This is a genomic window from Kribbella sp. NPDC006257 (assembly GCF_040613535.1).
Taxonomy (GTDB): domain Bacteria; phylum Actinomycetota; class Actinomycetes; order Propionibacteriales; family Kribbellaceae; genus Kribbella.
The window spans coordinates 57,400-113,750 of sequence record NZ_JBEXSJ010000005.1 but is presented as its reverse complement, the minus strand read 5'-3'; the positions used below and the strand labels follow the sequence as shown (position 1 = coordinate 113,750).

At 67.2% G+C, this 56,351-nt stretch carries 57 protein-coding genes and 1 pseudogene (2 of these 58 only partly in view); 39 read left to right on the top strand and 19 right to left on the bottom strand.

Going from position 1 to position 56,351, the window contains the following annotated elements; translation table 11 throughout:
* Both ABZ004_RS08345 and ABZ004_RS08340 read left to right on the top strand, forming a co-directional pair.
* On the top strand, positions 1 to 870 hold the 3' portion of the coding sequence (locus ABZ004_RS08345; protein ID WP_355679099.1) for a TIGR03557 family F420-dependent LLM class oxidoreductase. Its footprint begins 90 nt before the window's first position; only the last 870 of its 960 coding nucleotides appear in the window; the start codon falls outside the window, past its left edge; the stop codon is at positions 868 to 870.
* A gap of 64 nt (positions 871 to 934) precedes the next feature.
* Complete coding sequence (locus ABZ004_RS08340) at positions 935 to 1,405, top strand: SRPBCC family protein (protein WP_355679098.1); 471 nt, start codon at positions 935 to 937, stop codon at positions 1,403 to 1,405.
* A gap of 59 nt (positions 1,406 to 1,464) precedes the next feature.
* On the opposite strand, the gene ABZ004_RS08335 is transcribed toward ABZ004_RS08340, so the two are convergent.
* The 3 genes from ABZ004_RS08335 to ABZ004_RS08325 form a co-directional block, all read right to left on the bottom strand.
* Positions 1,465 to 3,147 (bottom strand): DUF885 domain-containing protein, encoded by a 1,683-nt coding sequence (locus ABZ004_RS08335; protein ID WP_355679097.1) that lies wholly within the window; start codon positions 3,145 to 3,147, stop codon positions 1,465 to 1,467.
* Between the two features lie 92 nt (positions 3,148 to 3,239).
* On the bottom strand, positions 3,240 to 3,641 hold the full coding sequence (locus ABZ004_RS08330; protein WP_355679096.1) for a hypothetical protein: 402 nt from the start codon (positions 3,639 to 3,641) through the stop codon (positions 3,240 to 3,242).
* Positions 3,641 to 5,938 carry a CehA/McbA family metallohydrolase gene (locus ABZ004_RS08325; RefSeq protein WP_355679095.1) on the bottom strand — a complete coding sequence of 766 codons (2,298 nt, stop codon included), beginning with the start codon at positions 5,936 to 5,938 and terminating at the stop codon, positions 3,641 to 3,643. Before ABZ004_RS08325 ends, ABZ004_RS08330 begins: the two co-directional genes overlap by 1 nt.
* A gap of 182 nt (positions 5,939 to 6,120) precedes the next feature.
* On the opposite strand from ABZ004_RS08325, the gene ABZ004_RS08320 reads away from it, so the two are divergent.
* From ABZ004_RS08320 to ABZ004_RS08305, 4 genes are all read left to right on the top strand, one after another.
* Positions 6,121 to 7,995, top strand: a complete 1,875-nt coding sequence (locus ABZ004_RS08320; RefSeq protein ID WP_355679094.1) for a glycoside hydrolase family 76 protein — start codon at positions 6,121 to 6,123, stop codon at positions 7,993 to 7,995.
* Between the two features lie 129 nt (positions 7,996 to 8,124).
* Positions 8,125 to 8,976 (top strand): alkaline phosphatase family protein, encoded by an 852-nt coding sequence (locus ABZ004_RS08315; RefSeq protein ID WP_355679093.1) that lies wholly within the window; start codon positions 8,125 to 8,127, stop codon positions 8,974 to 8,976.
* A gap of 26 nt (positions 8,977 to 9,002) precedes the next feature.
* On the top strand, positions 9,003 to 10,238 hold the full coding sequence (locus ABZ004_RS08310) for an MFS transporter (protein ID WP_355679092.1): 1,236 nt from the start codon (positions 9,003 to 9,005) through the stop codon (positions 10,236 to 10,238).
* On the top strand, positions 10,235 to 11,203 hold the full coding sequence (locus ABZ004_RS08305) for a hypothetical protein (RefSeq protein ID WP_355679091.1): 969 nt from the start codon (positions 10,235 to 10,237) through the stop codon (positions 11,201 to 11,203). Before ABZ004_RS08310 ends, ABZ004_RS08305 begins: the two co-directional genes overlap by 4 nt.
* On the opposite strand, the gene ABZ004_RS08300 is transcribed toward ABZ004_RS08305, so the two are convergent.
* Positions 11,166 to 11,699, bottom strand: coding sequence for a hypothetical protein (locus ABZ004_RS08300; protein WP_355679090.1), 534 nt, complete (start codon positions 11,697 to 11,699; stop codon positions 11,166 to 11,168). The two genes, ABZ004_RS08305 and ABZ004_RS08300, sit on opposite strands and share 38 nt — an antisense overlap.
* 139 nt (positions 11,700 to 11,838) lie before the next feature.
* Here ABZ004_RS08300 and ABZ004_RS08295 point away from each other — a divergent pair, with 139 nt between their 5' ends.
* Complete coding sequence (locus tag ABZ004_RS08295) at positions 11,839 to 12,804, top strand: hypothetical protein (protein WP_355679089.1); 966 nt, start codon at positions 11,839 to 11,841, stop codon at positions 12,802 to 12,804.
* 52 nt (positions 12,805 to 12,856) lie between these two features.
* Here the strand turns inward: ABZ004_RS08295 and ABZ004_RS08290 are convergent, their stop codons facing one another.
* From ABZ004_RS08290 to ABZ004_RS08280, 3 genes are read right to left on the bottom strand one after another with little or no spacing between them, the layout of a single operon-like run.
* A complete protein-coding gene (locus ABZ004_RS08290; RefSeq protein WP_355679088.1) occupies positions 12,857 to 13,267 on the bottom strand; it encodes a nuclear transport factor 2 family protein in 411 nt (136 codons plus the stop codon).
* The gene (locus tag ABZ004_RS08285) at positions 13,258 to 14,061 is read right to left on the bottom strand and encodes an MBL fold metallo-hydrolase (protein ID WP_355679087.1); all 804 of its coding nucleotides are present in this window, start codon (positions 14,059 to 14,061) and stop codon (positions 13,258 to 13,260) included. Before ABZ004_RS08285 ends, ABZ004_RS08290 begins: the two co-directional genes overlap by 10 nt.
* Entirely contained in the window at positions 14,054 to 14,737 is a 684-nt protein-coding gene (locus ABZ004_RS08280; RefSeq protein ID WP_355679086.1) for a DsbA family protein, read from the bottom strand. Before ABZ004_RS08280 ends, ABZ004_RS08285 begins: the two co-directional genes overlap by 8 nt.
* Before the next feature lie 74 nt (positions 14,738 to 14,811).
* On the opposite strand from ABZ004_RS08280, the gene ABZ004_RS08275 reads away from it, so the two are divergent.
* From ABZ004_RS08275 to ABZ004_RS08250, 6 genes are all read left to right on the top strand, one after another.
* Positions 14,812 to 15,714: a helix-turn-helix domain-containing protein gene (locus ABZ004_RS08275; protein ID WP_355679085.1), complete on the top strand. Its 903-nt coding sequence runs from the start codon at positions 14,812 to 14,814 to the stop codon at positions 15,712 to 15,714.
* Between the two features lie 83 nt (positions 15,715 to 15,797).
* On the top strand, positions 15,798 to 16,769 hold the full coding sequence (locus tag ABZ004_RS08270) for a YihY/virulence factor BrkB family protein (RefSeq protein WP_355679084.1): 972 nt from the start codon (positions 15,798 to 15,800) through the stop codon (positions 16,767 to 16,769).
* Positions 16,770 to 16,815: 46 nt separating this feature from the next.
* Complete coding sequence (locus ABZ004_RS08265; protein ID WP_355679083.1) at positions 16,816 to 17,406, top strand: hypothetical protein; 591 nt, start codon at positions 16,816 to 16,818, stop codon at positions 17,404 to 17,406.
* An 83-nt stretch (positions 17,407 to 17,489) separates the two neighbouring features.
* On the top strand, positions 17,490 to 18,044 hold the full coding sequence (locus ABZ004_RS08260) for a dihydrofolate reductase family protein (protein ID WP_355679082.1): 555 nt from the start codon (positions 17,490 to 17,492) through the stop codon (positions 18,042 to 18,044).
* A gap of 77 nt (positions 18,045 to 18,121) precedes the next feature.
* Complete coding sequence (locus tag ABZ004_RS08255; protein ID WP_355679081.1) at positions 18,122 to 18,277, top strand: hypothetical protein; 156 nt, start codon at positions 18,122 to 18,124, stop codon at positions 18,275 to 18,277.
* 10 nt (positions 18,278 to 18,287) lie between these two features.
* Positions 18,288 to 18,656, top strand: a complete 369-nt coding sequence (locus ABZ004_RS08250) for a hypothetical protein (protein WP_355679080.1) — start codon at positions 18,288 to 18,290, stop codon at positions 18,654 to 18,656.
* 12 nt (positions 18,657 to 18,668) lie between these two features.
* Here ABZ004_RS08250 and ABZ004_RS08245 read toward each other — a convergent pair whose 3' ends face one another.
* Positions 18,669 to 20,141: a serine/threonine-protein kinase gene (locus tag ABZ004_RS08245; RefSeq protein WP_355679079.1), complete on the bottom strand. Its 1,473-nt coding sequence runs from the start codon at positions 20,139 to 20,141 to the stop codon at positions 18,669 to 18,671.
* A 98-nt stretch (positions 20,142 to 20,239) separates the two neighbouring features.
* Between ABZ004_RS08245 and ABZ004_RS08240 the strand changes: the two genes are divergently transcribed.
* The 5 genes from ABZ004_RS08240 (at position 20,240) to ABZ004_RS08220 (ending at position 25,423) form a co-directional block, all read left to right on the top strand.
* Positions 20,240 to 21,109, top strand: coding sequence for an alpha/beta hydrolase (locus tag ABZ004_RS08240; protein WP_355679078.1), 870 nt, complete (start codon positions 20,240 to 20,242; stop codon positions 21,107 to 21,109).
* Positions 21,110 to 21,174: 65 nt separating this feature from the next.
* A complete protein-coding gene (locus tag ABZ004_RS08235; RefSeq protein ID WP_355679289.1) occupies positions 21,175 to 21,576 on the top strand; it encodes a DUF3592 domain-containing protein in 402 nt (133 codons plus the stop codon).
* A gap of 122 nt (positions 21,577 to 21,698) precedes the next feature.
* On the top strand, positions 21,699 to 22,652 hold the full coding sequence (locus ABZ004_RS08230; RefSeq protein ID WP_355679077.1) for a hypothetical protein: 954 nt from the start codon (positions 21,699 to 21,701) through the stop codon (positions 22,650 to 22,652).
* 25 nt (positions 22,653 to 22,677) lie between these two features.
* Positions 22,678 to 24,225: a mucoidy inhibitor MuiA family protein gene (locus ABZ004_RS08225; protein WP_355679076.1), complete on the top strand. Its 1,548-nt coding sequence runs from the start codon at positions 22,678 to 22,680 to the stop codon at positions 24,223 to 24,225.
* A gap of 94 nt (positions 24,226 to 24,319) precedes the next feature.
* Complete coding sequence (locus tag ABZ004_RS08220) at positions 24,320 to 25,423, top strand: UDP-galactopyranose mutase (RefSeq protein WP_355679075.1); 1,104 nt, start codon at positions 24,320 to 24,322, stop codon at positions 25,421 to 25,423.
* On the opposite strand, the gene ABZ004_RS08215 is transcribed toward ABZ004_RS08220, so the two are convergent.
* Both ABZ004_RS08215 and ABZ004_RS08210 read right to left on the bottom strand, forming a co-directional pair.
* The gene (locus ABZ004_RS08215) at positions 25,410 to 26,075 is read right to left on the bottom strand and encodes a hypothetical protein (protein ID WP_355679074.1); all 666 of its coding nucleotides are present in this window, start codon (positions 26,073 to 26,075) and stop codon (positions 25,410 to 25,412) included. The genes ABZ004_RS08220 and ABZ004_RS08215 overlap by 14 nt on opposite strands.
* Positions 26,072 to 27,853, bottom strand: coding sequence for a carbamoyltransferase C-terminal domain-containing protein (locus ABZ004_RS08210; protein WP_355679073.1), 1,782 nt, complete (start codon positions 27,851 to 27,853; stop codon positions 26,072 to 26,074). Before ABZ004_RS08210 ends, ABZ004_RS08215 begins: the two co-directional genes overlap by 4 nt.
* A gap of 140 nt (positions 27,854 to 27,993) precedes the next feature.
* On the opposite strand from ABZ004_RS08210, the gene ABZ004_RS08205 reads away from it, so the two are divergent.
* From ABZ004_RS08205 to ABZ004_RS08180, 6 genes are all read left to right on the top strand, one after another.
* Entirely contained in the window at positions 27,994 to 29,007 is a 1,014-nt protein-coding gene (locus ABZ004_RS08205; protein ID WP_355679072.1) for a glycosyltransferase family 2 protein, read from the top strand.
* A complete protein-coding gene (locus ABZ004_RS08200) occupies positions 29,004 to 30,191 on the top strand; it encodes an ATP-grasp domain-containing protein (protein ID WP_355679071.1) in 1,188 nt (395 codons plus the stop codon). Before ABZ004_RS08205 ends, ABZ004_RS08200 begins: the two co-directional genes overlap by 4 nt.
* On the top strand, positions 30,188 to 31,474 hold the full coding sequence (locus tag ABZ004_RS08195; protein WP_355679070.1) for a hypothetical protein: 1,287 nt from the start codon (positions 30,188 to 30,190) through the stop codon (positions 31,472 to 31,474). The genes ABZ004_RS08200 and ABZ004_RS08195 overlap by 4 nt, the downstream gene beginning before the upstream one ends.
* Before the next feature lie 3 nt (positions 31,475 to 31,477).
* Complete coding sequence (locus ABZ004_RS08190) at positions 31,478 to 32,686, top strand: hypothetical protein (protein ID WP_355679069.1); 1,209 nt, start codon at positions 31,478 to 31,480, stop codon at positions 32,684 to 32,686.
* A 1-nt stretch (position 32,687) separates the two neighbouring features.
* Positions 32,688 to 33,974 carry a hypothetical protein gene (locus tag ABZ004_RS08185; protein ID WP_355679068.1) on the top strand — a complete coding sequence of 429 codons (1,287 nt, stop codon included), beginning with the start codon at positions 32,688 to 32,690 and terminating at the stop codon, positions 33,972 to 33,974.
* 67 nt (positions 33,975 to 34,041) lie between these two features.
* Entirely contained in the window at positions 34,042 to 34,905 is an 864-nt protein-coding gene (locus tag ABZ004_RS08180; RefSeq protein ID WP_355679067.1) for an alpha/beta hydrolase, read from the top strand.
* Here the strand turns inward: ABZ004_RS08180 and ABZ004_RS08175 are convergent.
* Positions 34,902 to 35,498, bottom strand: coding sequence for an alpha/beta hydrolase (locus ABZ004_RS08175; RefSeq protein WP_355679066.1), 597 nt, complete (start codon positions 35,496 to 35,498; stop codon positions 34,902 to 34,904). The genes ABZ004_RS08180 and ABZ004_RS08175 overlap by 4 nt on opposite strands.
* Positions 35,499 to 35,608: 110 nt before the next feature.
* Between ABZ004_RS08175 and ABZ004_RS08170 the strand changes: the two genes are divergently transcribed.
* On the top strand, positions 35,609 to 36,052 hold the full coding sequence (locus ABZ004_RS08170; RefSeq protein WP_355679065.1) for an Lrp/AsnC family transcriptional regulator: 444 nt from the start codon (positions 35,609 to 35,611) through the stop codon (positions 36,050 to 36,052).
* Here ABZ004_RS08170 and ABZ004_RS08165 read toward each other — a convergent pair.
* Positions 36,031 to 36,846, bottom strand: coding sequence for an NADPH-dependent oxidoreductase (locus ABZ004_RS08165; RefSeq protein WP_355679064.1), 816 nt, complete (start codon positions 36,844 to 36,846; stop codon positions 36,031 to 36,033). The genes ABZ004_RS08170 and ABZ004_RS08165 overlap by 22 nt on opposite strands.
* A 72-nt stretch (positions 36,847 to 36,918) precedes the next feature.
* Entirely contained in the window at positions 36,919 to 37,443 is a 525-nt protein-coding gene (locus ABZ004_RS08160) for an EF-hand domain-containing protein (protein ID WP_355679063.1), read from the bottom strand.
* A gap of 142 nt (positions 37,444 to 37,585) precedes the next feature.
* On the opposite strand from ABZ004_RS08160, the gene ABZ004_RS08155 reads away from it, so the two are divergent.
* A complete protein-coding gene (locus ABZ004_RS08155) occupies positions 37,586 to 38,161 on the top strand; it encodes a DUF998 domain-containing protein (protein ID WP_355679062.1) in 576 nt (191 codons plus the stop codon).
* Here the strand turns inward: ABZ004_RS08155 and ABZ004_RS08150 are convergent.
* Positions 38,153 to 39,277, bottom strand: coding sequence for a HAMP domain-containing sensor histidine kinase (locus tag ABZ004_RS08150; RefSeq protein ID WP_355679061.1), 1,125 nt, complete (start codon positions 39,275 to 39,277; stop codon positions 38,153 to 38,155). The genes ABZ004_RS08155 and ABZ004_RS08150 overlap by 9 nt on opposite strands.
* Positions 39,270 to 39,950, bottom strand: coding sequence for a response regulator transcription factor (locus ABZ004_RS08145; protein WP_355679060.1), 681 nt, complete (start codon positions 39,948 to 39,950; stop codon positions 39,270 to 39,272). The genes ABZ004_RS08150 and ABZ004_RS08145 overlap by 8 nt, the downstream gene beginning before the upstream one ends.
* Positions 39,951 to 40,082: 132 nt before the next feature.
* Here ABZ004_RS08145 and ABZ004_RS08140 point away from each other — a divergent pair, with 132 nt between their 5' ends.
* From ABZ004_RS08140 to vanX, 4 genes are all read left to right on the top strand, one after another.
* Positions 40,083 to 40,649 carry a M15 family metallopeptidase gene (locus ABZ004_RS08140; RefSeq protein ID WP_355679059.1) on the top strand — a complete coding sequence of 189 codons (567 nt, stop codon included), beginning with the start codon at positions 40,083 to 40,085 and terminating at the stop codon, positions 40,647 to 40,649.
* Positions 40,650 to 40,813: 164 nt separating this feature from the next.
* Positions 40,814 to 41,773 carry a D-isomer specific 2-hydroxyacid dehydrogenase family protein gene (locus tag ABZ004_RS08135; protein WP_355679058.1) on the top strand — a complete coding sequence of 320 codons (960 nt, stop codon included), beginning with the start codon at positions 40,814 to 40,816 and terminating at the stop codon, positions 41,771 to 41,773.
* Positions 41,766 to 42,806: a D-alanine--(R)-lactate ligase gene (gene vanA / locus ABZ004_RS08130; protein ID WP_355679057.1), complete on the top strand. Its 1,041-nt coding sequence runs from the start codon at positions 41,766 to 41,768 to the stop codon at positions 42,804 to 42,806. The genes ABZ004_RS08135 and vanA overlap by 8 nt, the downstream gene beginning before the upstream one ends.
* Positions 42,803 to 43,411 (top strand): D-Ala-D-Ala dipeptidase VanX, encoded by a 609-nt coding sequence (gene vanX, locus ABZ004_RS08125; RefSeq protein WP_355679056.1) that lies wholly within the window; start codon positions 42,803 to 42,805, stop codon positions 43,409 to 43,411. Before vanA ends, vanX begins: the two co-directional genes overlap by 4 nt.
* Here the strand turns inward: vanX and ABZ004_RS08120 are convergent.
* A complete protein-coding gene (locus ABZ004_RS08120; RefSeq protein WP_355679055.1) occupies positions 43,404 to 43,919 on the bottom strand; it encodes a GNAT family N-acetyltransferase in 516 nt (171 codons plus the stop codon). The genes vanX and ABZ004_RS08120 overlap by 8 nt on opposite strands.
* Before the next feature lie 123 nt (positions 43,920 to 44,042).
* Here ABZ004_RS08120 and ABZ004_RS08115 point away from each other — a divergent pair, with 123 nt between their 5' ends.
* The 3 genes from ABZ004_RS08115 (at position 44,043) to ligA (ending at position 49,384) form a co-directional block, all read left to right on the top strand.
* Positions 44,043 to 45,641, top strand: a complete 1,599-nt coding sequence (locus ABZ004_RS08115) for a DHA2 family efflux MFS transporter permease subunit (RefSeq protein ID WP_355679054.1) — start codon at positions 44,043 to 44,045, stop codon at positions 45,639 to 45,641.
* Positions 45,642 to 47,172: 1,531 nt separating this feature from the next.
* Entirely contained in the window at positions 47,173 to 47,367 is a 195-nt protein-coding gene (locus ABZ004_RS08110) for a DUF1398 family protein (protein ID WP_355679053.1), read from the top strand.
* Positions 47,368 to 47,386: 19 nt separating this feature from the next.
* On the top strand, positions 47,387 to 49,384 hold the full coding sequence (gene ligA / locus ABZ004_RS08105) for an NAD-dependent DNA ligase LigA (RefSeq protein ID WP_355679052.1): 1,998 nt from the start codon (positions 47,387 to 47,389) through the stop codon (positions 49,382 to 49,384).
* Here the strand turns inward: ligA and ABZ004_RS08100 are convergent.
* Positions 49,381 to 49,785, bottom strand: coding sequence for a VOC family protein (locus ABZ004_RS08100; RefSeq protein ID WP_355679051.1), 405 nt, complete (start codon positions 49,783 to 49,785; stop codon positions 49,381 to 49,383). The two genes, ligA and ABZ004_RS08100, sit on opposite strands and share 4 nt — an antisense overlap.
* Before the next feature lie 140 nt (positions 49,786 to 49,925).
* On the opposite strand from ABZ004_RS08100, the gene ABZ004_RS08095 reads away from it, so the two are divergent.
* On the top strand, positions 49,926 to 50,648 hold the full coding sequence (locus tag ABZ004_RS08095; RefSeq protein ID WP_355679050.1) for a class I SAM-dependent methyltransferase: 723 nt from the start codon (positions 49,926 to 49,928) through the stop codon (positions 50,646 to 50,648).
* A gap of 2 nt (positions 50,649 to 50,650) precedes the next feature.
* On the opposite strand, the gene ABZ004_RS08090 is transcribed toward ABZ004_RS08095, so the two are convergent.
* A complete protein-coding gene (locus ABZ004_RS08090) occupies positions 50,651 to 51,649 on the bottom strand; it encodes a helix-turn-helix domain-containing protein (protein ID WP_355679049.1) in 999 nt (332 codons plus the stop codon).
* A gap of 67 nt (positions 51,650 to 51,716) precedes the next feature.
* Here ABZ004_RS08090 and ABZ004_RS08085 point away from each other — a divergent pair, with 67 nt between their 5' ends.
* The 3 genes and pseudogenes from ABZ004_RS08085 (at position 51,717) to ABZ004_RS08075 (ending at position 53,496) form a co-directional block, all read left to right on the top strand.
* On the top strand, positions 51,717 to 52,625 hold the full coding sequence (locus ABZ004_RS08085; protein WP_355679048.1) for an aldo/keto reductase: 909 nt from the start codon (positions 51,717 to 51,719) through the stop codon (positions 52,623 to 52,625).
* A gap of 151 nt (positions 52,626 to 52,776) precedes the next feature.
* Positions 52,777 to 52,893: pseudogene (locus tag ABZ004_RS08080) on the top strand (helix-turn-helix domain-containing protein); the annotation flags it as partial.
* Positions 52,894 to 52,992: 99 nt separating this feature from the next.
* Positions 52,993 to 53,496 carry a DUF6790 family protein gene (locus ABZ004_RS08075; protein WP_355679288.1) on the top strand — a complete coding sequence of 168 codons (504 nt, stop codon included), beginning with the start codon at positions 52,993 to 52,995 and terminating at the stop codon, positions 53,494 to 53,496.
* A gap of 29 nt (positions 53,497 to 53,525) precedes the next feature.
* On the opposite strand, the gene ABZ004_RS08070 is transcribed toward ABZ004_RS08075, so the two are convergent.
* Positions 53,526 to 53,753: a hypothetical protein gene (locus ABZ004_RS08070; RefSeq protein WP_355679047.1), complete on the bottom strand. Its 228-nt coding sequence runs from the start codon at positions 53,751 to 53,753 to the stop codon at positions 53,526 to 53,528.
* Between the two features lie 213 nt (positions 53,754 to 53,966).
* Between ABZ004_RS08070 and ABZ004_RS08065 the strand changes: the two genes are divergently transcribed.
* Together ABZ004_RS08065 and ABZ004_RS08060 are read left to right on the top strand one after the other, a co-directional pair.
* On the top strand, positions 53,967 to 55,406 hold the full coding sequence (locus ABZ004_RS08065) for an alkaline phosphatase PhoX (RefSeq protein ID WP_355679046.1): 1,440 nt from the start codon (positions 53,967 to 53,969) through the stop codon (positions 55,404 to 55,406).
* 83 nt (positions 55,407 to 55,489) lie between these two features.
* Positions 55,490 to 56,351: the 5' portion of a hypothetical protein gene (locus ABZ004_RS08060; RefSeq protein ID WP_355679045.1), read on the top strand. It continues 239 nt past the right edge of the window; only the first 862 of its 1,101 coding nucleotides appear in the window; it begins with the start codon at positions 55,490 to 55,492; its stop codon lies off the right edge, out of view.

The following is a 56,351-nucleotide window of genomic DNA, read 5'->3' as shown; positions in this document are numbered from 1 at the left end:
GACGGGCTGTGGATCAGTGACCACTTCCATCCCTGGAACGACGAACAGGGCCAGAGTGCGTTCGTGTGGTCGACGATCGGCGCGATCTCGCAGGTCTGCGAACTGCCGGTCACCACCGCGGTGACCTGCCCGACGGTGCGGATCCATCCGGCCGTCATCGCCCAGGCCGCGGCGACCAGCGCAGTGCTGCTCAACGGGCGGTTCACCCTCGGCATCGGCAGCGGCGAAGCCCTCAACGAGCACGTCCTCGGCGACGTCTGGCCGACGGTCGACGTCCGGCTGGAGATGCTCGAGGAAGCCGTGGAGATCATGCGGCGGCTCTGGACCGAGGACGGCTTCGTCAGCCACCACGGCAAGCACTACACGGTCGACACCGCACGGATCTACACCCGCCCGGATTCACCGCTGCCGATCTACATGTCCGGATTCGGGCCGGAGGCAACAGATGTCGCCGCGCGGATCGCCGACGGCTACATCACCACGTCACCGGACAAGGAACTGCTCCAACGGTTCCGCGAGAACGGCGGCGGCAACAAGCCGACGCAGGTGGGCTTCAAGGTCAGCTACGCACCGACCGCGGACGAGGGTGTCGAGCAGGCCCATCGCATCTGGGGCAACTCGGGTCTCCCCGGCGAGCTCTCCCAGGTCCTCCCCTCACCGCGCCACTTCGAACAAGCAAGCCAGCTCGTCACCAAGGAGCAGACCGCGGACTCCGTCACCTGCGGCCCGAACGCAGCCGATCACCTCAAGGCTTTCGCCCCGTACGTCGAGGCCGGCTTCGACGAGATCTACGTCGCGAACATGGGGCCGCACTCGGTCGACATGATGAAGCTCTACCGCGACGAGGTGCTCCCCGAACTCCGCCGCTGAGTTTTCCAAGTGAGGTACTGGGCACCTGGTTCAGAGACAAGCATTCGGCAGCGAGGTGGAGCAGATGGCACATCATGAGGCGTCGGCGACGGTGGATGTCGCGCCGAACATTCTCTTCGACTACCTGGCCGACATCGATCACCTGCCGGAGTACCTGCCGCGGCTCAGCGATGTCCACCAGCTGCAACCCGACCCGTCGGAGGCGCAGGGTATGGAGGCCCGCCGCCCGCGGCAACCGGTGCACCGTGAGGTCGAGGTGACCGCCGAGGAGCCGGCCGGACGGACGGTCCGGAGCGAGGCGTGGATCGACGTGGTCGAGGAGAACCGCGTGCTCCGGTGGGGCGCGTCCGGCGTACCGGATTACCACGGTGAGCTCGAGGTCGGGTTCGTTGCCGACGGCACCTCGCAGCTCACCATCCGGCTGGACACCGGGCACGACGAGGATCCCGCGGTCGACGCGGAACTGTCCCGGGCGCTGGACGGGATCAGGACCTCGCTCGAAGCCGCGAGCCGCACCGAAGGTGACCAACCCTGAGCGACGGCTTGGGCGAGGGCCAGATCCTCCAGCAGGCTCAGCACCGCGACTGAGTTCGCTCAGAGACGGGCGAGGGCTCGGCGGAGCGGGTCGAGGCCGAGGGAGCCCAGGTTGAGGGCGTCTCGGTGGAAGGCGCGCAGATCGAAGTCGGGGCCCTTGCGTTGCTGGGCCTCGGCGCGGGCCTGGAGCCAGATGCGTTCGCCGAGCTTGTACGACGGGGCTTGGCCGGGCCAGCCGAGATAGCGGTTCAGCTCGGACCGCAAGAACGCGGTCTCCATCCGGGAGTGGGCCCGGAGGAACTCGAAGCCGAGGTCGGCGTTCCAGGTCTCACCGGGATGGAAGCCCAGCGGGTTGTCCCGTGGGATCTCGAGTTCCAGGTGCATGCCGATGTCGACGATCACCCGGGCGGAGCGGAATCCTTGCGCGTCGAGCATGCCGAACCGGGCGCCCGGCTCATCGAGGTAGCCGAGCTCCTCCATCAGCCTCTCGGCATACAGGCCCCAGCCTTCGCCGTGGCCGGAGACCCAGCAGCCGACGCGTTGCCAGCGGTTCAGCAGGTCGGAGCGCACCATCGTCTGGCCGACCTGAAGATGATGACCGGGCACACCTTCGTGGTAGACGGTGGTGACCTCGCGCCACGTCGCGAAGTCCTCGATCCCGGCCGGCACCGCCCACCACATCTGCCCCGGCCGGGTGGTCAGGTCCTCGCTCGGCGGGGTGTAGTAGATGACGCCGTCCGAGGTCGGCGCGATCATGCACTCGATCCGCCCGATCTCCGCCGGGATGTCGAAGTGCTTGCCGCCCAGCTCCTGTACGGCGGAATCGGCGAGCTCCTGCATCCAGTCCCGGAACGCCTCCTTGCCATGGATCTTGCGGCTCGGATCCGCGTCCAGCAAGGCAGCCATCGCCGGGATACTGCGCTCGCCGTTGTTCAGCGAGGCTGCGATGGTCTGCATCTCCCGCTCGATCCGGGCCAACTCCTCCCAGCCCCACGCGTACGCCTCCTCCAGATCGAGGGTCGCGCCGATGTGATTGCGCGAGGCGAGCTGGTAGACCTCCCGGCCGACCGCATCCCGCTCCGGCGCCTTCGGCAACAGGTCGGTGGTCAGCCACTGGCCGAACTCCCCGAACGCCTTGCCGGCCGCGATCGCCGCCGCCTCGACACTCGCCTTGACCGATGATTCGGGCGCCTTCGCGGTCAGGCCGATGAAGTAGTCGTCGCCGATCCAGCTCTCGATCCGCTCGGCCAGCACCTTCACCTGCCGAGCAGCCGAAACCCGGCCGGCCGCGGCCTGCTGGAGCAGCGTTTCACGGTACCCGTCGAGCGTCTTGCCGACCTGGTTGAGCCGGCTGCCGAGGTTCTCCCAGTCCTCGTCGGTCGTGGCCGCCATCAGGTCGAAGACCGCGCGGATCTCGACCGGCACGCAGTAGATCCCGTTCAGCTCGTACTGCGGTACGCCGGCCTCGTAGCGCTCGGCCTCCAGTTCGATCCGCTCCAGCAGCGCGTCCTTGGCCGTCTCTTCCCGGAACGAGGAGACCTCGACGGCCTTCGCCTCCGCGATCGTGCTCCGGTGCAGGTCGAGCAGCGCGTCGAAGCCACCCGGCGACCGGTCCGGCAGCTTGTCGTCGTACCCCTGCACGCCCATGATCGTCGCCGCGGCGGGCGACAACTCGGCATGGGCGGCCAGGAAGGCTTCGGAGAGTTTGTCGATCGGGCTGTGTGGTGCCGTCGAGTCCGTCATCGGGCGACCGTACCCTCACCGGACAAGCCACCGGAATGCCTTGCTGCGCAGGTTTTCCCGGGTCTTTGGCCACACTTTCTGGTCGGCCGAACTCAAGCCAGCGTTGGAATGAGATGCGATCGAAGGATCAAATGCAGCGAGCTGTGGAGGGCCAACCCGCCGAGGGCTCCCAGGGCGCGGAACGTCAAGGAGACGTCCACGATCGACGGTTCGTCGAAGCGGACCCGGAAGTAGCCCTCCTCCCGCGGTACGCCGGTCAGCTCGTGCACCGGAAGATCCAGTTCGACGCCCGGCACCGGGTCGCCCTCGATCACCAGCCGGCCCGTCACGAAGCCGGTGTTGACGATCGGGAACTCGATCGTGTGCCAGTCGCCGACCGGCAGGCTCCCTACCCGGTGCCCGGTCCGGGCGACATTCACCCGTGCCTCGGGATTGATCGTGACCGAGATCGGTGCCGTGGTCTCGACCGGTCCGCAGCACCCAGCCGGTTCCATCAGTCGACCTCGCATTCGTCACGCCGTACCAGGTAGGTGGCCTGCGCCGCGTCGTACGCCTCCCGTGCCGCCGGTCGCTCGGCCTCGCGGATGAACCCGGACTTCGCCTTCCACAACGCGTCGACCGAGTCGTGCAACCACTGCGCGCTACGCCGCGACGCCCGGATCGGCAACCCGGCGATCTCCACGAAGATCGGCTGGGTGTGCACACTGCGCAGGATCCGCGCCGCGATCCAGGACGACCGCTCCAGCTCCACCGTGAACTCGATCTCCTGCTCGTTGCCGTCCGCAACGATCTCCCTGACGCCGGCCGGTACGCCGTTCACCAGCACCTCGACAGCCACTGAGCAGGTCCGGCCGATCCGCGACCGTTCGAGATGCCAGCCCACCGGAGCGGAGTGCGCCGGTCGCCCTGTCGCCGGCAAAGCGGGCGGTTCTTCGGGCAACCAGGCCGCTACCGTCGCGGACACCCGGACCACTCCCCCAGCGTCGACCGTCTGCTCCCGGGAGGTGTCGCCGTCAACGGCGAAGTCGTAGACATGGCTGCGACCGTCACCGAAGTACGACGAACCCTCCTGCAGCCCACCGAGCCAAGCCTCCAGGGCGTGCTCGCCTTGCGGCGCCTCAGGCAACCGGACGTAGGTGCGCCCGACTCCAGGCCCGTCGTCGTAGATGCACGGATAGTCGGTCTCGCCGAGCATCAGCGTGCGGTAGCCGACATTCAGGAGGTGGTACCAGATGTTCAACTCGGCGGCGGGAGCGAACTCCGCACCGCATTGGAAGTCGGCGGCACCGAGCGGCACATCGACGATGATCTCGTTGGAACCGATCGACTGGAACTCCGGGATCACGTAGTTCGGCAGTTCGTCGGTGCCGACCGCGAGCCCGAGACCGCAGTGCGCGTACCCGACCAGCGCGTTCTGCTCGTGACCCCAGCGCATCACCGGCAGGTTCCACGACGGCCAGTCCTCGATCACCTTGGTGCCCGGGTAGTCCTGGTCGGTGAGCCCGAGCAGGATGACATGACCCGAATGGCTGGACGGGAATCCCGATACCTCGAGGTCGTACCGCAACAGGCTCTGACTGTCCCGATCGGTGTCCTGCGGCTCCCACGTCATGCCCTGCGCCTGCTGCATCGCGGGATACTCCAGCTCGGCCCGCGGGCTGATCGACACGCCACTGAAGAACTGCTTCTGGTGGTAGTAGCACGGACCCCAGGTGAGCACGCTGCCCATCCAGAGCCCTTCGCCGCGCACGTGCCGGATCATCGTCTCCGGAGTGACACCCTCGGACGGCACGCTGTAGTGCGAGCAGCCGCCGGCGTGAATGTGTGGGTCGCCGGAGTAGTAGCCGTGGGCCGCAGGATCGGCCCAGCGATCGAGCTCGATCCCGATCGCCTCGGTGTCGTCCGACACGTCGACCTCGACAGTGACTTCCCTGTACTCCGGTCCGCGGCGCGCCGAGATCTCGTAGCGACCGGCCGGGAGCGCGATCACCTCGCCGGTCGCCCGGTAGACGTGCTCGTGGAAGAACATGTCCGGTGCGAGCCGCATCGCCTTCGACGGGTACGCCCGCCGATGGACATCCCGGACAGTGAGCGCCGCCACGGTACTGCTGCCATCGGGCTCCCGGAGATCGAACCGGATATCGCGGGCAGCCAGACAGTCGAAGTCGAGCCTCACGGCGTACAGGCGGGCCTCGAACCTCATCCGCTGGAAGGCCTTCCTGACGGGTGACCGGGTCAGGCTCTCGATCTCCTCCTCCACCGTGAGGATGAACGACAGGTCACCGCTCCGGGTGCCGCCGTCGCGGCTGTACAGGCTGATCACCTTGTACTCGACAGCCACGCCGGACAGATCGGTCGGGCCGGCAAGCTGTACCTCAAGCCAGCTGCTCTCGATCCACGGCACGACAGTCAACGTGTCGGCCAGCGCGATCCGCGCCGCGTGACTTTGGTAGTCGACCATCCCCAGCACATGATTCGACGGCGCCGACAGGTCACCCAGTAGCCCGTGCGGATTCGCGACCCGGACCAGGAAGCTTCGCCAGCCGTGCTGAACGAGTCGTGGGGACGCACTACCAGGCGTCGCCGTGCTGAGACCTTGCTCGTCGATCTCGACGTCGGCGAGAACGTAGGGCCGCAGCAGTTCTTGAAGGCCGGCCGAGCGGACGGCGTCGGGCTGGGGATCCTCGGCCAGCTTCGCCAGCCGGCTGGTCAGGTCGTCGGGGAGCGGTTCACCGATGTCACGAAGCTTGTCAACGGCTCGGGTCGCGGACGCCAGGAGTGGCTGGAACACAGGACCTCCTCGTCGTGGACGAACTCGCAGCCTAGTTGCGGAGCGTCTCCCTGGCTTCTGGTTTTCGGCGGCGGGCCAGCCATTGACATCGTTGTCCACTCCGGCGACGATACTGCTCGAAACCTGGCTGAAACGTTTCCAACCTCGGTCCGCCAAGCCGCCCCGAAGCCGTCGAGGAGACCATGATCGTGAATCGTGCTGCCCGAACCCTGCGTGTGCTGACCGCCGGAGCGATCCTGGTTGCCGCGGCACTCGCCGCGCCCTCCGCCGGCGCGGCGAGTGCTCCAGCACCCGGTCCGACCGCGACCGCCCGCGCCCGCGTCGCCGCCGACGTACTGATGAGCTCGTACGAACCGAACAAGGCGTGGTTCCCGTCGAGCTGGTGGAACTCCGCCGTCGCCTTGCAGACCATCGGCGACTACATGGAGCGCACCGGCGACCGGCGCTATCTGCCACAGCTGGACAACACGTTCGAGAAAGACAAGGGCGTGTTCCCGGCCGGCTACCTGTCCGGCGACCCGCTGCTCGGCAACTTCACCAGCCGGGCCATCGACGACTCCGAGTGGTGGGGCCTGACCTGGATCCAGGCGTACGACCTGACGAAGAACCGCAAGTACCTCGACATGGCGGTCACCATCGCGCAGTACGTCGAGGGCTACTGGGACCCGAGCACGTGTGGCGGTGGCGTCTGGTGGAACGGTGAACGCACCTACAAGAACGCCGTCACCAACGGGCTCTGGATCCGGCTGACTGCGGAGCTGCACAACCGCATGCCGCAAGACAAGCATTGGCTCGGCCGCGCCAAGGAGGGCTGGAACTGGTTCCTCGGCAGCGGCATGATCAACTCCGCGGGCCTGGTCAACGACGGCCTGCGGGATGACTGCCAGAGCAATGGCGACACAGTCTGGAGCTACAACCAGGGTCTCGCCATCGGCGCCGGCCTCGAACTCTGGCGAGCGACTCACGACTCCTCATTGCTGACCACGGTACGGCGGTTGGCCGACGCCGCGATCGCCCCCGGCGGACTGGTGACCGACGGGGTACTGACGGAGTACTGCGATGCGCCCGGCCGCACGTGTGACGACAACGGGAAGCAGTTCAAGGGCATCTTCCTGCGCTACTGGATGGATCTCGCCGACACCACGCACGATCGCCGCTACACCGACTTCGTTGCCCAGCAGGCGGCCAAGGTCTGGAACGACGACCGGGACGCGGCCGACCGACTGGGGGAACGCTGGTCCGGAGCGGAGCCGAATGTCTTCGACTGGCGTACCCAGGCCAGCGCCCTCAGCGCCCTGATCGCCGCAGTACCGTCCACACCGCCGACGCGGTCGTTGTCGGCGACAACCGATCCCGCTCTGCCGGTGGTGATGCCGGCGACCGGCGCTGCCACCCACGTCAAGCTGACCGTCCAGCTTCAGGCCACGGGAAGCGAACCTCTTCAGGTCGCTCTGAAAGCAGCCGCCCCATCAGGCTGGACCGTCACCCCTTCCCGTTCGACTGTCACCCTCCGCCCGCATGGCATCGCCGTACCCGCTGAGGTGTCGGTTCAGATGGACGTGACGATTCCAGCCGGTACGCCGGACGGCCGCTACTCGGTGACGGCGACTGCGACCTCCGGATCGCAGCTGTCCTTCAGCACCCGGTCCGACATGCTCGTCACGCACACGGCCGACTTCGACACAGGTACCGCGGCGGAGACACCCTGGTTGTGGGACGCGGACGGCTCGCAGAGCAACGGCGTACAGAACCGGTTCGCCGACGGGCACTCGTACTTCGTCTACCGCTTCCCGTTCCCGTCGGGCACCACGACGGCGGCCGCGACCTTGACGATCGACAACGAGTACGTCGTACAGGTCAGTGGCGATGGACAGCAGTGGACCACCGTCGCGACGGAGACGCAGCAGATCCACGACGGCGAGAACAAGGCGGCGCGGACGTTCGACCTCACGCCTTACCTCGGTCCGGACAAGGCCGGCTACGTCCGGATCGCGGACTCGTTCCCCGACGACGGCTGGGGCGGCCGCGTCTACCACGTGACGGCGACGTATAAGTGACTTATAGTCGCTGATGCGTGACACGGTGTTCACCTTTCGCACATCTGCCAGGACTGGTGATGCAGGGCCGTGACTCCGACGATGGGTGACGGTCCTGGGGCAGCCAGGGTGGTCCTGTGAGGAGGCGTCGTGATCCGGAAGCGTGTAGCAGGGATTGCTGTGGCGGCGGCGGTGGTCGCCGCATCGGTGGTGGCGATCGCCGGCCGGTCGACCAGTGCGCAAGCAGTGGCCGCGGTGCCGGCGTTCGACCACATCGTCCTGGTGATGTTCGAGAACCATGCGTACTCGCAGCTCAACGGCAGTTCCAGCGCGCCCACCTTCAACAGCCTGGCCGGTCAGGGCGCGAAGTTCACCCAGGCGTACGGCGTGACGCACCCGAGCCAGCCGAACTATGCGGCGATCTTCTCCGGCTCGACGCAGGGCCTGACCGACGACAGCTGCCCGCACACGTACAGCGGCGACAACCTCGGCAAGCAGCTGATCGCAGCCGGCAAGTCCTTCAAGGGGTACTCCGAGAGCATGCCGTCCGCTGGCTACACGGGTTGCTCGAGCGGCCAGTACCGGCGCAAGCACAACAGCTGGGTCAACTTCAGCAATGTGCCGGCGGCGAGCAATCTGCGTCTCAGCGACTTCCCGAGCTCGGCGAACTACGCCAGCCTGCCGACGGTCTCGTTCGTGACGCCGAACATGTGCAACGACATGCACGACTGCTCGGTCGGCACCGGTGACACCTGGCTGAAGAACAACCTCACGGCGTACGCGACGTGGGCCAAGACGCACAACAGCCTGCTCGTGATCACCTTCGACGAGGACAACGGCAGCTCCTCGAACCACATCTTCACCGCGTTCGTCGGCGCACACACCCAGGTCGGCACGTTCTCCAACCAGATCAACCACTACAACGTGCTGAGCACCATCGAGAGCTCGTACGGCCTGCCGCACCTGAACTCGGCCGCGGAGATCACCACCATCTGGAACTGACCTCCACCCGCCCGGAGGCGACGCCGGTGTATCTGTCCACGATCGACCGCCCCACGACCGCGCGCGGCCGCGCCCTGTTCCTTGTCAGCGGCAACGTTTTCGCGCTCGGTGCCGTCAGTCTGGTCACCGACATCTCCTCGGAGATGGTGACCGCGATCCTGCCGGTGTACCTGATGATCGGCCTGCACCTGAGTCCTGCTCTGTACGGCGTGGTGGACGGCACGTACACCGGCGCGACCGCGTTGCTGCGGCTGGTCGGTGGGTACGTCGCCGACCGGTCACGACGTCGCAAAGCCGTTGCGGGCTTCGGGTACGGGCTGTCGGCGGTGGCGAAACTCGGTCTGCTGGCGGCCGGGAGTTCGGTCGGCGCCATCGGTGCGGTGATCGCGATCGACCGCACCGGCAAGGGTCTCCGGACGGCGCCTCGAGATGCGCTCATCACCTTGTCCACGCCACCGCAGCATTACGGCCGGGCCTTCGGCGTGCACCGGATGATGGACACGGTCGGCGCGTTCGCCGGACCGTTGGTTGCCGTCGGCATCTTGGCGGCGACGGCGCAGGCGTACGACGCGGTGTTCGTCACCAGCTTCTGCATTGCCGCGTTCGGCGTACTGCTGCTCGTGCTCTTCGTTCGTGACCATCGGGAGAAGCAACCGCGGACAATGGGCTTTGCTGTACCAGCTCTGCGTGATCTGCTGAGTCGCCGGCCTGTCCGGCGGTTGGTTCTCGCGGCGTGTGTCGCCGGGATGGTGACGATCGGCGACGGCTTCGTCTACCTGCTCCTGCAGCGACGAGAAGACCTCAGCATCGGCTGGTTCCCCTTGTTGGCTGTGGGAACCAACCTGTCCTATCTGCTGCTGGCTGCTCCGCTGGGTGTGTTGGCCGACAAGGTTGGTCGGCTGAAGGTTGTTCTTGGCGGCTACACCGCTTTGGTGCTCGTGTACCTGTTGCTGTTCGGGCCGCTCGGTGGCTGGCCGTTGCTGGTCGTAGTACTGGGTCTCTATGGCTTCTTCTATGCGTCCACGGACGGCGTACTGATGGCACTGGCCGGGCCACTGCTTCCTGAAGGCTTCCGTACTACGGGGATCGCGCTCATCCAGACCGGCCAAGCGCTGTCCTATGTCGGATCGTCGATCTTGTTCGGGCTGGCCTGGACGGTGTGGGGACCGGCCAGCGCAAGCCGGATCGCTGCTTTGCTGGCGGTGGCAGCGGCTTTCGTGATCGCCGTACTGCTCCGCGGTGTCTCTAAGGAGCCATCGTGAGGCGACGGTTGCTCATCGCAGTCCTCGGAGCCATCCTGCTGGCCGGCGCCGCGGTCACCTACAGCGTCTTCACTGCGGTCGACCGTACGCCGGTGGCCGAGGCGCTCAGTCTGACCGGGCCGCGCATCATGTTCCGCAGTACGGCGTCAGGTAGCAAAGGACGTCTCGCCTCGGTTGCCAAGGACGATCCGGGCGCGGCCCGTTCCGTGTCGGCGTTGAGTTGCTTGCGGGTCTACGCGGCCGGCGGCACCGGGACCTGCCTTCGTCAGGACGGTGCGCTGGCGACGTACCAGATCGCGATCCTGGACAAGAACCTTCAAGTAGAGAAGGCGATTCCGCTCGTCGGCGTACCGAACCGCACGCGGGTCTCGGCGGATGGGCGGATGGCGGCGTGGACCGTGTTCGTCGCGGGCGACTCCTACAACCACGGCCGGTTCTCCACCCGCGCCGGACTGATCGATCTGCAGACGCAGGACATGGTCGACTCGCTGGAGTTCCTGTCGGTAACCCTGGACGGCCATCCCTATCAGGCCGCCGACCTCAACTTCTGGGGCATCACCTTCACCGCCGACGACAACCACTTCTACGCCACGATGTCCACCGCCGGCCGTCGCTACCTGGTCGAAGGCGACATCGCCGCCAAGACCGTCCACACCGTCGCCCAGAACGTCGAATGCCCGTCCCTCTCCCCCGACGGCCACCGAATCGCCTTCAAATCCGCCATCAACGGCAACCCTCTGAACGGCTGGCGCCTAACTGTCCTGGACCTCACCACCGGCGCCAGAACCCCCTTGGCCGAAACCCGCTCCGTAGACGACCAACCAACCTGGCTAGACCCCACCACCATCGCCTACACCCTCCCCCACGGCCCCACCGACGCCGACATCTGGACCACCCCCGCCAACGGCTCGGGCCACCCAGCCCTCCTCATCCCCCACGCCGAGTCCCCCGCCCCGCTCGGCTGAGCCGCCCTTGGATCCACAGACCGGTCAGAGCCAGCACCGCGACCACCAACAGCGGCCCCGCGATCCCGACGTACAAACGCCCTTCGCGTACCTGGGACGGCGAGCGCGGACCGATCCGTTCGCCATGGCTACGACGAAGGTCATTCACAATCTCCTCGATCTGAGCCCGGTCCGACGAATCCAGACTGCCGTCCGCAGCCAGCGCAGTCGCCTTGCCGACGATCAGATCGACATCGGGCTGCTTGAACGCTCCCACCGGTCCACCCTCGGCCGGGATCGGCGTCGACAGCTTGACCGTGCACACCATCTGATCCCCTTGGAACTTGTTGAGATAGAGGATGCCCGCGCTGCACTCATCGTCCTGCCCAGCAAACCCGACGTTGTAGGCACTTTCCTGTGTCCTACTCCCCGACACCCAGTTGACCGCGCCCCAGACAAGCGCCGCCGCAGAGATCACCGCCAAGTAGAACGCCACCCGAACCACAGACTCCCGCATACCCGCAATCAAACCAGCGCCACGCCCACCCAATCTCCCAGCGGCCACTTGCTGCCAACGTTCCGGTTATCCACAGGTTGCGAAGTGGCCGGTTCAGGCGCCCCGGAGGTCCGTATGTTTTTGGGTAAGGAGGTGCTCGATGAGTACAGGGAAGGCCAAGAACGGCCGGCGAAGTGGAAACCATCGGCGGCACGAACAGAAGGATGGAGGGCCACTCGATCCGGTGTTGACGCCGCTCACGACGAGTCAGGCGGAACGGTTGGTGCGGCTGTCCGAGGAGGCAGTTGCGCAGCGTGGATTCGCGATGCGCTACGACGGCGCGGGGACGTTGGTGCCGGTGGGCAGCGACGGCGCTTCGGTGGCGGGAGGGGCGACAGCAGGTCTGGGGAACCTCGCCCTCACCGTTGCCAACCTGCCCCGACAGCAGTGGCGCTCGGCAGTGGAGGCGCATTTCGACCAGATGCCTTCTCTGCACGAGCGCCCACCGCTCCCGGACGATCTGGAGAAGGAGCTCTACCTCCGGCTGGTGTGTGCTGACACCATCGATCCCGAGATGGGCAAGGGAACGCCCGAGTTCATGCCAGGGATTCTCACCGTGCCGGCCACGTACATGGGGCGCGCAGTGGCCATGCACTTCGATATCGACAGCCTCGGTGTCTCCCGTGCCGAGGCGACCAGGCTCGGACTCGCGAACCTGCGCAGCCTGAGAGACGAGGTCGACACCGTGTCCTTCGACGGTGCCGAGATTGCTCTACTCAGCGGCAGCATGTTCACCGCGTCCCGGGCGCTGGTGTTCGACACCGTGCTGCGCGAATCGTTGCAGGTCGAGAACCCGCCATTCGGCTGCCTGGTTGCAATGCCGGCTCGGGACCAACTGTACGTGCACGTGATTCGCGATCGCACAATGCTCAATGCTCTGCACATGCTGGTCACGACGGCCATCGACCAGTTCAACAGCCGCCCAGGCGCGGTCAGCCCGCACGTCTACTACATAGCCGATCAGCAATGGCACCAGGTCACCGACTACTCCACCGGCGAGTTCCACCTCAACGCCGTCTCTCAACTCGAGGCCGCCGCACAGCACCTAATCCCCGAGGCCGCCTGATGAACCTCACAGCCTCGGTGGCAGCGAGGTGGCGAGTTGCATCTCCGGACCGTCAGGTTGTTGCCTTTAGCACCAGGGCGGTGTCGGTGAATTGTTCGAAGCGGACGATGAGGCCGGCGCGGACTACGAAGTGGTGGGCTACTCGGACGTTCAGGGTTTTGCGGGTGGCCAGATTCTCGGCGGTGTAACGGGCCAGGACGACGACGTTCTCGCCTTCGACGATGTAGGTGTCGTCGTGGGCGACCCAGTTGGCCCATTCCTTGGCGAGTTGCTCCATGACGCCGGCGGTGACGCCCGTCGGGGTCCGGTAGGTGCCGGCGAGGGGGAAGCCTGCCATCTCGGTCCACTCCACGTCGGGGGCCAAGGTGGCGCGGAGTGCTTCCAGATCGCCGGCTGCCGAGGCGACGTACTGACGGCGTACGACGTCCGCGGGCGCGGTGCCGGTGGCGTCGATCAGCCCCATGTGAGTTCAACCTTGGCGACCTTGGTGCCCAGGTCGGCGGCGATGACCAGCCCGGCGTCCGGGTAGGCGGCGAGCAGCTTCTCCTTGGCCTCGGCAGCGTCGGCTGCCGCGGCAACGGTCTCCTCGAACAGACGGAGATACTCGCGGGTGTGGTGGATCGCGGACAGGTCGGTCGGCGCGCCGGCCGTCCGGTGTCCGGCGACCACGAAGGTGGGCTCGAGCGCCTCGAGACTGTCCAGAGCGGTGAGCCAGTCAGCGCGGTCGGCCGGGGTCGCCGAGTCGGCGGTCCACACGTGCAGGCCGTCGAACAGGAGGATCCCACCGACTAGTACCCGCTGCTCGGACTCGAAGAGGTACCAGCCTCGATCGCCGAGGCTGCCGCCTGCGTGCCGCAGTTCCAGTGTCTTGCCCTCGAGCTCGACGCCACCGGTGAGCTCGCCGATCTCGACCAGCCGGGTCGGCAGGTTCGCGCCCAGGTGTGCCCAGGCCTTGAGCTTGCCTTCATAGCTGTGGGCGATGTGTTCGATCACGTCGGCCGGAGCGACGAAAGCCGCCTCGGGAAAGGCGTCGGCGATCACTTCGGCGCCGAAGTAGAAGTCCGGGTCGCCACCGGTCACGACCACGGTGCGCAAGGTCTTGCCCGCGTCCAGGACGGCGGCGACGATGCGGTGGCCGTCGGCGCGGGTGAAGGCGGCATCGACGACGACCGCGTCGTCTTCGCCGGTCACGAGGACCGAGGTCTTGTTCAGCGAGGAGTCCGCGAAGTCGAGGACGGTGTAGTTCAGGTCAGACATTGTTCTGTTCCTTCGGTGAGAGGGTGGCGAGTTGCTGGAAGTCGGCGAGAGCTGTGCCGAGTTGGGCTGCGGTGCTCGTCGGTCCGCCGAGACGGCCGAGCCGGTCACCGGGCAGGTGGACGAGCACGGTGGGAAAGCTGGAGACGCCGAGTGATCGGGCCCGCCGGAAGTCGTCCTCGGCGACCGCGGTTGTCGCCGCTTCGCCGTACGCCGAGACGGCCAGTTCGCCGTCCAGGCCTAGTTCCGCAGCGATCGTGCGATAGGTGGCGGGCTCCGACAGGCTCAGCCCATCACGGTAGAACGCCACCTGCAGAGCACTGGCGATCTCCAACGCGCGGTCAGGTGCCTGGCGGCGAAGGGCCGCGAATCCGCGGGCCGCATCGAGCGAGTCCATGGCGAAATCGCCGGCTTCGGCGAGCGCGTCGTACCCGGCACCGAACTGCGCTCCGGTCAACGTGGCGATCCGGGCGTTCGCCGGGCCGATGTAGGGCATCGCGCTCATCGGCTGCACCTGCGCTCCGGTGAAGAGGCCGCCGGAGATCACCTCGAGCACGATCTCGTCCCGATGGTTCCGGACGAATTCGGTGAAGGCCGGGCTGAAACCGAAGCACCAGCCGCAGTACGCGTCGAACACATAGGTCAGGGCGAGCTTCTGCCCGTCCGGTCGGTCGGTCATCTGAGTCACTTCTTTCTGTCGGCCGATCTGGCTGACACTGTGATATTAGGACTCAGTGCTCTAGGATTCCTGGTGTGAGTGCGTCAGTTCATGGTGAAAATCGACCATCGGAGATCCGGAAGGTCGATTACGCACCACCGCCCGGTCATTCGGCCGGGGTCGAGGTCGCCGACCTCGGCACGCTGCTGCGCCGGGCCGGACCCGAGGAGTTCCAGGCCGCTCAGCGACTGGGGTTCGAGTTGATCCTGCAGATCCGGTCGGGCCAGACCGTCCACGAGGTCGACTTCACCGGCTACACGCTCTGCCCGGGTGATGTGTTCTGGGTGCACGCGGGGCAGATCCAGCGCTGGGGAGACATCGCGGCGATCGACGGCCCGGTGCTGATGCTCCCACCGGACCGGTACGACGAGCCGACCGCTCACCTCTTCCGGCGGCTCGGTATCAGCCACCTCAATCACTGGCCGGGCGCCGCGTTGCCGGGCAGCCTGCTCGACGAATCGTTCCGGGCGACGACCGAGAGCGCGCTACGGCTACGAGACTCGGTCGCCCTCGACCCGGAAGCGCGGGACCAGGCGCTGGCGCACGCCGTACTGTCGACCCTTCTTGTATTGGCCGGGAGCAGCCCAGCAGGCAGTAGCCCGATGCAGCCGCGGAACGAAGTGTTCAGCTGGTTCGAGGAGGAGATTGAGAGGTCGTTTCAGCGCGAACGCAGCGTGGCCGGCTATGCACGGCGTCTCGGCTACTCCGAGCGCACCCTCAACCGGCTCGCCCGGACCCATGCGGGGACCACGGCCAAGGAGCTGATCGACCGTCGCGTCATCCTCGAAGCCAAACGCCTGCTCATCCACGAGACCGTGCCGATCGCCGAGATCTCCGACCGCCTCGGCTTCGACGACGACGCCAACTTCTCCAAGTTCTTCTCCCACCGAACCGGCACCACCCCCGGCACCTTCCGCACCACCAGCCGCCCCCGCTAGCCAGCACCTCGGCAACACGCTGGCGGCTGAGGGCGTTGGGAGGGCTTGCCTGGATCGGAGGGCGCGGGTCGTACGGTTAGCGGGTGAGTGGTTTCGGGGGCCGGGTGGATCGGCTGCAGCGGCGGCATCGGGTGCTCGGGTTTCCGTTGGCTGTGGTGTACAAGTTTTTCGATGACCAGGGCAGCTATCTCGCGGTGATCATCACGTACTACGCCTTCGCCGCGATCTTCCCGATGTTGCTGATCTCGTCCTCCGTGCTCGGTTTCGTTCTCCAGGGCAACCAGGATCTGCAGCAGGCCGTGTTGGAGTCGGCGCTCAAGGAGTTCCCGATCGTCGGCACCCAGCTGGCAACACCGCAGGGTCTGCAGGGCAGTACGCCGGCCGTCATCGTCGGTACCATCGCCGCGGTGTACGGCCTGATCGGGTTGGGGCAGGCGGTCCAGAACGCGGTCAACGTGACCTGGGGCGTTCCCCGCAACGGTCGTCCCAACCCGTTCCGTGGCCGCCTGCGATCGGGTGCGCTGCTGTCGCTGGCCGGTCTCATCGTGCTCAGTTTCGCCACCGTGAGCGTGCTGGCCGGCGATGTGATCGACGACGGCATGGGATGGATCGTTTCCATCGGTTCCGTCGTGGTGCTCACCGCGATGCTGACCTTGTGCCTGCGCCCGGGCCGGCGGCCCCGGCCGCACCTGCTGCGGATGGTTCCCGGGGCGTTCTTCACCGCCATCGGCTGGCATCTGCTCGAACGGCTGGGCGGCGTCTACGTCAGCGATGTACTGGCCAAGACCAGCGAGGTGAACAGCGTGTTCGCGCTGACGCTGGGATTGATCGGGCTCATCTACGCCGCCGCGGTGATCGGCGTGATCGGTGCCGAACTGAACTCGGTGATCGCCCACCGCCTCTACCCGCGCTCGCTGCTCGCCCTGTTCACCGACTCGGCGACCGATCTGACGCCGGCCGATCACCGCGCCTACGCGATGTATGCCAAGGCCCAGCGCCACAAGGCCGCCGAGACCATCGAGGTCACCTTCCGGCCGGCCGAACCACCGGATTGAGGCGGCGGTTTTCGCCGAGGGCCGGTCAGCCCTTAGGGTCTGCCGAGTGTCCTCTCTCGATGTCGCCGCCCTTGACCATGAACTGCCCGACGTAGTGGACCGCGATGTGTCCGACGTCGGCGTCGCCGCCGCCCGGATCGAGTGGGCCGGTGCCGCCCGCGAGATGCTGCTGATCGCGGCGCGCAAGTACCAGGCGCTCGTGCAGCACAAGGACATCGCGATCGGCGTACAGGACCTGACCGGTATTCGCACCAAGCAGCCGACCCGGCAGTGGATCGGCGGCGTGCTGGCCGAGGTCTCCGCGGAGAGCCTGCGGCGCGGCGAGCCGATGCTGACCTCGCTGTGCGTCAACCCCGACGAGAGCGTCTTCGACGGGTACGCCGCGATCGTCGGCGCCGCGACCGGTACGACGCCCGCGGACGCCGATGCGCACGCCTGCCAGGAGCGGCTCGCCACCTACCGCCACTTCGAGGCGACCGGTCTGCCGGCCGACGGCGGCAGCCCGATGCTCCCGCCGAAGCTGGCCGCGGCGCGCGCCCGGGCCCGCAAGGCCGCCATCGCCGAGCGCCCGATCAACAAATGCCCCCGCTGCAACCTGCAAACCCCCGCGAACGGCATCTGCGACACCTGCGACTGACCAATCCCCGATCGACCGATGAGTCTTCGGCGCCCCGGCGGTATGTACCGGTGTCAGATTCGTTCGGAGATCAGGAGCACGTCATGGGCAAGGTCATCGTCAGCCAGTTCGTCAGCCTCGACGGAATCGTCACCGACCCGGACGGGTCGGGCGGTACTGCGGGCGGCGGCTGGGCGTTCCGGCACGGGCCGGAGCCGGTCTCGGGTGACAAGTTCCGGCTCGGGTCGATCCTCGAGACCGGCGTGATGCTGTACGGCCGGGCGACCTGGGAGCTGTTCGGCCGGCTGTTCTCGACCCGGACCGACGACTTCTCGGTCGCGATGACGAAGATCGACAAGATTGTTGTCTCGAACACGCTCACCGACGGGTCGGCATGGTCGAACTCCCGGTTGGCCGACGGCACGGTCGCGGAGGTCGTCGAGGCGGAGCGAGCACACCGCGACATCGTGGTGGTCGGCAGCGGCTCGGTCGTACGGGCGCTGCAGGCAGCCGATCTGGTCGACGAGTACCGCCTGATGGTCTTCCCGACCGTCGTCGGCGCGGGAGAGCGGCTGTTCGGAGCTACTCCCCCGGTCAACCTCGAGTTGATCTCGGTCGACCAGGTGGGTCCGGCGGTCCTGTCGACGTACCGGCGGTGACTACGACGGGCGACGGTGGGGTACCGGGGCGGTAGGTCGTCCCGAAGTGCGGGGCGGTCCGCGAGGAGGTATTGACGATGAGTACCACGCCGCTCCCACCGGTCCCGCCGCTGCCGGACCCGACCGATCCTGACCGGGTTCCCGGGCAACCGGCCGACCCGGATATCAACCCGTACCCCGGTCCGGAGACCGATCCGGACGAGGACCCGAACGAGCAGCTCCCCCGCGATTAGGCAGTAGCAGGTGTATCGCGGAGCGATCATTCTGGAGAGCCTCAAGACCGGCGCGACGCTGGAGCAGATCCCGCTGGTCGTGCACCGGCTGACCAGGCAGAGCATCGACAGCGCCAGTTCAGCGCAACCTCCGGTCTGGAGCATCCTCGAGTTCGAAGTCGACGATGCCCAGGCCGGCGCGCTGGCCGATGCGCTGACAAGGATCCTGGACGAACCAGGCTGGTACGCCGATTTCCACAACGAGCACGAGATCTTCGTGGTGTTCCCGGGCCGGGTCTTTCGCTATCCCCACGACGACCCGGCCGGCCGAGCCGAGGCGCAGGCGTTCGGCCGCTCCCTCGGCATCCCGGAACCACAACTGGACTGGGCCGAAGGCTGACAGCTCGCAGTCCTACTGTGCGTCCGGGGACGGGCTGGTTGGGGGCGGGGTGGGTGTCGGGTTCGGCTTCGTGGTGGTGGGTGTTGGGGTCGGGGTCGGCTTGGTGGCCGTGGGGGTCGGCGACGGACTCGGTGAAGGGCTCGTAGTCGTCGGGGTCGGGGACGGGGTGGGTGAAGGGGTCGGCGAGGTAGTCGGCGTCGGGGTCGGGGTGGGGCTCTGAGTTGTCTGGGTCGTGCCGCTGGTCTGGCCGCCTCGGCTGGGCTCGGTGGTCGGGCCCGCGTTCGGCGTACTGGAGGTGACAGCCGGTTGGGGACCGACGTCGTTGGTCGACGGCAGGTTCGGGCCCTGGTTGTTCAGGAGGAGTACTGCGGCCGTCGCCGCGGCCGCCGCGAGAACGGCGATCCCGGCGGCCAGCCAGACCTGCCGTCGCGAACGATCGGCTGCCGACGCGATCGGCCGGGTCTGATCGACGCCCCCGGCACCCACCAGCGCCGGCGCCGCGGCCGTAGTACCAGCGTCGTCGGACGGCACGCGCACAGTAGCGGCCTCGCCGAGAATCAGGGGCACTGTAGGACCGGCATCGCCGAGCGGCATTGGCGCTGTAGTGCCGGCTACGCCGAACGGCACGGACGCCGCGGTGCCTGCTTCGCCGAGTGGCATGGGGGCGGTGGAGCCGCCAACCGTCCCGGAGCGGAGGGCGCCGGCTGCGATCTCGGCGGCGGTCGGGCGAGCCTCGGGGTCCTTGGCGAGCATCTGGAGGAGGACTGCCTCGAAGGCACCCGCTAGTTCGGGGTGGGTTGTGCTCGGGGGCACCGGCTGGGCATCGACGTGCTGATACAGGATCGCTGCCGGATGTTCGCCCGAGAACGGCGGTTGACCGGTGACCAGCTCATACAGCACGCAGCCCAGTGCATAGACATCTGCAGGCTTACCCGCCTGCCCACCACGCGCCCGCTCCGGCGCCAGATACCGCGTGCTCCCGATGATCTGATTCGGTGCCGTGAGCGTAGTCGTGCCGTCACCCGCAAGGTGCGCGATCCCGAAGTCCGCCACCTTGACCATGCCGTCCTGCGTCAACAGCAGGTTGCCCGGCTTCACATCACGGTGTACGACGTTCTGCTGGTGCGCCGCGGCCAGACCTGCCGCGCTCTGCTCGACGATCTCGATCGCACGCTCTTTCGGCAGCATCCCCAACCGAGCGATCTCGTCAGCAACCGTGCGTCCCTCGACCAGCTCCATCACGAGGAAGAACTGATCGCCCTGCTGCCCGAAGTCGTACACGGCCACTACATGCGGATTGCTGAGCCTCGCTGCCGCGCGTGCCTCCCGGCGGAACCGCTCAGCGGCCCTCGGATCACTGTCGGACGGCAGCATCATCTTCAGCGCGACCGGCCGCTCCAGCTGTTCGTCGATGGCATGGAAAACCTCACCCATCCCGCCGCGTCCCAGGGAGTGGCCGACCCGATACCTCTCAGCAACAAGCACCCTGCCATCAGTACCCGACGACTCCAACCCCAACCAAATCCAGCCGGTGCCGCCAGCGAACTCTGGGTACCGGATCGGCCCCGAGTCTGAGGAGTGGCATGTTCGAAGGATTCACGCTGGACCACATCGATGTCGGCGAGGTCACCCTGCGAGTCCGGTACGCCGGCGCCGGGCCGGCCGTGGTGCTGCTGCACGGTCACCCGCGCACCCACACCACGTGGTACCAGGTGGCGCCGGAGCTCGCGAAGGATTTCACCGTGGTCTGCCCGGATCTGCGCGGCTACGGCCGGTCCGGCAAACCGACGACGGACGCCGAGCACACGCCGTACTCGAAGAAGGCAATGGCTGGAGATGTGGTTGCCCTGATGGATGCCCTCGGCCACGACTCGTACGCCGTCGTCGGCCACGACCGTGGCGCGCAGGTCGCCTACCGGACCGCGTTCGCCGCGCCGGACCAGGTCAGCAAGCTCGTCGTGATGGACGGCCTACCGACCGTCGAACACCTCGAACGGTGCAACACCAAGTTCGCCACCGAATGGTGGCACTGGTTCTTCCTGGCGCAGACCGAGAAGCCGGCCGAGCGGGTGATCTGCGCCGATCCCGAGACCTGGTACAACGCGTGGACCACCAACTCCCCCGCCCAGCTCGGCCCGGAGAACCACGCCGACTTCCTGGCCGCGATCCGCGACCCCGCCACCGTCCACGCGATGGTCGAGGACTACCGCGCCGGCCTCGGCATCGACCGCCGCGCCGACGAGGAAGACCGCGAGGCCGGCCGTCAGATCACCTGCCCGATGCTGCTCCTCTGGTCGACGAAGGACGACCTGGAGGACCTGTACGGCGACCCGCTGGCTGTCTGGCGCCCCTGGTGCCCGCACGTCGAAGGCCACGGCATCGACTCCACCCACCACATCGCCGAACAGGCCCCGGCCGAACTCGTCCAAAGCCTCCGCACCTTCCTCCTCTGACAACTCCGACACCGGAGGTCGTCGGACTGTTCGACCTGTCGCGGTCGTACTCTGGGCAGGTGCTGATGCTGGTGGGCGCCATCGTGGCCACGCTGATGACCCTGCTCTGGGTCGGGCGAGCAACGCGCGAGACACTCCGGTTGCGGGCGCTCCGGCGTACCGGCGTACGGGTCGAAGGTGAAGTGATCGACAACGAGGCAAGAAACAGGCCGTACTACGGCGGCGCTCTGCTCTACCCCGTCGTTCGCTACCAACTCGACGGCAAGATGCACCAGGGCACTGTGCGCAACTGGATCGGCAAAGTAGAGCTGGGCAGCGGTCTGCCTCTCCTGGTCGACCCCGACGACCCCTACCTCCCCGCCGCGGCAGACCGCGACAGCACCGTCCGTGGTCTCGCCGCCGGACTCATCACCCTCGTCCTGGCACTCCTCCTCACCTGGTGGGCCTACACCATCCGCTTCCACTGATGAATCCATTGCCACAAGCAACTGAACGGCTCGCTGGCTCAGCTGATCTGTAACGAAGACACGCGGTGAGTTGAGGAGAAGTACTCAACCGTTGCCGCCGTCCGCGTCCCTAGGGTGATCGGATGGAGACCTCAGCCAAGCGGATCGGTCGGATGATCGCGACAGTGCTGTGCTCATTCCTCGTCGCGCTCGGCGTCGGCGTGGTCGCGGCGCTGGTCGCGGACCGGACCCGGACCTGCTCCTCCAGTGAATGCGAGGACAGCTTGCCCGCGCTGGCGGTCTTGATGATCTCGCTGGCCGTCGTACCGGTGATCGTGCTGCCGATCGTGGCATCGCTCGCCCGGCTCGGCCTGGTCTTCGTTGCGGGCTCCACGGTCGCGCTCGCCCTCATCGGCATCGGCACCTTCGGCCTTGCGATGGGCTGGTACCTGGTCTTCTACCCGCTCGGCGTGGCCGTTCTGGTCGTGACGATCGTTCTCGCCAACCGGTCCGCCACGCCGTTCCCGAGGCACCGCAGCGTCGTGGTCGCCGTGCTGGGGTTCGCCCTCGTCTCCGCGGCGGCGATTCCGCTGATCGTGAAGGTCGACGACGTCCGCACCGAGCAACGCGCGATCACGAGGTTCGCCGAGAAGCCGCTGCAGCCGGAGTGGACCGACACCTGGCCGTTCAGTGTGAAGTCGACCGACGGCGAGCTCTTCTACATGGTGCTGCAGGCCCCTGACTCCAGGGGCGATCGCGTCGCCGACACCGAGGTGACGATCCGTCCAGGGAAACAGCCCGACGTGGATACTCCCTGCCGGATGTTCACCGACCTGGTCGCCGGAGGCGCACGAGGGTGCACCGAGATCCAGTCCCAGGTCTGGCGAGCTGACGACAACGAGGGCAAGCCGCACTTCTGGGTGCGTGGCGACGGGCAATGGGCGCACGTCACCTCGTCGAACTTTGTGGAGAACAAGGTCGTCCAGGACGAGCGGAACAGCCGGGCCGAGCAGGTCGCCCGGGAGTTGCGGCCGCGGTCGGCGTGGCGGCTGGGTGCGTCGGCGGCGGGCTGCGGGTTCTGTGGGTGGTTCGGCTGATCGGGGCTGCGGCTAGTGTCGGAGGATGAGCGAACTTGTGGTGGGTGCTCCGATCGTGGCCGTCGTCGTCTATCCCGACCGGGCTCGGGTGACGCGGCGGGGGCGGGTCAGCGTGCCTGCTGGGGACCAGACCGTGTACGTCGATGGGTTGCCGTTGGCCTTGCAGGAGGATTCTGTCCGAGTTGCCGGGCGTGGACCGGCGACGGTGCTCGGAGTGGACGTGGCTGTGCGGCATCATCCGCAGGCGCCCGATGAGACCGTGGCCGAGTTGGAGCGGCAGCGCCGGGAGGCTCAGGAGGAGGTGGCGAGTCTCGCCGACGCCGATGACGTTCAGGCGCAGCTCGACGTGTTCCTCGCTCAGCTGGGACGCCGGGCCGGTGGCAGTTTCGCCAAGTCGGTGGCGGCCGGCGAGACGAGCGCCGACCTGGGTGAATTCACCGAATCGCTGGCCAGCCGACTCACCGCCGTACGGACGAAGCGCCGGGAGCTGACCAGGCAGCAGGAAGAAGCCGAGGAGCGGCTCGCGGCAGCGGAGCGTCGGCTGGCCGCGGTGATGGAGCAGCGCAGTCCGGATCGTCGCTCGGTCGCGGTCGCGCTGGCCGTCGAATCCGAGGCAGAGGTGGAGATCGAGCTCTCGTACGTCGTAGCGGGTGCCTCCTGGTCGAGCACGTACGACGTGCGCCTCGCCGACGACCGGCTGACGCTGAGCTGGTTCGGCCTGATCACCCAGCACACCGGCGAGGACTGGCCCGAGTGCGAGCTCAAGCTCTCGACGGCCCGGCCCACGGTCAGCGCGAAGGTGCCCGAACTCGACCCCTGGTACCTCGACCGCCGACGTCCGCCGGTGCCGATGGCACCCGCTGCTGTCGCACTGAGCGCGGAGCGTGGGGCAGCCGGCGGAGGGCATCGTGCAAAGCGTTCTTTCGCCGACGTCGAAGCAATCGTCGAGCAAGGAATCACCGCTGCCACCTACACCCCGCCGCGACCGGTCGCCGTGCCGGCCGACGGCGCCGCACACCGCGCAACGATCGCGTCCCTGGATCTCGAGACCGAGCTGGACTACATCACCGCCCCGGTCCGCTCCGCCGACGTGCACCTGCGCGCGACCGTCGTGAACTCCAGCACGCACACGATGCCCGCTGGGCGAGCAGCCGTCTTCCACCAGGCGGACTTCGTCGGCTCGACCGGGCTGCCGCTCTGGGCTCCCGGCGAAGAGGTCGAGCTCGCCCTCGGCCTGGACGACCGGATCCGCGTCGAACGCGAGCTGGTACGCCGTACGGCGACCAAGGCGACGCTCGGATCGACCCGCCGCCGGGAGGTCGAGTACGAGACCAAGATCGAGAACCACACTCCTCGAGCAGCCCGGATCACCGTCCTCGATCAGTTGCCGGTGGCAAGGGATCACGAGATCACCGTCAAGCCGATCACCGCCTCGCCCGAGCCGAGCGAGACCACCGACCTCGGCGTCATCACCTGGAAGCTCGACCTGCCGCCCGGCGAGCAGACCACGGTCAAGCTCGCCTTCCGCGTCGAGACCTCGAAGTCGGTCGACTTGACCGGCTGGCGGGAGTAGCCAAGCGGCGCCCGGATCAAGTGACGACGCCCAACCAGGCGTTCAGTCGTTTGATGCTGTCCGGAATTGGGAGAGCGGTCCTACACTCCGGCGGATGACGTCCGTGCGCGTGGTGGGTGGGGGACTTGCGGGTGCGGCGACTGCGCACCTGCTGACGGCTGCGGGCTGTTCCGTGGAAGTGGTCGAGGGTGATGCGACCTGGGGTGGCCAGCTGCGAACCGCTTCGGCAGCAGGGATTCTCTACGAACCTGCCGGAGCACACATCTTCCACACCGCCGACGAAGAGGTGTGGGAGTTCGTCACCGGGCTGATCGGCATGCGGCCCTACCGCCATCTGGTGCGGACCGAAGTCTTCGGTACGACGCTCAGCTGGCCGCCCCAGTTGAGTGAGTTGCAGGAGCTGGCGCAGTGGCCGCAGATCAGCCATGAACTCGACATGCGTCCGGAGAAGCCGAGGGCCGACAACTTCGAGACCTGGTGTATCGACCTGATGGGCGAGACGCTCTATCGCGCATTCATCGAGGGCTACACCCGCAAACAATGGGGCACCTCCCCCAGCGAACTCTCGGCCACCTGGGCGCCCAAACGCATCGAGCTGCGCGACGACGACTACCGCTACCTGTTCCGCTCACCCCATCAGGGCTGGCCGGAAGGCGGCTACACCGGACTGGTGGACGCCCTGCTGAAGCCGGTGTCGGTGACACTCGGGCAGAAGGTTTCAGTGGTCGACTGGGACGACCTCTGCCGAGGGGTCGATGCCATCGTCCTGTCCTGTGCCCTGGACGAGTTCTTCGCCGCGGACCTAGGACCACTCCCCTGGCGCGGTGTCTCGCTGCAGAGCCGCTACGTGCCAGAAGCAGGCCACCTGCTTCCGTGCGGCGTACTGAACACCCCAGGTCCCGAGGTCCGCCACACCAGGATGATCGAGACCAAGTGGATGAGCGGCCAGACCCAGCGCGGCACAGTGGTGAGCTACGAGTACCCAGGTGCACCCGTGCGCCACTACCCCGTCGACGACGTGCTCAACGCCAACCGGCAACTACAGCGCCGCTACGAGAAGGAACTGATCGCACTCCCAGGCCCCCCGCGCTACACAGTCGGCCGGCTCGCGACGTACACCTACATCGACATGGACCAAGTGATCCGGCAGGCCATGAACACGACCCGCCGGATCCTCGCCGACCTCAGCGGCTCCTGAGCTGATCCAGCCAACGCTGCAAGGGCAGAAACAGGATCACCACTGCCACCACCAGGTGCACAAGACAGAACGCCAGGGCAACCAGTGGCGTCGGCGGACCGCCCACGAACACCTGGATGTGGGACGCCCAGAACAGCGTCTTCGGTCGGCCTTCCGGATAGGTGTCGAACCGCCAAGCAGTCAGGTCGTTCAGACCCGACACCATCACCAGTACGCCGGCCAGCCCGGCCTTCACCACCCGGACGGTCGTGGCGCCACCGAGCCGATAGGCGAACAGGACAGCCAGTACGACGAACGCCGACACGAACAGCTGGAACTGGTAGAGCTTCGGGAAGGCAGCGTCCTGATCCGGCGCCGCGCCGTACGCCATGATCCGGATGATGTAGCCGGTGTCGACGAATCCCATGAACACGACGATCGTCACCAGCACGAGCACCAGCCCGAGACGGGGGCGCCGCGGGAACCCGGCCACCGCGAAGACCGCGAACACCACCGGGCTGATCTTCAGCGGTACGTCGTACCAGTGGTCGATGTGCCGATCCGGTGGCAGCACCACCATGAACAGCAGCGCCGCGGCGCCGGCCAACCCGGCCGGCAGCACCCACCACCAGCGAGCCTGCCAGGACTGGCGGGCAGCAAGGTCAGAGGTCACTTCTCCACCCAGAACGGGCCGAGCGCCAGCGCGTCGAGATCGGTCTTCAGGAAGCAACGGATCGCGTCCCCGGGCGAGTTCACGATCGGCTCCTCGTTGTCGTTGAACGAGGTGTTCACCACCATCGGCACACCGGTGAGCTTAGCGAAGGCGCTGATCAGTTCGTAGTACGCCGGATTGTCGGCGGCCGAAACCGTCTGCACCCGGGCAGTGCCGTCCTCGTGCGTGATCGCGGGGACCTGGTCGCGCTGGTGCTCCAGCACGTCGAAGACCAGCAGCATCACCGGCGACGGGTAGTCCGAGGCGAAGTACTCGCCCGACCGGTCGGCCAGGCAGGACGGCGCGAACGGACGGAACGGCTCGCGGTGCTTGATCTTCTCGTTCAGCCGGTCCTTGGTGTCCTTGCCGCGCGGATCGGCCAGGATCGACCGGTTCCCCAGCGCCCGCGGACCGCACTCCATCCGGCCCTGGAACCAGCCGACGATCTTGCCCTCGGCCAGCGCCGCCGCAGTGGTGTCGGTGATCCGTTCAGCCCGTTGGTAGCTGAGCCCTGACTCGATCAGCGCCTTCTCCAGCTCGTTCTCGGAGAAGCCGGGGCCGAGGAAGACCTGCTCGCCGCGCGGCCTGCCCAGACCGGCCTTGACGCTGACTGCCAGCGCTGCGCCCAAAGCGGCGCCGTCATCGGCTGCGGCAGGCTGCGCGTAGAAGTCCTCGAAGGGTGTCTCGAGCAACAACCGGCCGTTCATCACGCTGTTCAACGCCACGCCGCCCGCGGTCGACAGCGCGGTCGCACCGGTCTCCTGCTGGATCCAGCGAGCGACGTGCAGACCCGTCTCCTCGAGGACGACCTGGAGGCCGTAGGCGATGTCGGCGTACTTCTGTTCGACCGGTCCCTTACTGCGTTCGCGCGCCGGCCCGAAGGTGTCGATGAACTTCGGCGACACGACATGCTTGCCGGTCGCGTGATGCCGGAAGTAGCTCAGGTCGAGTTCGTAGTTGCCGTCCGGCAGCAACCGCACGAGCTTGCGCAGCTGGTCGAGGTAGGTCGGCTTCCCGTACGCCGCGAGGCCCATCACCTTGCCCTCGTCGCGGGTCGGATTGAAGCCGAGATAACCGGTCACGCACGCATAGTGGGCCCCGAGCGAATGCGGGAACTTGACCCGCCGCAGGTCGCGGATGGTGTCGCCCTCGCCGACCGCCAGGTACGTCGACGTACCGTCGCTGCCGATCCCGTCCCAGGTGATGATCGCCGACCGCTCGAACGGCGAGAGGTAGTGTGCACTGGCCGCGTGGGCCAGGTGATGGTCGATCAGGTGTGTTTTGAATTTCGTCGGACCGGTGTAGCCGAGCGCGTTCTTGAGAATCGACGGCAAAGTAAACGACCGCTTCAAATGCAGTAATAATGCCCCGCCGACGTGATAGTCGTCGGGGTGCTGCTGAACGCCCTGCTGGCGAACGGTGCTGACCAGGCTGCTGGCCTTCCCTGCGAAGATGCCACCGGTGTTCTGGAAGACCGACAGCGTCGCCGGCAGGTAGCGGACGAAGTGCGTGAGCGCGTGCCGCACCTCGCGCCGGCCCTGCCAGTAGTACGCAACGTGATCGACGTCCCCGAGCGTGATGCCGCCGATCTCCAAGCAGGCTTGGGCCGCGCGGGCCGGGAACGAACCGTCGTGCTTGACCCTGGTCAGCCGCTCCTCGTCGATGAACGCGACGATCTCGTCGTCCTTGACCAAGGCCGCGGCGGCGTCATGGACCTGACTCAGGCCTAGTACGTACATCTTCCACCCCTGTTCAGTCGCGCCCGTGTGCTGGTGTCGCAGGTCAGCATGCACCATTCCGGTCGAATAGTTGACGAATCAGGTTGACCAATTCCGGATTGTGGTTCACCGTTTATCGACGCCCGAGGATCGTCAAACACGTGTTTCGTCTGGGGGAATACATGTCGAAGCCGCCCGCTTCGCACGAGGTCACGCCCGGATCGCCGTTCGGATTGACCGTGGTCGTCCCCTGCCTGAACGAGGCGGACAACATCGAGGCCGCCTACGACGAGATCCGCGCCGAGCTCGGCGCGTACGACGAGTTGGAGATCCTCTTCGTCGACGACGGCAGCACCGACGCGACGCTGGCCAACATCCGCGCACTGGCCGAGCGAGACAAGGGCGTCTCGTACCTGTCGTTCACCCGCAACTTCGGTCTCGAAGCCGCCTTCTCAGCCGGTTACCGGTACGCCCGCAATCCGTGGCTGCTGCACCTCGACGCGGATCTGCAGTTCCCGCCGGCCGAAGCGCATCTGCTGATCGAGTGCGCCCGCACCGAGGGCATGGACGCGGTCTTCGGCATCCGCGTCGACCGCCAGGACCGCTTGGTCCGGCGGGCGGGGTCGGCGCTGCACGATCTGATCGCGCGTCGGGTCCTCGGCATCGAGATCCCGGCCGGCGGTAGCTCGTTCCGGCTGGTCCGCTCCGACCTGGCCCGCCGGATCGTCGACCTCGGCCTCGGAACCCCCTATTTCCTGGCCACTCTGCCGCGACTGACCCGGTCCTGGACCACCGTCCCCGTCCGGCACCAACCGCGCCGGTCGGGTGAGGCGAAGGTGACGGTCCGTGGGCTGGCCCGGCACGCGATCGAGTTGTTCGTCTCGTTCTCGACCCGGACGATCGCGCTCGCCGCGATGCTCTGCCTGCTGGCCGCGGTCGCCGCCGTCGGTGGCGCTGTCGCCGCCGCGATCCCCGGCGGCCTGCCCGTGACAGGTGTGCTGCTCGGACTCGCCGCGGCGGCCGGGCTGATCTCCCTGGCCGTGATCGCGCGCTACCTGGTCCACGTGGGTCGCGGCCAGCCACAGACTCCACAGTTCCTGATCCGGGAGACGAACCTCGTCGTGCGATCGACTGACCTGCTCGCAGCACTCCCGGCCCGAACGGCGGCCGGATGAGCAGCCTCGTCGTTCTCGGTGGCGCCGATGGCGCGATCACCACGCTGCAGGCGGCTTGCCGCGTCGGCCTGCGGACCGTCTGCGTGGACATGCGCGCGGACGCGCCCGCGATCCCGTACGCCGACGAGTTCCTCAACATCAGCACGCGCGACGTCGACCGGCTGGCCGCAGTACTATCGGCTCGCGACGACATCGCCGGTGTGGTCTCACCTGCCAGCGACGTCAACCTGCCGGCTCAATACGCTCTCACCGAACGGCTCGGTCTGCCCTCCGGACTGTCCCCTGGTGCGCTGAAAGCCTCGGTGGACAAGGGCTTCTTCCGCGCCATCTGCGATCAGCTCGGCATGCCCGGACCGCGCTTCGTCCAAGGCACGCCTGCCGAGGTGAAGGCTGCGACGGGTCTCGCCTACCCGTTGATCGTCAAACCGACCGACTCCAGCGGCGGTCGCGGGATCAGCGTCTGCCACTCCCCTGCCGACCTGGACGCCGCAGTGGACGAGGCGGTCGGACCGTCCGCGACAGGCATCGTGATCGCCGAGGAGTACCTGGCCGGCGATCACTACGCCGCCGAGGCAATCGTTGCCGACGGCAAGATTGTGCTGTTCGCACTGGGCAGCCGGATGCTGACTCCGGCGCCGCACTTCGTGACGCTGCAACACCAGATGCCGTCCGCGCCCGAGCTGACGGCCACGGTGCGTGCGATGCTCGACGAGGCCTGCACCGCGCTGGGCTACCACTGGGGTTCCCTGAACGCCGACGTCCTCGTCACCCCGGACGGCGACGTCGTCCTGATCGAGCTCGGTGCTCGACTGGGCGGCAACGGATCCGCGGAGTTGCTCGGGCTGGTCCACGGCATCGACGTGACCGAGATGTTCGTCCGGATGTCCGTCGGCGAAACCGTCGAACTGCAAGCCAAGGCCGGCGCCCACGCGCTTTTCCGCGCCTTCGGTGTCGACCGGCCCGGCAAGCTGGTCGCACTCCACGGCATGGAGGAGATCCGCGCGTTGCCGGAGGTGGTGGAGCTGGTGCTGGCCGCCTCACCAGGCGAGCACGTCGAGCCGTATCACCAGGCCGGCGCGAAGATCGGGTACGTCGTACTGTCGGCGGCCGACACCGATCGGCTGCACACTGCGCTGCATCTCGTCCAGGGTCTGCTGTACGCCCAAGTCACCGAGGTGCCGTGAGCGGCGGACTCGCAGTCGCGGTCCGCGAACTGGCTCGACTGCCGGAAGTCTGGCGAGCGCCGAAGAAGTCGTCGGCCGAGCTCGAACAGCGCGCACTGGCCGGCCTCAACGCAATGCTCGCCCATTGCCACCAACACATCCAGGCGTACGCGGGACCGGAGTACAAGGTGCCGTTGTCCTCGGTCGGCGAACTGGCTGCATTGCCCTTGCTGACCAAGCGGGACGTGCTGGACGCAGGCGTCGATTCATTCCGTACGCCGGGGTTGCCGAGCTCGCAGTATCGCGTCGACGTGACCAGTGGAACCACCGGGACCAAGCTGGAGGTCTGGCACGACGCTGATGCCTACGGGTATCACGGAGCGACGGTGTTGCGACGGTTCCTGTTGTCGGGTTATCGGCCGTGGTGGCGGATCGCGCACATCAAGCCCTTCCCGCGGCCGGTGCGCTGGTTCCAGCGGCTCGGGCTGTTTCCTCGCACTGTCGTCGGCGCGGGACAGTCCGACGAGGAGATCAAGAACCAGGTGCTGGCTGTGCGGCCGCAGTTGATCATGGGCTATCCGGTCGTACTGCGAGGGTTGCTGCGTTCACTGACGCCGGCTGAATCCGTCCGATTGAAGCGCACTTTGCGGATGGTGATGACTGATTCCGAGTTGCTGACGGATGAAGTCGCGGAGCTTCTCGCCGACGGGTTCGGCGTACCGGTGCTGGACGAGTATTCGGCGTACGAGGTGCTGACTGTCTCTAGTCAGTGCCGCGCCGGTGCGATGCATGTGGATGACGATCGGGTGTGGCTGGAGATCGTCGATGCCGACGGGCAGGCGGTGCCAGACGGCACGGAGGGCTCGGTCGTGGTGACGCACTATCGCGAGCGGGCTATGCCGTTGATCCGTTATGCGCTTGGGGATCGGGCCGTGTTGTTGCCGCCCGGTTGTGCATGTGGCTCGAATCTTCGGCGGATGAAGCTTGTGGACGGCCGGACGAACGACTTCGTGGTGCTGCCGGGTGGGCGGCGCGTCTACAGCGGGGTGTTCCTGTCGTTGGCGATGTTCACGCCGGGTGTTGCCGAGTGCATGGTTCGGCAGGACGAGGCCGGGGCGATCACGGTGCACTTGGTGCCTGATGTCGCGGCCGGCGTCGGCTTCGAGGAGGCCGTCGCGGAGTTCCGTCGGCGGTTCGGTGAGCTGGTCGATACTCCGGTGGAGCTGACCTTCGTGCAGACGGATCGGGTGGCGTTGACTCCTGGCGGCAAGGGCCGGTTCGTCGAGTCGGCGTACGGAGGATAGGTCGTGCTGATGCTGGCCGGTGTGCGGCAGTTGTCGGCCGGGTCGCGCATGGTGATGGCGCTGATCGGTGGACGGCTGGTGTACCGGCTTGCCCTTTATGCGGCGGGGCTGGGGTTGCTGGCCTTCTGGGGACCGACGGTGTTCGCCGGGTATGCGGGTGCGATCGGGGCAGTCGGGTGGCTGTTCGCGTTGACGTCCAGTGGGCCGGAGAAGGCTGCGCTCACGTTCATGCCGGTGGGCGGAGGGGCCGCGCTGGAGCGGCTCTTCATTCGCCTTGCCGTCACGCCTTTTGTGCTCTTGCTGATCGGGTGGCTGGTGACTGTGCTGGTTGCTCCTGCAGCCGGTATCCAGGTGGCGGCCGCGGCTCTGATGGCTGGCGTTGGGTGTAGTGCAGTACTGGTTGGGCTCTATCGCATTCACGGCCGGCCGATTGCCGACGTACTGGCATATCTTGCGATCGCCGCGTCGTACGGGCTGGTGCTGGCGCTGGCTGTGCTCGCTGGGTTGTCGGTGCACGGCGTACTGGCTGTGCTGATCGGTTGCCTGCTGCTCGTGGATGTCGTGCTGCTCGTCGGTCTGCTGCGGCGAGCGTCGCACGAGCGGCCTACACCGGCGGCGACCAAGGTGGCTCTGCAGGCTTCGGTAGTGCTTGGGGTCGGCGAACTGCTTGAGACTGCGGCGACCTCCGTGCTCTACGCGTTCCTGGCGATCGCTGGTGATGCTCGGGAGACGAGCTTCTTCTACGTCCTGATGATCATCGCGGGGAGTATGTCGGTTGGCTGGTCTTACCTGCTGCGACTAGCTCGGCCCCGGCTTGTGAGCTGGCTGGCTACTGCTTCTGAAGGCACCGGACGGGCGCTGGTCCATCGGATGGCTGCGTGGACCTGCGGACCTGGCGTTGTGCTGACTGTCGGTCTGGTGCTGGTGGTCGTTGCTTGGGGTTCCAGCAGACCTCTTGCGTTGGCAGCACTGGTGGTCGAGGTCCTGCTGTACTTCGCGATCACGGCGGCCGCCGTCGTACTGGAATCCGTGGACGCTCGTGGCCGGCATGGTTCCGCCGGGGGTGCGATCCTGCAATTCGCCGCAGTCGCAGTGGCCGCCTGGTGGTTCATCCCCGCCGCTGGTGCCGCTGGTGCTTTCGGCGCGCTCTGCATCGGGTGTCTGGTCAAGGCGGCCGTGTTGTACCGGATCTCAGCTGTGGTGGAGGACTGACATGGCGCGACGGCTGCCATCCGCTATCCCGATCGTGCCGGTCGCGGTCAACCTGGTCCGCGCCGCCACCCGGGACCGGCTAGCACCGGAGAAGATGGAGCAACTTCAGGCGCGGCTACTCCGGAAGCTCGTCACCCATGCCCACGCGACCGTGCCCTACTACCGCGAGACACTCGACCCCGACGTGGTCGCCACCTTCACCGGCCCCGCCGATCTCCACCGGCTGCCGATCCTTCCCCGGTCAGAGATTTCACTCCAGGGCGCAAGACTGCTCGCAGACGGATTCAGTCCGGCCAACACAAGGGAAGCACGATCCAGCGGTACGACGGGCAAGCCGGCCACCAGCTACTTCAGCGAGGGGGATCTCGGCTATCTGCGGGCCACCTACCTGTGGGACTTGCTCGCGACCGGGATGCGGCCGACCGACCGGATCGCCTATTTCCGGGTTGGTGGATTCCGGCGGCACCGGCTGGAGAAGCTCGGCCTGGCCCGCAACGTCCATGTCAACACCAGCCTCGGCCTCGACGAACAGGTCGAGGCCTTCCTCGCCGGGCGACCGAACTTCCTCTGCGGATTCCCGAACGCGATCGTCGCGGTGGTAGGCGAACTCAAGCGACGAGGCATCCGGCCCGATGACGTGCGCGGCGTGGTGTTCGCAGGCGAGAAGGTCACGCAGGCGGCACGCACCGAAGTGACGGAGTACTTCGGTGCGCGCGCCAACGAGGTCTACGCCTCCGTGGAGACCTACTCGATCGCGCGGAGCTGCCCTCGTGGCGCGCTCCATCTTCGATCCGGCGATGTCGCAGTCGAGGTGGAGCACGACGACGGCAGCGTCTCGCGCGCCACTGCCGGTGGTTTGCTGGAAGGCAACATCCTGGTTACCCGCCTTCATGCGGAGGCGATGCCGTTGCTGCGTTACCGGCTCGGCGACCGGGTATTGATCGGTCCCGACGACTGCGCCTGTACGACGTTCAGTACGCCGATCGTCCGGCAGGTGATCGGCCGCACGGTCGACCAACTGCAGACCGCTGACGGCCGTCTCCGGCACGGCGACTGGGTCGGCTCGATGATCATCCCGCTGCCCGGCATCCGGCAGTTCCAGCTGGTCCAGGCCGAACCGGGCAAGGTCGAGGTCCTGATCGTCCCCGCCACCACCCCGACCGACCTGGCCGAACGGGCCGCTGCCGCAATGGCCTCCACCCCCGACTTCGACATCACGGTCCGCTTGGTCGACACCATCCCCCCAGGCCCCAACGGCAAAATCAGAATGGTCCACTCCCTGCTGTGAAAGCACGCGCTCGGCTGCGGTGATGGCAGATCGGCAGTTGTTCGAGCGGGGGACCTACGATGGGCTTGTGGAATTGCTTGAGGTCGGCAACGGGCGGGTCGTTGAGTATCTGGTCGAGGGGCCTGCCGGCGGGCGGCCGCTGGTGATGCATCACGGGACGCCGGGTGCGGCGCTGATGCTGGAGCCGGTCGCGGAAGCGGCCGCTCGGCATGGGATGCGGTTCGTGACCCATAGCCGGCCTGGCTATGCCGGCAGTACTGCGCAGCCGGGTCGGCGGGTGGCTGATGTGGCCGGCGATGTGGCTGCGCTGCTCGACGCTGTCGGCGCGGACGACTTCGTGACGCTTGGTTGGTCAGGTGGTGGACCGCATGCACTCGCCACTGCCGTGTTGCTACCGGACAGGTGCCGGGCTGCGGCGATCCTGGCCGGCGTCGCGCCGTACGACGCCGACGGGCTCGACTGGATGGACGGCATGGGCGAGGAGAACGTCATCGAGTTCGGGGCTGCCGCGACCAGCCCGGAGGCGCTCGACAAGTTCCTCGCCGAGGCGAGTGCCGGGATGAGGGACGTCCAGCCGCGCGACCTGATCGCCGCTTTCGGCGATCTGCTGTCCGAGGTCGATCAGGCTGCTCTGCGTGACGGGCTCGCCGAGTACCTGGCTCCCTCCTGCCGTGCAGCCGTGTCCCGCGGGTACGACGGCTGGCGCGACGACGACCTCGCCTTCCTCGCCGACTGGGGCGTCGACCTGGCAAGCATCCGGATCCCGGTCTCCATCTGGCAGGGCGACCAGGACCGCATGGTCCCGTACGCCCATGGCCGCTGGCTCGGCGCCCACATCCCGCACGCCACCACCCACTTGGTGCCCGGCGAAGGCCACCTCTCCCTGATCACGAACATCGACACAATCGTCGCTGGGTTAGCTGAAGCCTAAGAAGCTCGGCTGCCGAGGCCGGCTTCGAAGGCGGTCAGGAGGTTTTGGCCGAGGGGCCAGGGGCCGAGGTCGCTGTCGGAGTTGATGTGGCCTTGGCGGCCGATCGTGATGAGTGGGATCTGCCATTCGCCGGCCATCCGGGTCGCGCCGTCGACCGAGCAATACGGGTCGTCCTCACTCGCGATCAGTACGGCGGGTAGGTCGATCTCTACCGGCTTCGGCTCGATGAAGCTCGCCAGCGTCTCCGCGGGAAAGGTCTCGGCCTGCTGATCCGGCGGCGCGACAAGGAAGACCCCGCGGACGCGATGGATGGAGGCGCGACCGGGTTCAGCGTTTGCGAGGGGGGCGGCGGCGTCCGGCGTACGGGTTAGCCAGTGAGCTACTGCGAAGCAGCCGAGGCTGTGGGCGATGAAGACCACGTCGTCGCCGGCCTTCTGTACGGCGCGGTCGAGCGCGGCGGTCCAGTCGTCGCGGTCGGGATGGGTCCAGGACGCCGGCTCGATGCGGGTCGCCTGCAGCCAGTCGGATTCCCAGACCGACTGCCAATGGGCGCCGTCGGATCCGTTCCAGCCGGGAACGATGATGTGATGCATCGCGAATGATCCTCCTCGGTCGAAGCAACTGCCATCCTGACGGAATCACTCGCGGAATCACGGCGTTGCTGATGAATTCAAAGCGATGCGCGGCGGAGAGGGCGGATCCATTGGACGAGATCGATCAGCAGATCCTGATGATCCTGCAGCAGGACGGCCGGCTGAGCGGAGCCGACATCGGCCGCCGGGTGAACCTGTCCCAACCAGCCGTCTCGGCCCGAATCCAACGGCTGGAGCGGTCCGGCGTGATCAAGGGCTACACAGCCGTCGTCGATCCCGCCCAGCTCGGCCTGAACATCCACGCCGTCGTCCGCCTCCGGACCAGCAACGCGAGGATCGGCGAGGCCCTCGAGCTCTTCGAGAAGCTCGACGAGATCACCGCGACGTACCGGCTGACCGGCGAGGACTGCTTCCTCCTCGATGTCCACACCGAAGATGCCGTAGCCCTAGAGCGGATTGTCGACGCGATCGGCCGGTTCGGTCCAGTCAGCACTTCTTTGGTGCTTCGCGACTATCCCAAGAAGCCGCTGGCTCAGCGCAACTCGAACCCCTGAGTCTGCAGCGCCGACCGGAGGTGTTCGCGACCTTTGAGTCCTTCAACGGTGCCGAAGCGGTGGGCAACTCGGTTGACCCAGCTGCTGGGGAGGCCGGCTGTTGCGTAGAAGGCGTTGAGTAGTTCCTCGTAGCTCTCGACGTGGGAGCTCTGCGGTTCCAGATCGTAGCGCTCGTGGTGCAGGACGGCTGCTTGCGGGAGCCTCGGCTTCACGGCTGTCTCGTCGAGGCGATCGGGGTAGCCGACGGTCAGGCCGAAGACCGGGAACACGTTGGCGGGAAGGCCTAGCTCGGCCGCGACCTCGAGCGGGCGGTTGCGGATGGCACCGACGAACACCGTGCCAAGACCGAGCGACTCCGCTGCCAACGACGCGTTCTGCGCCGCGAGGGCGACATCGATGAACGACAGCAGCGCCGCCTCGACGAATTCCGCTCCCTCAGCTGTCGCCGTACCGATCACCTGCCGCGCCCGGGCGAGATCCGCCAGCCAGACCAGGAACAACGGCGCCTCGCCGATGAACTCCTGTTCCCCCGCAAGCTCGGCCAACCGCGCGCGCCGCTCGTCATCCCGTACGGCGACCACGCTCCACAACTGCAGATTCCCCGAGGTAGGCGCCGACTGTGCCGCCGCGATCAGCGCCGCCAACGTCTCCTCGGACACCGGATCCGCCCGGTAACTCCGCACCGACCGATGCGCCAACTGCCGTTCGAGCACCTCACTCCACTGCTCCGGTACGCCGAACGCCGGGCCGGCTCCGTACCGCAGCCGATATGCCACCTCAGGGGATCCAGTCACACCATCAATCCTCCCCTATGTCTACTCCTTCACTAGACAATGTCCGCCATCTGGCCTTGCAGGTGGGGTTGGTCAGTAGCGGCCGAAGACGTATTGGGAAGGGGAGCTGGGGTCGGTGCCGCGCCAGAAGTCGGACCACAGGGTGCGGAACTCGTCGCGGGAGAGGTGGCCGTCGCCGTTGAGGTCGAGGTGCGGGAAGACGTCCTCGATGCCGTCGGACGTACCCTTCCAGGCGTACACGACCTGTTTGTGTTCCTCCAGGGCGATCCGGTCGTCGGCGTTCTCGTCGATCGCGTCGAACATGGCGTCCGCGGTCGCAGAGACGGCGTCGTCCATCGCCGGAAGCTGATCGACCACGACCATCAGCTGATCGAGCGACACCTGATCAGCCGCCGAGATCGTCGCCAGCGCGGACCACCAGCCCATCATGATCGCCCGCATCCGCTCGTAGTCCGCAGTCCCCCGTTGCCAGCCGCGCAGCCCGACCCACCGTTCGGTCAGCGACTCGAAATCGGACTCCTCCAGATACCCGTTGCCGTCCGCGTCCATCGCCTCGAACACCCCAGCGATCTTCCGACGCTGAAAATCAGTGGCCATTCGCTTCCCCCATCGCTCGAACACTCACAGTGACCGGCTCCAGTATGTGACGGAGGTAGCGCTTTGTCACCGGTTGACTCCAGACCGTCCCCATGCTCACGTGTCAGCGAAATGTCATCGCCGGTCCCGATACTCGGTTGCCGTGACCACTACGTTCGCGGCGGCCGCCGCAGGACTCTTCCTGATCCGGCTCGTCCTGTTCGCCGCCCTCCACCTGGTGCGTAGCGACTACAACCTCGTCGAGCATGCGGTGAGCGACTACGCCGTCGGACCGACCCGCCGGTTGTCGTCCGCAATGACCTGGGTGACCGCCGCCGGCTGGGCTTGTCTCGCGGTCGCGGTGTGGTCGAGCGACTGGGACAACCACGCCTCGGTCGGTGTCTGGCTGGCAATCCTCGCCGTCCTCTTCGTCGCCCTCCCCATCGTCCCCACCGATCTCGAAGGCGCACGCCGTACGACGATCGGCCGTCTCCACTACCTCCTGGCGATCGCCTGGTTCGCCATCAGCTACACCCTGACCGGCACCTTCCACGACCATCTCCACAACACCGCCCTGAACGTACTCCGGTGGGTGGCGGTGATCTCGCTCGCAGCCCTGGTCATCGCCCTCGCAGTCCGCCCGCTCCGCCCCAAGTTCTTCGGCATCTCCGAGCGAGTCTTCATCCTCGCGATCAACCTCTTCTACTTGATCGCCGCCGCAATGCTGATCTCAGGCTGAGGGTGGGCTGGGGAGTTTGACGGTGACTCGGAGGCCGCCGGTGGGGCGGGGGCTGAGGGTCAGGGTGCCGCTGTGGGCGTGGGTGATGCTTTTGACGATGGCCAGGCCGAGGCCTATGCCGGCCTGGTCGGTGTGGATGCGGCCGGTGCTGCGCTGGAACGGCTCGGTGAGGGTCGAGACCAGCTGGGGGGTGAGTTGCTCGCCGGTGTTCTCGACCACCAGTACGGCGGTCCTCGGCTGAACGCTGGTCGACACCCAGACGGTGCCGTCGGCGGGCAGGTTGTGGACGATCGCGTTGTGAACAAGGTTGGTGGTCAGCTGAAGCAGAAGCGTCTTCGAGCCGTTCGCGATGGCCGGGCCGCCGGACGTCTCGAGCGTGACACCGTTCTTCTCGGCTAGCGGAAGAAGAGTTTCGGTGGCTTCTTCCACCGCGAGGGACAGGTCGACAGGCGCCGGCGTGAAGGACCGTTGGTTGGCGCGGCTGAGCATCAGCAGCGCCTCGGTGAGATCGATCGCCCGGGTGTTGACGTACTGCAGCCGGTCGACGAGCTCACGCTGATCACGGCTCGGGTCCTTGCGCGCCACATCCAGCAGGGTCTGCGTGATCGCGAGCGGGGTCCGCAGTTCGTGCGAGGCGTTCGCCGCAAATCTCTGTTGTTCGGCGTCGTGAGCTTCGAGGCGCTCGAGCATGGCGTCGAAGCTGTCGGCGAGTTCCCGGAACTCGTCCTGGCGACCTTCCAGCTGCACGCGGTGCGAGAGCGATCCGCCCGTTGCCAGCCGGGCGGCGTTGGTGATCCGGGTCAGCGGCGAGAGCATGCTGCCGGCCAGCAGCCAGCCGCCCACGAGCCCGAGGAACAGCAGGCACGCCAATGCGACGCCTGCCTTCGGAAGGAAGGCCGCCACCAACGCGGCACGGTCGGGAACGTGCATCGGCCCGGGTTGCCCGGGCCCAGGACCACCACGAACGTTGGGTTGCGAGTCGATGATCACGGCAGGCACGTAGCGCAGCAGGAACACCCAGACGACCAGCAATAGCCCGGCCCCGGCGAGCATGACGACCGCCGCATAGCTCAACGCGAGCTTGAGGCGGACACTCAGACCCGGCTCTCTATCCACGCTCAGTGTCCCCACCGGTGTCGATGCGATAGCCGACGCCCTTCACGGTCGAGATGATCTCGGGTTCGCCGAGCCGCTTGCGCAGTGACGAGACCGTGATGCGCGCGGCGTTCGTGAACGGGTCCGCATTCTCGTCCCACGCCTGCGCCAGCAGATCCTCGGCACTGACCACACCGCCTTCAGCAGCAACAAGCACTTCCAGTACGGCGAACTGCTTGCGCGTCAACGCGACATAGCGACCATCCCGATAGACCTCGCGGCGGAACGGGTCCACCTTCAGCCCGGCGATCTCGCGGACCGGCGGCCGGTTGTGCACCCGCCTGCGGTCGAGCGCGCGCAACCGTAGTACCAGCTCTCGGAGGGCGAACGGCTTGGTGAGGTAGTCATCGGCGCCGAGTTCGAACCCGGAGGCCTTGTCGTCCAGGCGATCGGCCGCGGTGAGCATCAGGATCGGCATACCGCTGCCGGAGGCAACGATCCGCTTGGCGATCTCGTCGCCGGACGGGCCCGGGATGTCGCGGTCCAGAACGGCGATGTCATAGGTGTTGACGGCAAGCAGTTCCAGCGCGGTGTCGCCGTCACCGGCGATGTCGGCAGCGATCGCCTCCAGGCGCAGACCGTCGCGAATGGCCTCGGCCATCACGGGTTCGTCCTCGACGATGAGTACACGCACACCACAGATGCTACGAGGCGTTGCTTATCGCCTGCATATCAAAAGGCTCATACGCCCCGGCAACACCGATCTTCTTTGACTGGAGGCATGTCCTCCAGTGCACCGGTCCAGCCAACGCGCCGCCGGACCAGAATGACTCTCCGGGTGGCCTTCGTCGCCGCCAACCTGGTGCTTCTCGGCATCTTCGTCCAGCAGTCCTTGTCATCCTCCTTCTCCCCCAGCGACTCTCATCGCGAACTGGGCGAGGCGGCCGGATACGTTCCGGACGGTGTGACGGTCTTCGACGACATCCCGGCCGTGACCAAACTCGATCCCGGTCTGCGTTCCGCACTGCGGAAAGCCGCGACGGCCGCGGGCCACGAAGGAATCGAGTTCTACGTCAACAGCGGCTGGCGTTCCCCGGAGTACCAGGCGCAACTGCTGAAGGATGCGGTCGCGCAGTACGGCTCGGAGAAGGAGGCTGCCCGTTGGGTGGCCACTCCTGAGACCTCGCCGCACGTGAGCGGGAGGGCGATCGACATCGGACGCTCCGATGCCACCACGTGGCTGTCGAGGCATGGCGCGGCGTACGGGCTCTGCCAGATCTACGACAACGAACCCTGGCACTACGAACTGCGTCCGGCTGCGGCCGAGCGCGGGTGTCCGCAGCGGTACGCCGATCCGGCGCACGACCCGCGGACCCAGGTTACCGGAAAGTAAGTTGTACTCGGCTTATCAAAAACCTCATACGAACCGGCAACCCCGGAACGCCTTGACTCGACAGCATGAACTCCAGCGAACCAGCAACAACCGTGGCGCGCCGGGTAGCTTCTGCCCCACTGCCGGCGGCACCAGCGGCCCCTGCGGCGAAGGCAGTGCCGCCGATGGGTATCACGATCTTCGGGTGCGGAGCCGACGAAGCCGCGCTGTTCCGCGAACTGGCGCCCCGGTTCGGCGTCGTACCGACCATCACCACGGCGGCCGTCTCCGAGGCCAACTGTGAACTTGCCTTCGGCAACCGATGCATCAGCGTCGGCCACCGGACCCCGATCAGCAACCCGACCCTGCTCGCGCTCAGCCGGGCCGGCGTGACCTACATCTCGACCAGGAGCATCGGTTACAACCACCTCGATGTCGCGTACGCCGAACAGGTCGGCCTCGAGGTCGGGAACGTCGCCTACTCGCCGGACAGCGTGGCCGACTACACCCTGATGCTGATCTTGATGGCGATCCGCCATGCGAAAAGCATTGTCCGCCAGACGGATCTACACGACTACCGGCTGAATGATGCCCGCGGCAAAGAACTCCGCGACCTCACCGTCGGCGTGATCGGCACCGGCCGGATCGGTACTGCGGTCCTCCACCGGCTCCGCGGCTTCGGCTGCCGGACGCTCGCGTACGACGTACGCCCGGAAGCCGTCGCGCAGTACGTCCCACTGGACGAATTGCTGCAGGACAGCGACATCGTCACCCTGCACACCCCGCTCGACCCGCGGACCCACCACTTGCTGAACCGGCAACGCATCGAGCAGCTGAAGCCCGGCGCGATCGTCGTCAACACCGGGCGCGGCGCACTCATCGACACGCCCGCGTTGCTCGAAGCAGTGGAAAGCGAGCGGCTCGGCGGAGCAGCCCTCGACGTCCTGGAAGGCGAAGACGGCATCTTCTACACCGACTGCCGCGACACCGCCATCCAGAACGAACCGCTCCTGCGCCTGCAGAAACACCCCAACGTGCTGATCAGTCCGCACACCGCCTATTACACGGACCGCGCACTCCGCGACACCGTGCAGAACTCCATCCTCAACTGCCTGAACTTCGAAAGCAGGAAGCAGCATGGCTAAGGTCAAAATCGGCATCCTCTTCGGCGGCCAATGCGAAGAGCACCCGGTCTCCGTCAAGTCCGCACTGGAGGTTGCGCGGAATCTCGATTCCGAGAAGTACGAGCCCTACTACGTCGGGATCACCAAGAACGGCGTCTGGAAGCTCTGCGACGCCCCGGGGGCGAACTGGGAGACCGGCAACTGCAAGCCGGCCGTACTGTCACCGGATCGCGGCGTCCACGGTTTGCTGGTGCTCGATCAGGGCCGGTACGAAACGATCGAACTCGATCTGGTGCTGCCTGTTCTCCATGGCAAGTACGGCGAGGACGGTGCCATCCAGGGTTTGCTGGAACTCTCCGGCATTCCCTATGCAGGCTGTGGAATCCCGGCCTCGGCGTTGTGCATCGACAAGGCCCTTACCTATCTCGTGGTGGGCGCCGCGGGCATCGCCACGCCGAAGTTCTGGATCGCCACACCGGACGACAAGGTCGACGCCGACGACCTCCCCTACCCGGTCTTCGTCAAACCGGCCCGCTCCGGTTCGTCGTTCGGCGTACGGAAGGTGGAACACTCCGGTGAGTTGGAGAGCGCGATCGAGACGGCCCAGCAGTACGACTCGAAGGTGCTGATCGAGGAAGCCGTGGTCGGCAGCGAGATCGGTTGCGCCATCCTGGGCAACGACCTGGATCTGATCGCCGGCGAGGTGGACCGGATCGCGCTGACCGGCGGCTTCTTCCGGATCCATCAGGAGGACTCGCCGGAGACCGGTTCCGAGAACTCCTCGTTCATCGTGCCCGCGGACATCCCGGCCGAGTCGCGTTCACTGGTCCGGGAGACCGCGAAGACGATCTATCGAGCGCTCGGCTGCACCGGGCTCGCCCGGGTCGACCTGTTCCTCACCGACGACGGGAAGGTGATCCTCAACGAGGTCAACACGCTGCCCGGGCTCACGTCGTACAGCCGCTATCCACGGATGATGGCGGCGGCCGGGCTCTCGCTGGGCGAAGTGATCGACCGGGTGGTGTCGCTGACCTTGACCGGGCGGATCCGATGAAGACCGACTTCGTCTTCGTCGACGAGGTGGCAAGCGGGATCCGCTGGGATGCCAAGTACGCCACCTGGGACAACTTCACCGGCAAACCGGTCGACGGCTATCTGGCCAACCGGATCGTCGGTACGACGGCGCTCTGTACTGCGCTGGCACGGGCTCGTGAGAAGGCCGGGCTGCTCGGATTCGGTCTGCTCCTGTGGGACGGCTACCGTCCGCAGCGCGCGGTCGACCGGTTCGTGCGCTGGTCGGAAGAGCCGGAGGACTGCCGGACGAAGCCGCGGTACTACCCGAACATCGACCGGACGGAGATGTTCTCGAGAGGCTACGTCTCGACCAGATCCGGCCACAGCCGGGGCAGCACCGTCGACCTGACGCTCTTTCACCTGGCGACCGGCGAACTCGCTCAGATGGGTGGTGACCACGACCTGATGGATCCCGTCTCCCACCACGGCGCGACCGGCATCAGCCCGGTGGAGGCGAGAAACCGCGATCACCTCCGCAAGATCATGGAGGCTTGCGGTTTCAGCGCCTACGAGCGCGAGTGGTGGCACTACACCCTGCGCGACGAGCCCTACCCGGACACCTACTTCGACTTCCCCATCACCTGACTCCAAGCCACTGCTCCGCGCCGTACTCCTCGAAACGCTTCACCTCGGCGAACGCGAGCTTCGCGGCGACGCGCATCGACTGGTCGTTGGCGGTCTGAGTACAGAGCACCACCGACTCACCCGGAAACACACCGGCGAACCAGTCGAGCGCCGCCGCGCACGCCTCAGCGGCGTACCCGAACCCCCAGGCCTGCGGCAGGAACATGTAGCCGAGTTCGATGTCAGGCCCGACTTGGTGGGGGTGCTCCGCGCCGAGCTGGTCGAGCATCACGATGCCGATCATCGCGCCGTCGAGATCGACCAGGAAGAGGCCGGGCCGCCGGTTCGGTACCTCGGGGATCGTCTGTTCGAGCTCCTCGCGCGGCCGGGCGCCGCCGAGGTAGGTGCCGACTTCGGGGGAAGCGAAGAGGTCGATGATTCCTGCCCGATCGCGCAGCTCGGGCTCCCGTAGTACGAGGCGGTCGGTCCTGATCGCGGCGGGCGGCCAGACGGATTCGAGCTCAGGCATGCTCTGGAACCTACCGGCCTGGTCCTGTGAGCAGACGGCAGCGTCGGTGCGGAATGTGCTCGTGCGGGACCCGGAGTGGAGCGTAATGTCGGCTGCGACGAGATGCCTGCCGAGGGGGAAACCTTGAGCCAGCCAGCTGCACCAACAGAATATCCGGATGAGATCGACGGCGCCGTATTGAAGATCGCCGGCGTCGTGGTCCTCGGGGCGATCATGTCGATCCTCGACATCACCGTGGTCAACGTCGCCCTGCCGACCTTCCAGGACGAGTTCGGTTCCGCCGACAGTCCGATCGCCTACTCTCACGTCGCTTGGACCGTCACGGCGTACACGCTCGCGCTCGCGACCGTGATCCCGCTGACCGGCTGGGCCGCCGACCGGTTCGGCACCAAGCGGCTCTACATGACCGCGATCTTCCTGTTCACCGCCGGCTCCGCGCTCTGCGCGACCGCGACCAGCATCGACATGCTGATCGGCTTCCGGGTCCTGCAGGGCCTGGGCGGCGGCATGCTGATGCCACTCGGCATGACGATCATGACCCGGGCCGCGGGACCGAAGCGGATGGGCCGGCTGATGGCGATCCTCGGCGTACCGATGCTGCTCGGGCCGATCCTCGGACCGATCCTCGGCGGCTGGCTGATCCAGGTCGCTAGCTGGCACTGGATCTTCCTGATCAACCTGCCGCTCGGCATCGCCGCGCTGATCTACGCCTACTTCGCGCTGCCCCCCGACACGGCCCACCGGTCGGAGTCGCTCGACCTGCTGGGCGTGGTGCTGATGTCCCCCGGACTCGCACTGTTCCTGTTCGGCGTCTCCTCGCTCCCGGCCGAGGGCGGTGACTTCGGCGCCCCGCGGGTCTGGGTGTCGATGCTGATCGGCGTACTGCTGATGGGTGCCTTCGTCTGGCACTCGTTCCGTCCGGAGCACCCGCTGCTCGACCTGCGGCTGTTCCGCGACCGCAACCTGACCGTCTCGATCGTGACGATGTTCCTGTTCGCGGCGGCGTTCTTCGGTGGGCTGCTGCTGGTGCCGACCTACTTCCAGCAGATCCGTGGTGAGTCCACGCTGCACGCCGGACTCCTCGTGGCGCCGCAGGGCCTCGGTGCGATGGTGACGATGCCGATCGCCGGCCGGCTGGTCGACAAGATCCCGGTCGGCCGGATCATCCCGGTCGGGCTGGCGCTGATCATCGTCGGGATGTTCGGGCTCACCCAGATCACCGAGAACACGTCGTACGGGCTGATCATCGTGATGCTGGTCGTGATGGGCTTCGGCATGGGCGCGACGATGATGCCGCTGTTCACGACAGCGCTGCGGACCCTGTCGGGGGCGCAGATCGCGCGCGGATCGACGCTGCTCAACATCACCCAGCAGATCGCCTCGTCGGTCGGCGTGGCGACGATGTCGGTCATCCTGACCAACCAGCTCAACGACTCGCCGATCGTCCCCGGAACCGACCAGATCCCGGCACTCGGCGGCGGACTCCGCGAGACCCAGGCAGCGATCATCTCCAACACCCGCCCGGATACGGTCGCCCAGCTCCATCTCGATCCGGCAGCGATCGCCCGAGGCCTGGCCGACGCCGCCTCGTCCTTCGCCCACACCTACTGGGTGGCGTGGTCGTTGGTCGTCCTCACCGTGATCCCGGCCCTGATGCTTCCCCGCAAGGTCTCCCAGTCAAACCTCGCCGGCGAAGACGGCCCACCCATCGTCGTCCACTGAAAGTCGTCCACCAACAACGGAGCTCCGGTACGGCGTACGTCGTATCGGAGCTCCCTTTTTTGTCGGCCTCACCCCCGGAAGTGCTCCTGGTGGGCGGTCTCCGCTGCGGAATTGTGCTGGTCGAGCCGGTGGGTATCAAGGGCGCCTCCGGCGTCCCTCCGGGATCTTCGACCCTTGACACCCACCACCTCGACCAGGGAAGTACCCAGCTACGCGAATCCCGCCAGACGCGTGAGCCCGAGGAGCGTCGATCGCCGAAGCCGCCCAGGTGCTGGCTGCGTCGCCGGCCCCGGCCGCATCGAACGCGAGGGTCCGTGCTGCAGACCGACAGAACCACACCGCCGTACGACGTGGCCGCCTCCACCACCACCGAATGCTCACCGCACCCAGACCACACCCGACGAACCAACCTCACCCTCCAACCTCCAGCCGACTCACCCCGCCCGATCCCACCCGCACCGGCCGGCCGACTCCACCCGCACCACCCGATCCGCTCCACCCGACCGGCTCCCCCCACCCCGGTTGCGACCGGCTCCACCCGCACCACCCGCACCACCCGACCGGCTCCCCCCACCCCGGTTGCGACCGGCTCTGCCCGCACCCTCGACCGGCTCCACCCACCCGCTGAATCGCCCCCGCACCGGCTGGTCGGTCCGCGACCGGCGAAACCGGCGCGCAGGACGAAACGACCGCCGCACCCCTCACCTTGGCCAGCCCCGCGACCGTCGACACCACTTTGCCGGAACCAGTCCGGCGGCGACCGAGCACATCCTTGCCAGCCAGCGAGTCCGAGCGAGCATCCAGTCCTGGACGACCGTGTGGACCAGCGAAGAAGCGGCATCGCTCCGCCTATCGGGGTTCACCCCCTGCAATGGAAGGGGGTTGAGCACCACAAGAGGAGCGGAGCACACCGAGAGCGAAGTGAACCCGGGCGGAGTGTAGGGAACTCGGCCGGCGTGACGGGCAGCCGGAGTGTAGGAAACCCGGCCGGCGTGACGGGGCAGCCGAAGCGAAGGAAACCCGGCCGGCGTGACGGGGCAGCCGAAGCGAAGGAAACCCGGCCGGCGTGACGGGGCAGCCGAAGCGAAGGGAACTCGGCCGGCGTGACGGGCAGCCGGAATGACGGGAGCCGGCGGCTGGATCCCACCATCACCGAGGTACAGGGACGGGGCGAGTGCGTCGGCATCGATCGCGCGGGCACCATCACCGGCGTACCGATGGACAGGAGGTATCGGGGTCGGGAGGGCGGGGGCACGCTCAAGTCGGGTCGGGCGGAGGGGGAAATGGTGGATACCTCCTGTCCGTCGGTACGGCAGGCGGCGCGTTTCTGCGTGAAGTGGTTCGGTTCGGGGGTGGGCAGTCAGTTCCGGGCAGGGTGAGGCGCGGGACAGTACGCCAGCCAGGAAGTGGTCCGGGACGGGGCACGGATGGCGCGGAAAGGGTGACCGAGGTCGTTGGGTGGAAAGAAAACAATCGGCATTTCCAAATTTGTTACCAGTTAAGGGGTCGGGTGGGGTGACGAGGTTTTGCGGTGACGTCGGTTGGGGATCGCTCGGTGGTGGTTGAGCAGCTTCGCTTGCATGGGGAGGGGGTTAGTTCGTACGTCGAGATCTCGTGGGCGCTGGCTGCTGCTGGGGTTGCGAAGTGGAGCTTCGATGCGGAGCGGCTGGGCATCACGTATTACGACTCGGCGGGGCTGGTTTTGGTCTCGGAGGCTGTCGGTTGATCCCTGTAGGGTCCTGAGCGTGGACGTTGGGGAGCGGATTCAGGAACTTGCCGGGCGGATCGTGGAGCTGCGCGATGCGTATTACCGGGGTGCGCCGGTGGTCGCCGACGCGGAGTACGACGTGGTCGAGGACGAGCTGCGGGCGCTGATCGAGGCGAACCCGGAGCTGGCGCCCGATCCGAATCCGCTCGACCAGGTGGGCGCGCCCGCAGTACTGCATGCGCCGGTCCGGCACTCGCGGCCGATGTTGTCGCTGGAGAAGGCGACCAAGCCCGAGCAGGTGGAGGCGTTCTTCGCGCGCTTCCCGGGTCAGTCGGTCGTCGTCATGCCGAAGCTGGACGGGTTGTCGCTGGCGCTCGTCTACGAGAACGGGAAGCTCGCCCGGGCGATCACCCGCGGCGACGGTACGACGGGCGACGACGTGACCCCGCTAGTCCGGGCGCTCGCCGACGGGGTCCCCGAGCGCCTCGACGTACAGGGCCGGATCGAGGTGCGCGGCGAGGCGGTCATGTTGCGCTCCACCTTCGCCGCCTACAACAAGGCGCACCCGGACAAGCCGCTGATCAACCCGCGGAACGCCGCGGCCGGCACGCTCCGGGCGAAGGACCCGGCGACCGTTGCCGAGCGGCGTCTGCAGTTCCTCGCGTTCGACCTGCTGAGCGAGCCCGACAACACCGACGCCGATCTCGAGAGCGCGCTGCGCACGATGGGGTTCACCGGGGCCGACATGCGGCACTGTGACGACGCCGCCGCGGCGCAGGACGTCATCACGACGATCGAGCAGCAGCGCAACGAGCTGGACTACGACCTGGACGGCGCCGTACTACGGCTCGCCGACCGGGACGCCTTCGCCGCGGCCGGCACGCGATCCAGTTCGCCGCGCGGCGCGCTGGCCTTCAAGTTCGCCGCCGAGGAGAAGACCACCGTGCTCCTGGACGTGGTCTGGGACGTCGGCAAAACCGGCAAGATCGCGCCGGTCGCCTGGCTCGAGCCGGTGTTCGTCGGCGGTACGACGGTCACCCGCGCGACGCTGGCCAACCAGGAAGTGATCCGCGCCCGCGGCATCAAGATCGGCGACACGGTGCTGGTACGCCGGGCGGGCGACGTGATTCCCTTCGTGGCCGGCGTACTGGACGCCTCCAAGCGCACCGGCGCCGAGCAGGACATCGTGCCGCCGACCGTCTGTCCGTCTTGTGCGCAGGAGCTGACCGAGCAGGGCAACAGCCGCGAACTGTTCTGCACCAATGTCGCCTGCCCCGCGCAGACGGTACGCCGGTTGATCCACTGGGCCTCCCGAGCCGCCGCGGACATCGACGCGATCGGTGGCGTCTGGATCGAGCGGCTCGCCGAGGCGGGGATCCTCGAACACCCGTCGGACTTCTACCAGCTGACCAAGGAGAAACTGCTGGAGTTCGACCGGATCGGCGAGGTCTCGGCCGCGCGGATGATCGACTCCATCGACGCCAGTCGCCAGGTCGGGCTGCGCCGGGCGATGATCGGCCTCGCGATCCCGATGGCGTCCGAAGGGACCGCGACCAGGGTCTGCCGGGCGGGCTTCGGTTCGCTGGAAGAGGTCGCCGATGCGGGGGTCGACGGTCTGGTCGCCGTGGAAGACATCGGCCCGAAGGTCGCGGCGTCGCTGATCGAGCACCTCAACCGGCTCCGGCCTGAACTCGAGCGCCTCCGCGCAGCCGGCGTATCGCTCGACGTCCGCGACGAAGACCTGCCTCCAGTCGTCGTGGCCGGTGCCCCGCTGGCCGGCAAGACGGTGGTCGTCACCGGCTCGATCAGCGACCCACGTTCCGGCGAAAAGGTCACCCGCCCAGCTTTCCAGCGCCTGTGCGAGAAGGCCGGCGCGACCATCGCCTCGTCCGTCTCCGCCAGCACCGACTACCTCATCACCGGTGCCGACGTAGGCGCCGCCAAACTCACCAAGGCTGAAAAGCTGGGCGTCGAGGTCGTCGACCAATCCGAGATCTGGCAACAACTCCAAGCCGCCGACCTCCTCCCCCGCTAGTGTCCTGAGTCCTCTCCCAACTCCGTAAAGAGAGTGAGCTGGATGCCGCCGGGGGTTTCCAGGCGGGCGTTGAGGGAGTTCCAGGGGGTGCGGGTGGGTGGGGCGATGACGGTGGCGCCGGCTTCGGCGAGTTGGGTGGTGACGGCGGCGGAGTCGTCGACCTCCAGCGCGACGCGGAACTTGCCGGCGACTCGCCGGCCGACCTCGACACGGTCGATGAAGTCGGCCTGGTTCGGGTCGGCGATCTCCAGGGTTGCCCGGCCGGCCTCCAGAATCATCACCCGGCCGTCCTCGGACGAGTACGACTCGCGTTCGGTCAGGCCGAGCACGTCGCGATAGAACGCCACCGCGTCGTCGTAGTCCGGGGCGGTGACCACCAACCGCAGTTCCTTCACACCCATCTGCGAACCTCCAAAATCTGAGTCAGAGGACCTAAGTCTGCCTGCCCGAAGAGGCACGAGTTGTGGTCGTCCGGACCAGCATCAACCATCCGCCCGATCACGCCAGGCAAACTCGGTGCCAACCGACTCTGGGGGAATCGATGGAGACCTACGCGACGCTTGCCGACCGCTACGACCAGTGGAATCTCACCATCGCCGGTCAGTTCCAGAAGCAGGCGATCCTGGCGGAGGTCCGAGATCTCACCGGTCGCACGGTTCTCGACGTCGGCTGCGGGACGGGGTTCTACAGTCGCCTGTTTGCCAAGCAGGGCGCGGCACGGGTCGTCGGCGTCGACCTGTCAGAAGAGATGATCGCGGTCGCGAAGACGGTCCCGGACGAGATCGAGTACCTCGTCGGCGACGCGATCCTCGGCGCCCAGGGCGGCCGGTTCGACCTGGTCGCGTCGGTCTGGCTGATCAATCACGCCGAGACCCGGACCGAACTCGAAGCAATGCTCAACGGATTCGCCGCAGCCGGTGACGATCTGCTCCTGGTGACGACGAACGCCGACGCCGACTGGGATTTCCTCGGCAGCGACGCGCAACAGTTCGGCGTACGGCAGCAACCCAACGGTCCCGCCGTCGACGGTCGTCTCCCCTATGTCGCCAACATCTACTACGAAGGCGAGAGCTTCAGCTTCCAGTCCGGCAGCTGGTCCCTCGAGGTCCTCACCGACGCCCTGCACGCCGCCGGCTATCGATCCGTACGCCGTATCGCCCCCACCGGCGACGCCCCCACCGACCTGCTCGCGATGCCACCGTTCATGATCCTCCGCGCAAACACTAAGTGGTCGGCGCCGGAAGTCCTTCGGGGGTTGACGTGAGGTCAGGCGGAGGCGGCTTGAAGAAGGGCTTCGGCTGCGGTGGTGCGGGCGTAGAGGACGGAGCGGCCGGCACGGTGGGCGCTGACCAGGCCCGCGTTGCGTAGCGCGGTGAGGTATTGGGATACCCCTGAGGGGGAGAGTCCGGTGCGGTAGGCCAGCTGGGTGGTGGAGGCCGGGATCTCCAACTCGGTCAGCAGCAGGGTCCGCGAGCGGCCCAGTACGGCGGAGAGCGTGTCGGCTCGTGTAACGGGCCGCGTCTGCCAGAGCGAGCCGACACCGCGCGCCGGGTAGGCGAGTTGGGGCGGGTCCGGCGGCGTCGTTCGGGTGCGCAGCCCAGTACCGGTGAAGGCCGAGGGGATCAGCAGCAGTCCCGTGCCTGCCGTCATGCGGGTCAATGGCTGCTTTCGGCGAGCCATCCGCAGCGCGTTGCCGTCCCAGCTCAGCGACGTGTGCAGGTCGTTGAGGAGGTGGCCGGTGCCGTGCTCGGCGGCCTGGCGGGCCCGGTAGAGGATATCTGCGTCCAGGACTGCCCGGATTCGTGCCCAGTAGGGGGCGAGTGCCAGCTCCCAGTACGCTTCGATCTCTCCTGTGACCTTGGCCAGGAGGCCCTGTGGGTCGTTGTGCAGGGCTCGTAGCCGGGGGCCGAGGTTTCCCTGGTGGCGGGCCAGGTGGTCGAGGTCATGGCGTACCCGGTCGGCGGGCGAAGCCCGGATCGCGTCCCGCTCTGCCGCCGGGGTGGGGGCCGGCCCGGCGGGGGCCGGGTTGAGGAAGTCGGGGACGTAGCCGCCCGTGGGCGGGATCAGCTCGCAGAGCCAGCCCCGGTCCAGCCCGGCGGCCACCATACGCGGGCGTACCTGGTCGGCCCAGGGTCGGTGGACCGGATGCGTAGTGCCGGACCTCAGCAGTCGGAAGCTGGGTGCGATCTCCCACATCGGTGAGACGGCGAACCGCACTTGCGCCAGATCGCTCGTCGAGAACGTCAGCTTTGCCAGGACAACCACTCCTCAATGGATTCAGGTATGTATGAATTAATGGCGGGCCAGCCTACCGTGCGGAGATCATCCCGCCATGACCTCACAGACGATCACCGCGGCGGCATCAGGCACCTGGAAGCTCGGCGACCTGACGGTCAACCGGGTCGGTTTCGGCGCGATGCGTCTGCCACAGCACGGCGAGGCGTTCGCGGCCGATGCCGTCCCGCGCGACCGCGACCAGGCGATCGGTGTGCTGCGCCGGGCGGTCGAGCTCGGCGTGAACCACATCGACACCGCCGCGTTCTACTTCTCGCCGCTGCGCTCGGCCAACGAGCTGATCAACCAGGCGCTGGCCCCCTACCCGGACGACCTCGTCATCACCACCAAGGTCGGACCGGGCCGCGACCCCTCGGGCCAGTGGCTGGCGCACGCCACCCCCGAGCAACTGCGCGGCCAGGTCGAGGAGAATCTGCGCCAGCTCGGCCGCGACCACCTCGACGTGGTGAACCTGCGTATCGTCGGCACCGACTCGATCGCCGAACGCTTCGGTGCACTCGCCGAACTGCGCGAGGCCGGACTCATCCGCCACCTGGGCCTGTCCAACGTCCGCCCCCACCACCTCGCCGAGGCCCAGACCATCGCACCGGTGGTCTGCGTCCAGAACATGTTTGGCATCGGCGCATCACCCGAGCAGAAGGAATTCCTGGACATCTGCGGTGAACAACGCATCGCGTTCGTGCCGTTCTACTCGATCGCCGGCACCGGACGCACCGCCGGCGCGACCACCGACCACAGCCCGCAGGTGCACGCCATCGCCAGCACCCACGGCGTGAGTACAGCCCAGATCCGGCTCGCGTGGACCCTGCACCAGGGCTCCCACGTCCTGGCCATCCCCGGCACCGGCGACCTCGACCACCTCGCCCAGAACGTCGCCGCCGGCTCCCTGCACCTGTCCGAGGACGAACTCACCGCCCTGGACCCCCTCCACCACGAGACGGCATGAGCAAGGCCCCCATGGCATTGTGATCCAGTTCTGCTGATCGGCCTGCCTGCCTTGCCTGTTCATGCCGCCCGCCCCATAACTCTGACGGCCGCCGAGCGGCAACGGTTGAAGAAGACGGCCCACGGTCACAACTCCGCATCAGGCCAGGGTCCGGTCACAGATCGTGCTCCTGGCAACCCGGGGCAGGTCCAACGCGCGGATCGCTGTCGAGGTGGGAGTGCACGTGGACACCGTGCGCACCTGGCGGGCCCGGTTCGCCGACGGCGGCCTGCCGGCCCTGGCCTGCCAGCTCCCCGCCGAGACCGGGGTGCCGCTGGGCCTAGAGGGTGTGAACACACCTTCGTACGTCTTCCAATCTGCGTTCCCGATGATCTGGCTCGGCGTCGCCGTCGTCGGCGCAACCGTCCACAGCAGGCGCCTTCCAGCCGGCCGCGCCCGGCTGGAGATCTGGCAGCGTTGGTGGGCGCTCGGCGCGCTGGGCTTGGGAAGTCTCTGGATGTTCCTGTCGTTCGCCGGCATGTTCCTCTGGGGTGCGGTGATCGGCCACGTCTACCAATCGTTCGCGAACGGCGACCACGCAGCCGGCAACACTGGCGGCGTCCTGATCTACGACCTGCTCATCCCCGCCCTGATGATCGTCCTCGCCAAGCGGTCGCTGCGATCGGACACCGAACAACCGGGACTGGATGTGCCGTCCGTCGGCTCCGGCGACGCCGTGGACCCCGAACTGATCGCGGCGATCCCGGAGTGGGCCGAGCTGCCCGCCGTACGGGCCGGGCAGGTACTGCCCTGGAACCCGGAGCCGCCGCTCACCTTCCAGGCCGCGGCGGCTTCGGCCGACGCCCTCACCAAGGCGATCGACCACCACTAAGAACTTCAGAGCACGTGCAGAAGCTCAGCTCAGAGCACGTGGAGTTTGTCGAAGGGGGCGGTGACGCGGAGGAGTCTGCCACCGCCCAGGTCGACGACGACGGCGTGCGTGCCTTCGACCGCGGTGATGCGGCCGAGGCCTTCCTTGTCGTGCGAGACCCGGTCGCCTTCCTCGAACGTCTTGATCGGGGTTGGCTCCCTAGGCTTGAAGGGACTCGTGGACAAGTGACGACGCGTCGTCGCGCGGGAGGGCTCCATCTCCCCCAGTATGCGCCCATCCCCCGCCATCCGCATGCCCCAGTCACCAACCCGATACATCCCCAGCCCTGAACCCCCTGCGCGCCGGTCTCGGACAGTAGTCGGACCCTCACCGCCAGGGGTGTAGGTGACTGTTCAGGTTTTGTTTGCCTGGGCGCCGTTGGGTCGGTGAAGGATCGGCGTGCTGAGTCCGTCGTTGTAAGGAGCACCAAGATGTCCCTCGACCGCCGTTCCGTACTCCGGGGCGCTGCCGCCACGGGCGCCGGGTTCGCCGCCGTCGGCGCCATGCCCTCGCTCGCCCAGGCGACGCCCGAGGCGGAACCCGCCGCGCGGCCGTTCGCTACCCACCGGCCGTTCCCGCCGCTGATGGACGACCCGAAGGGCCTTCTCGCGCTGCCGCCGGGCTTCAAGTACACGATCGTCACCCAGGCCGGCCAGACCAAGCTGAAGAGCGGCCACCCGACCCCGGAGCTGCACGACGGTACGGCGGTGTTCAGCGCCGGCGGCAAGCAGTACACGCTGATCCAGAACCACGAGATCGGCGCCGCCTCCGCGCTCGGCGTACCGCAGATCCCCGGCACCGTGTACGACGAGGGTGTCGGCACGGCCGGCGGCTGCACGGTCATCTCGGTCGACCGGGACGGCACGAACCACGGTGAGTGGGTCGGCATCTCCGGCACGCTCACCAACTGCGCCGGCGGTCCCACGCCGTGGGGCACCTGGATGACGTGCGAGGAGACCGAGAAGAAGGCCAACGGCACCACCATCCTGAAGGACCACGGCTACGTCTTCGAGGTCTGGGGCGACGGCAAGACCGCGCACCCGGTGCCGCTCAAGGCGCTCGGCCGGTACGCCCACGAGGCGCTCGCGATCGACCGGGACAAGCAGCACATCTACCTGTCCGAGGACGCGTCCGGCCCGAACGGATCCTTCTACCGCTGGACCGCCCCGGCCGGTTACCGGCTCGGCAAGGACAGCTGGAAGGACCTGCAGGCTACAAGTTTCGGCACTCTGGAAGCGATGGCGATACTCAACGACGACGGCAAGCCGATCCCGGACGTCGCCTACCTGACCTCGGCCCAGCTGCTCCGCCCGTTCCGGGTCGCCTGGGTGCCGGTGCCCGACCGCGACGCGGTCACGGTCTCCACCCGCAAGCAGTTCACCGACGGCCAGGTCACCCGCGGCAAGAAGTTCGAGGGCGTCTACGGCACCCACGACGGCGTCTACGTGGTCAACTCGTTCGCCAAGATCGGTACCACCGACATCCCGGCGGACGGCGTACCGCACGAGGGCATGGTCTGGTTCTACAACTACAAGTCGGCGACCATCCAGCTGGTCACCTACTTCCCGGCGAACCCGGCCGCCGACAAGGGCGCCACGGCGCGGTACGACGACTTCAACTTCGACGCGCCGGACAACGTCACGGTCACCCCGTGGGGTTCGCTCGTCCTCGCCGAGGACGGTCTGGCCAGCAGCCACGTGCTGAGCGCGACTCCCGGCGGCCCGGCGTACGCGATCGCCCGGAACATGCTGAACGACTCCGAGTTCACCGGCCCGACCTTCTCCGAGGACGGCAAGGTGCTCTTCGTCAACATCCAGACCCCGGGTATCACGCTGGCCATCACCGGCCCCTGGCGCGACTACCTCGGCTGAGCACAGCAATCAGCGGGGGTTCAGGCCGAGCCTGAGCCCCCGTTCTCAGACCTCCCTCAGCAAAAGCAGTGCACACTAGTCCGATGGGGGCAGTAGCAGGGGGAAACAGAAGGACCAGGCAAGCGGTCGTAGCGACCGCTCTGCTCGTCGCGATCGCGATCGTCGCCGTACTGGTGATCCAGCACCGCAGATCCGGCGACCAAGGCACCAGTGCCCCGAGCCCATCCCGTACGCCGCCCAGCTGCACCTTGTCGGACAAGCTGGTCCCGTCCTGCGGAGTCCTGTTCGGCGCCGCCGCGAACCCGCTCGGTGACGAGTCCTGGGACGAGGGACTGACCTCGTTCGAGAAGACGATCGGCCGCACGGTCGACATCGCGCACTACTACAACGCCAGCCCTGAGTTGTTCCCGACGGCCGACATGATCCAGCGCGCCCGCGAACCGGGGAAGAAGCGGCTGCTGATGCTCAACTGGAAGCCCGAGATGGGCCGCACCTGGGCGCAGGTGGCGGCCGGCGACCCGACCGTCGACGCGGCGATCGACGCCGAGGCGGCGTACCTGAAGAAGACCTTCCCGGAGAAGTTCTACCTCGTCATCCACCATGAACCCGAGGACGAGGTCCTCCCGCAGGCCGGGTCGGGGATGACCGCTACCGACTACCGGGCGATGTACCGCCATGTGGCGCTCCGGCTCCGCCAGCACGGCGTGACCAACGCGGTGTTCGTGATGAACTACACGGGCTCGGCCAGGTGGGGATCCGCGCCCTGGTTCAGCCAGCTCTACCCCGGCGACGACGTGGTGGACTGGATCGCCGAGGACCCCTACATTTTCGGCGATCACCCGGACTACTGGTCCGATCTGGCCACCGCGGTGAACCGGCGCGACCCGGCCCACCCGACCTGGCCCGGCTTCTACAACTGGGCCATCACCAACCACCCGGACAAAC

Coding starts and splice junctions, on each gene's coding strand:
- ABZ004_RS08300 (WP_355679090.1), bottom strand. CDS start 11,699: ATGCGGGAGTCTGTGGTTCGGGTGGCGTTCTACTTGGCGGTGATCTCT.
- ABZ004_RS08070 (WP_355679047.1), bottom strand. CDS start 53,753: ATGGAGCCCTCCCGCGCGACGACGCGTCGTCACTTGTCCACGAGTCCC.
- ABZ004_RS08120 (WP_355679055.1), bottom strand. CDS start 43,919: ATGCCTGAGCTCGAATCCGTCTGGCCGCCCGCCGCGATCAGGACCGAC.
- ABZ004_RS08260 (WP_355679082.1), top strand. CDS start 17,490: ATGGGCAAGGTCATCGTCAGCCAGTTCGTCAGCCTCGACGGAATCGTC.
- ABZ004_RS08255 (WP_355679081.1), top strand. CDS start 18,122: ATGAGTACCACGCCGCTCCCACCGGTCCCGCCGCTGCCGGACCCGACC.
- ABZ004_RS08295 (WP_355679089.1), top strand. CDS start 11,839: ATGAGTACAGGGAAGGCCAAGAACGGCCGGCGAAGTGGAAACCATCGG.
- ABZ004_RS08330 (WP_355679096.1), bottom strand. CDS start 3,641: ATGGAACCGGCTGGGTGCTGCGGACCGGTCGAGACCACGGCACCGATC.
- ABZ004_RS08085 (WP_355679048.1), top strand. CDS start 51,717: ATGACCTCACAGACGATCACCGCGGCGGCATCAGGCACCTGGAAGCTC.
- ABZ004_RS08225 (WP_355679076.1), top strand. CDS start 22,678: ATGAGCGAACTTGTGGTGGGTGCTCCGATCGTGGCCGTCGTCGTCTAT.
- ABZ004_RS08095 (WP_355679050.1), top strand. CDS start 49,926: ATGGAGACCTACGCGACGCTTGCCGACCGCTACGACCAGTGGAATCTC.
- ABZ004_RS08075 (WP_355679288.1), top strand. CDS start 52,993: ATGATCTGGCTCGGCGTCGCCGTCGTCGGCGCAACCGTCCACAGCAGG.
- ABZ004_RS08100 (WP_355679051.1), bottom strand. CDS start 49,785: ATGGGTGTGAAGGAACTGCGGTTGGTGGTCACCGCCCCGGACTACGAC.
- ABZ004_RS08135 (WP_355679058.1), top strand. CDS start 40,814: ATGGGTATCACGATCTTCGGGTGCGGAGCCGACGAAGCCGCGCTGTTC.
- ABZ004_RS08290 (WP_355679088.1), bottom strand. CDS start 13,267: ATGGGGCTGATCGACGCCACCGGCACCGCGCCCGCGGACGTCGTACGC.
- ABZ004_RS08320 (WP_355679094.1), top strand. CDS start 6,121: ATGATCGTGAATCGTGCTGCCCGAACCCTGCGTGTGCTGACCGCCGGA.
- ABZ004_RS08335 (WP_355679097.1), bottom strand. CDS start 3,147: ATGACGGACTCGACGGCACCACACAGCCCGATCGACAAACTCTCCGAA.
- ABZ004_RS08210 (WP_355679073.1), bottom strand. CDS start 27,853: ATGTACGTACTAGGCCTGAGTCAGGTCCATGACGCCGCCGCGGCCTTG.
- ABZ004_RS08280 (WP_355679086.1), bottom strand. CDS start 14,737: ATGACCGACCGACCGGACGGGCAGAAGCTCGCCCTGACCTATGTGTTC.
- ABZ004_RS08340 (WP_355679098.1), top strand. CDS start 935: ATGGCACATCATGAGGCGTCGGCGACGGTGGATGTCGCGCCGAACATT.
- ABZ004_RS08185 (WP_355679068.1), top strand. CDS start 32,688: ATGGCGCGACGGCTGCCATCCGCTATCCCGATCGTGCCGGTCGCGGTC.
- ABZ004_RS08285 (WP_355679087.1), bottom strand. CDS start 14,061: ATGTCTGACCTGAACTACACCGTCCTCGACTTCGCGGACTCCTCGCTG.
- vanX (WP_355679056.1), top strand. CDS start 42,803: ATGAAGACCGACTTCGTCTTCGTCGACGAGGTGGCAAGCGGGATCCGC.
- ABZ004_RS08220 (WP_355679075.1), top strand. CDS start 24,320: ATGACGTCCGTGCGCGTGGTGGGTGGGGGACTTGCGGGTGCGGCGACT.
- ABZ004_RS08065 (WP_355679046.1), top strand. CDS start 53,967: ATGTCCCTCGACCGCCGTTCCGTACTCCGGGGCGCTGCCGCCACGGGC.
- ABZ004_RS08200 (WP_355679071.1), top strand. CDS start 29,004: ATGAGCAGCCTCGTCGTTCTCGGTGGCGCCGATGGCGCGATCACCACG.
- vanA (WP_355679057.1), top strand. CDS start 41,766: ATGGCTAAGGTCAAAATCGGCATCCTCTTCGGCGGCCAATGCGAAGAG.
- ABZ004_RS08175 (WP_355679066.1), bottom strand. CDS start 35,498: ATGCATCACATCATCGTTCCCGGCTGGAACGGATCCGACGGCGCCCAT.
- ABZ004_RS08160 (WP_355679063.1), bottom strand. CDS start 37,443: ATGGCCACTGATTTTCAGCGTCGGAAGATCGCTGGGGTGTTCGAGGCG.
- ABZ004_RS08235 (WP_355679289.1), top strand. CDS start 21,175: ATGCTGGTGGGCGCCATCGTGGCCACGCTGATGACCCTGCTCTGGGTC.
- ABZ004_RS08230 (WP_355679077.1), top strand. CDS start 21,699: ATGGAGACCTCAGCCAAGCGGATCGGTCGGATGATCGCGACAGTGCTG.
- ABZ004_RS08240 (WP_355679078.1), top strand. CDS start 20,240: ATGTTCGAAGGATTCACGCTGGACCACATCGATGTCGGCGAGGTCACC.
- ABZ004_RS08140 (WP_355679059.1), top strand. CDS start 40,083: ATGACTCTCCGGGTGGCCTTCGTCGCCGCCAACCTGGTGCTTCTCGGC.